Consider the following 57,671-nt stretch of genomic DNA (forward strand, 5'->3'; position numbering starts at 1 on the left):
TAATCAGACCGCTAAATTTGACGCTGGCCAGATAATGGTCGCCGACCGTTTCGATACCCATCAATTCGCCGTCAAGTTGCACGACGTCGGTATTGTTGGCGGACGCGCCACGCTCTTGCAATTGCATTTTTAACTCGCCAAACATCTCGGGTGAAGTGAATTCACGAATATCGTTGGTATCGGCTTTATCCCATGCTGCTTGCAGACGAATGAAATAGGTTTTGGCGCTACGCACAAAGCCTGGAACATCGAAATCTGCAGGAATTCCCCAAGGTACGCTACTCTGTCCGGTAACTGGTCGGTCGGTCTGGAACGCAGAAGGCCGGACCGGCTCAATCCGTGAACCGATCTCAGGGGTAAAACCGGCATTACTGTTCATGATTGGTTCGTTGACGGCACGCTGTGGCTCAGACGCATTATTCGAATAAGCGCTTGGATAAGCTGGCGCCGCATTGCTATTACGCCGCATGACCATGCGCACCACCATGATGACGACAAAAGCTAGCAGAAGGATCATCAGGAGCGATCCGCCCGCCCCCCCAAGACCAAAGTGGGACATCATCGCGCCCAATCCTAATCCCAACAGTGCGCCGCCGACAATACCTCTCCACGGACTGGCTGGTTTAGGTGCTGCGCCCGGGGTTGCAGCAGGCGCGGCAGGACGTGCCAAATTTTGTTGGGAAGGACTATTTGGAACTGAGCGTGAAATTCCCGAGGACTGGCGACCAAATGAACCGCCGCCGCCAAGCCGCCGTGCTTCTGCACTCGAAATCGTCAGTGATAATGCGCTGACAATTAACATTAGTACGACTAGTAATTTTTTCATGCTGCCTCCTGACATAGTGCTTAGAGTTTGATCCCGGTGTGCAACGCGGCCACACCAGCAGTTAAATTAAAATATTGCACGCGAGAAAGTCCCGCATCCTGCATCATCTGTTTCAACGTGTCCTGATCCGGGTGCATGCGAATCGACTCGGCCAGATAACGGTAACTTTCAGCATCGTTGGCAATCTTCTTGCCTAACCATGGTAGTACTGAAAACGAGTACACGTCATAAGGTTTTTTGAGCTGTTCGCAGACTTTGGAAAATTCTAGTACCAACAGTTTGCCGCCTGGCTTCAATACCCGGCGCATCTCAGACAGCGCGACATCTTTATGCGTCATGTTGCGCAAACCGAAAGCGACCGAAACGCGATCAAAATAATTATCGGGGAACGGCAATTTTTCAGCGTCACAAAGCAAAGTGGGGGTTGATATGCCAGTATTCAAGACGCGATCGCGCCCGACACGCAACATGGACTCATTGATGTCGGTCAGCCAGACTTCACCAGTTGGGCCAGCACGCTTGGCAAAAGCCTTCGCTAAATCGCCGGTACCACCAGCAATATCCAGCACTTTGAAGCCAGGCCGTATTGCCGCCTGTCCGATAGTGAAAGCTTTCCATAAACGATGCATGCCAGCCGACATCAGATCGTTCATGACGTCATATTTAGCCGCAACCGAATGAAAAACTTCGGCAACTTTATGAACTTTTTCTTCTTCGGTAACGGTTTTGTAACCGAAATGGGTAGTATTGGTCATATTGGCAACCTTGTTTGAGCAAGCATTATACAAGCCAGCTACTAATGTTGTGGTGTTGAATCCTGTGCATCGCGCCGACCGCGTCTCGCCGACCGCGTCTTCCCGCACCGCTAATGAAAGACAACGTCACGATGCGGCAGTTCATTATAAGAAACACTTCCGCGTAGCGCTAACCAAGAAGCTCAGACAATTTCCTGTGCGCTAATCATTTTTGACTGGTCAGCTATTCAAACCGCTCAAGGCGCATTCTGACATTAAGGCGGCAAAATAGGGCATCGCTGGGGTAACGAAGCCAGCCTCTTTTGCCAGATCATCCCATAGTCGCAGACTTACTGCATCTGCAGCAAACGGTTGTGCGATAAAAGTCGACGCCGCGTCTGCACTGAACACGCCGCCTTGCAACGCGAGACTGCGTTTGGAGTCTTCCGAAAGCTTTTCAAAGTAGCCCATGTCAGTCGCGCACAAGTACCGCTTGGCGTCTACGTGCAGCCGAATCGGCTCGAGCACCGCCGGGCTGAACAAGCCGCGCAAATACGGTATCGCAAAATATTGATGGGTATCATCAATGCCGCGCTCCGATGGCGTCGCGCCTTGCGCATTGAGCAGATGCCCTAAATCATGCAGCAAAGCCGCACAAATCAGTTCTGGCGTTGCGCCTGCTTGATCAGCGAGCGTCGCCGTCTGAAGTGCATGTTCCCGTTGCGAGACTGGTTCGCCGGAATACATCGCATCGCCCTCATCCTCAAACAACTTGCAGATTTCTGGAATTGACAACATCGGATTGCGTCCCGTTATTCCTGAATAAATACCAAAAGGGTCTGATCAATTCCATCTAACATGTTAAACGATGGCGGGACCGCGAAAGGAACAATGGCAAGGAGTAACGGAGAATTGACAATGCCGCGACCAAAGTGACGCAGCACCTTATCCGCAACCGTGTCCGCCCGCTTTCTTGGTCGTCATCGACAAATCGCGCCCAGCCTCGCGGCCATGCCCGGCAGCGTCCAGTCGTTGAAAATAGTCCTCCCGCAGCGCATCCTGTTCGCGGCCGAGTTTGTACAAATAGCTCCACGTGAAAATGCCGCTCTCATGACCGTCAGAAAAGGTTGGCTTAACGCCGTAGTTGCCGACAGGATCAAGCGCAGCCAGGGTAACGTTGCGTTTGCCTGTTTGCAATGTTTGCTGACCTTCGCCGTGGCCTTGTACCTCAGCCGATGGTGAGTAGACCCGCATCAATTCGAATGGCAACGAGAATTCCGCACCATCGTCAAACACGACCTCCAACACACGCGATTTTTGCCGCGCTGTGAACGATACAGGGGTTGGAACTGAAGCAGATTGTTTGGAGCCGAGCATGATTCTATCCGTAAAAAAGTTATAGTTGCGCAAGCGCGGTCTGCAAGGCCGGTACCAATACCGACAACAATGCACGACGCGCAGTAAGTGCTTCTGGCGACGTCGTTTGCTGGACGCTACCCCACACTGGCTGCGGGAAATGTGCATCATCCAGATAGCGGGGGATGACATGCCAATGCAAGTGGGGCGTCATATTGCCAAAACAGGCCAGATTGATTTTTTCCGGTTGCATGACGGTGCGTATTGTAGACTCTACGCTCCACACCGCACACATAAAAATAGCACGTTCATCGACCGATAAGTCCGTCATTTCTTTCACGTGATCGCGCCAGATGACCCTGCAAAAGCCGGGGTACTGGTCGTCATCGACCAGCACCACCCGAAATTTGGCGGTGCTAAATAACACTTCGCCGCCGTCACCCTCGCATAGTTCACAGCGCGCTTGCTCTGCCGTCATGATTACACCAGTACCCGCTCGATACCGCCGTTGTTGGCGCGATTGACATAATCGGGCAACCAGTTTTCGCCGAGCAGATGCTTGGCCATTTCGACCACGATGTAATCCGCAGTGGTGCCGGAATCATCGTTGTAGCGCGTCAGGCCTTGCAAGCAGGACGGACACGACGTGAGGATTTTTACTTCGCCGGTGAAACCGTCAGCGCGCACCTTATCTGCGCCTTTGACCATTTCTTCTTCCTTGCGGAAACGTACCTGCGTCGACACGTCCGGTCGGCTGACGCCAAAGGTTCCAGACTCGCCGCAGCAACGCTCGTTTTTTTCGATCTTCTGGTTATCAACTGTCGAGATCAACGCATTCACCGTTTTTAGCGGGTCCTGCAACTTCATCGGCGAGTGACAAGGATCGTGATACATGTAACGGGTACCGTTGACGCCTTCCAGTTTCAGATTCTTTTCGAGCAGGTATTCATGGATATCAATGATGCGGCAGCCGGGGAAAATCTTCTCGAACTCGTAACCTTGCAGCTGATCGTAACAAGTCCCGCACGACACCACGACAGTCTTGATATCGAGATAATTAAGTGTGTTGGCCATGCGATGGAACAGGACGCGATTGTCGGTGATGATTTTTTCGGCCTTGTCGTAATCCCCCGACCCACGTTGTGGATAACCGCAGCACAGATATCCCGGTGGCAATACCGTTTGAACGCCAACATGCCACAACATTGCCTGCGTCGCCAAACCAACTTGCGAGAACAAGCGCTCCGAACCACAACCCGGGAAGTAGAACACCGCTTCCGTTTCGGCCGTCGTGGTGTGCGGATCACGAATAATCGGGATGACTTTATCGTCTTCAATATCCAGCAACGCGCGCGCGGTCTTCTTGGGCAAATTGCCCGGCATCTTTTTGTTGATAAAGTGAATTATCTGCTCTTTAATCGGTGCCTTACCGATGGTCGACGGCGGTGCTTTGGTCTGCTTTTTGGCAAACTTTTTTAGTACATCGTTACCTAAACGTTGCGCCTTGAAACCCCAATCGGTCATGACTTTGCGGGTCATATTGATGGTTGCCGGATCCTTGGCATTTAGGAAGAACATCGCCGCCGACGTGCCGGGATTAAACGATTTTTTGTTCATCTTGCGCAGCAGATTGCGCATGTTCATCGATACTTCACCGAAGTCGATATCCACCGGGCATGGCGTTAAACACTTGTGGCAGACGGTGCAATGGTCAGCGACGTCTTCAAACTCTTCCCAATGCTTAATCGAAATGCCGCGGCGAGTCTGCTCTTCGTACAAGAAAGCTTCGACCAGCAGCGACGTTGCCAGAATCTTGTTGCGTGGTGAGTACAGCAAGTTGGCGCGCGGCACATGGGTCGCACACACCGGCTTACATTTACCGCAACGCAAACAATCTTTGATACTGGTCGCAATTGCGCCGATATCGCTTTGCTGCATGATTAGGGACTCGTGTCCCATCAACCCGAACGATGGGGTGTAAGCATTACTAAGATCAGCCTCAAGACCCGGCAGATTAAGTAGTTTGCCTTTGTTAAAACGGCCTTCCGGATCGACGCGTAATTTGTAATCGCGGAAATCCTTGATCTCCTCTTCAGTCACAAATTCCAGCTTGGTAATACCAATCCCGTGCTCACCAGAAATGACGCCATCCAGCGAACGCGCCAACTTCATGATGCGTGCGACGGCAGCGTGCGCATCCTGCAGCATTTCATAATGGTCCGAGTTGACCGGCAAGTTGGTGTGGACATTGCCATCACCAGCATGCATATGCAGCGCCACAAATACGCGCCCGCGCAGCACCTTTTTATGAATCGCCGTGCATTCGTCCAAAATCAACTTGAACGCGCCGCCATTGAATATTTGACGCAATTGCGCGCGTACTTCCTGCTTCCAGGAAACACTCACAGTACGATCCTGCACGACGTCAAACAGGCGTGCGTCCGGTTGGGTTATCAGGCGCTGTTCAAACGTTGCGCTTAATTTACCCAATCCCAGCACCGCCAGTTCAGTCTTTACATCTGCCAGAGGGGCATCAAGTTGCTGCAACAAAAAGGTCCAGCGCATTTTTGCTTTCGCGAGCAGATCTTCTGCTTGCGGTATGCGCTGTTCTATCAGTTCGGCGCCAGTAATATCGTCGTCATCAGACTCCTCGCTTTTGCTTATAGGCAGATTGCCCTTGCCGATGAAGGCCTGCAACTCGTCCAGCAACTGCAACTTGTTTTTGATGGATAACTCAATATTGATCCGCTCAATACCGTCGGTGTACTCTCCCATGCGGTTGAGCGGAATGACTACGTCTTCGTTAATTTTGAAAGCGTTGGTGTGCTTGGAGATCGCCGCAGTGCGGGAACGATCGGCCCAGAACTTCTTACGCGCCTCCGGACTTACCGCCACAAATCCTTCGCCAACGCGATTATTGGCCAGTCGGACAACTTCTGAGGCTGCATGAGCGACGGCGTTTTCGTCATCGCCGACGATGTCGCCAAACAACGCCATCTTCGGCAACACGCCGCGTTTGGACTTGGTGGAGTATCCGACAGCGCGCAAATAGCGCTCGTCCAAATGTTCGAGGCCCGCGAGGCGGATGGAAGTGAACCCGCCGCCTTTTGCTGGCAAAGCATCCAGATAGTTTTTGATTTCAACAATCGATGGAATCGCGTCCCGCGCCTGACCAAAAAATTCCAGGCAAACGGTGCGGGTGAATTTTGGCATCTTGTGCAAAATCCACACGCCAGACGTTATAAGACCGTCGCAACCTTCCTTCTGAATGCCCGGCAAACCTGCTAAAAATTTGTCGGTGACATCCTTGCCCAAGCCTTCTTTACGGAAAGTCCCGCCTGGTATTTCAAGAATCTCGCTCTTGAATACCGCTTCTGCAGGATGTCCTTTGGCGGCAGGATGACGCCATTCGAGCTTGAAGCGCGCTAATGGCGTGTCATGAATTTTGCTAAGATTGTGGTCCAGACGCGTGACATCAAGCCAGTCGCCGTTTGGATCAACCATTCTCCAGCTCGCCAGATTATCAATGGCGGTGCCCCACAACAAAGCCTTTTTTCCGCCCGCGTTCATGGCTATATTGCCGCCGATACACGATGCGGAGGCGGATGTCGGGTCTACCGCGAACACGAAGCCGGCTTTTTCAGCTGCATCGGCCACGCGCTTGGTGACCACGCCAGCGCCCGAAAATATCGTCGCATATTCTATTTGCAGACCCGGCAACACGGCCATTTCGACCTCGCCCAACTGCTCAAGCTTTTCGGTGTTGATTACAGCAGAGAATGGCGTCAGCGGAATCGCGCCGCCGGTGTACCCAGTGCCGCCGCCCCGCGGAATAATGGTCAGACCGAGTTCAATACAGCCTTTAACCAGACCGGCCATCTCGTCTTCACTATCGGGTGTCAGCACAACGAACGGATACTCAACACGCCAGTCGGTGGCATCCGTTACGTGCGAGACGCGTGACAGGCCGTCAAATTTAATATTGTCCTTAGCGGTATAGCGCCCCAAAATTTTATTGGTGCGCTTACGCAAGTCATAGGTTTGCCGGAATTCATCCGAAAATTTGGTGATAGCTAACCGTGCGGCCTGAACCAGGGCCTCTACATTGGCGCTGCGCCGGATCGCGTCATCGTCATGGACACCATTATGGGCAACGCCCAGCCGACGCTTGTCGACTTCTGCTAAACGATGGTTAAGCGCGTCAATCAGCGCCTGCCGCCGTTTTGGATTGTCGAGCATATCGTCTTGCAAGTACGGATTGCGGCGTACGACCCAAATATCGCCCAACACCTCGTACAGCATGCGCGCTGAACGGCCGGTCTGACGCTTGGAGCGTAATTCATCTAGCAACGTCCACGAAGCTTCACCGAGGAGACGGATGACAATTTCACGATCTGAAAAAGAGGTGTAATTGTAAGGAATTTCACGCACGCGTGTAGGGGTCGCGCCATGGGGAGCGTCTGTAACTAAGGCTTGGATTTGTACTGGGGCGTTCATGTATATTAATAGAGTAGGCTGCCACTGAGTGTGCATTTTAGCCTATCGCGCGACGTCGCGACGGCAAGGTGATGTTTGTATGACCTTACATTTGCATTTGATTCCCACTTCCGCCAGCGAAGGAAGGTGCGGAAACGCTTCCACAGCGGGAAAAATGAAGAAAGAGTCGCATAACGTGCAGAAAAGACTACAAGAATAAGACTACCACTTATCTGATGGCACGATAGGGACGAGCAATGGCATTGATAAATACAATCAATTTATATTTATTGATAGTATTAACCTATACTAATTACAACCGAAAGCGCTTTAACTGCTTTGTGTAACTATTCAACCCGTTTTTTTGAAAGCATCTATGTGGCATCAAATGTGGCGCATTGTGAATGACGGTGCAGACGACCTGACCGGAACGCTGGCCGCATACGCCGCCGCCAAAGGCTAAAGTGAAATTTGGGGGTAACCGACCACCAGCGCCCCTAACTACGTACCATTTTATTGGAGCATGTCCATGAACACCCGCAATCAAGTCCTTAACAATCGCTATTCCGGGCTGTCTCACCTGCTTAGCACCCTGCCGTGGCAAGTACGTATTGTGCCCCCACTCGTATTGATGCTGGTGGCACCGGCACTGGCAAACATCATCCTGCACGGGTTGACTGCATAAATTAAGTATTGAACAAATAATTAATTTACAAGAAGCTAGAAGGCCCATTGGGCGAGCTTATGCCAAAATCCGTCGGGCACCGACAGTAAAATCCATGTCATGGCGATATAGCGAAGAAATTTGCCGATGGCCATATACATAACGCACGGCCAAAACGGCAGTCGCAACCATCCGCCCAAGGTGCAGATCGGGTCACCGATAATTGGTAGCCAGCCTAAGATCATCGTTTTTGGGCCGTAATACTCTAACCAGTAAAACCAGCGGCTTTTGCGCTCCTGCGGAAAAGCTTGTTTGGCCCGATACCCCATCCAGTAATCCAGTGCGCCGCCGAGCGTATTACCGGCAGTCGCAACGACAATAACCCACCAATACAACGCGCCATTGGCTTTAATGACGGCGAACACCGCCGGTTCTGATCCCAAAGGCAACAAAGTTGCGGACACAAAGCTAATGAAAAAGACCGACCACAATCCAACTGCGGGTACCGCCAGCAAGCTTAACAACCATACAACAGCGGATTCGATCATAATAAATTTTCAATAAGAGTGAAAGGGGTGCATCGGCAGCAAAATCTACCATGCTGCTAGCTGACGCAAGGTTCGGATTGAAAAGCATATACGCCCTGAACCATAAGCCTGGAAGCTGTTTTCAAGCATCTTTCAGGGTATTTAAGCGTATGTAACCGTGCACCAAATAGTTGGCCACTCAACCATTAATTCCCTTGCGCAACGCGGTCCATTATAATGACCGGCTGTCTTCATAACTGGGAGACATGAAAATTTGACCAGGCGCTAGCGACCAGGACCCTCCTGATCTGCCGTAGCGCGCTAATTTGACCCGACCATGCCTACAGATTATTTGCAAAAAATCTTGACTGCCCGCGTCTACGACGTCGCGCAGGAAACACCGCTTGAACTGGCACGGACGCTTTCGCTTAAGACGGACAACCAGATTTATTTCAAGCGCGAAGATATGCACAGCGTATTCAGCTTTAAGCTGCGCGGAGCATATAACAAGATGGCTAGCTTGACGCCACAGCAACTAAAACGTGGGGTCATTTGCGCTTCTGCGGGTAACCACGCACAAGGGTTGGCCCTGTCGGCAGCTAAACTTGGCTGTCGCGCCTTGATCGTGATGCCTACCACCACACCTCTGGTCAAGGTCGAGGCGGTGCGCGCACGTGGTGGTGAGGTGGTGCTGTTCGGCGACTCATATACCGAGGCCTACAACCATGCGGTGACGCTGGAAAAGAAAAACAAGCTGACTTTTGTGCATCCCTTTGACGATCCGCATGTCATCGCGGGTCAAGGCACGATAGGCATGGAAATTTTGCGCCAGCATGCCGGCCCTATTCATGCGATTTTTATTCCCGTCGGCGGCGGCGGTCTGATTGCAGGGATCGCTGCTTACGTGAAAGCGGTCCGCCCGGAAATAAAAATTATCGGCGTTCAGACAGTCGATTCTGATGGCATGGCACGCAGTCTTAAAGCCGGTCGGCGGGTAACGTTGTCCGACGTGGGCCTGTTTGCCGACGGCACTGCGGTTAAATTGGTGGGCGAAGAGACGTTTCGATTGGCCAAACTTTACGTGGATGAAATCATTCTGGTGGATACGGCCGCCGTTTGCACGGCTATCAAAGATGTATTTCAGGACACCCGGAGCATTTTGGAGCCGTCCGGGGCGCTCTCGGTCGCCGGGGCCAAAGCCTATGTCGAGCGCGCCAAAGGCACACGCAAACCGATCAAAAACCAGACGCTGATTACCATCGCCTCCGGTGCCAACATGAATTTCGACCGACTGGGCTTCGTCTCAGAAATGGCCGAGGTGGGACAATCGCGCGAGGCCGTATTTGCGGTCACGATGCCAGAAGAACGCGGTACTTTTGCCCGTTTCTGTAAATTAGTGGGCGACCGCAACGTCACGGAATTTAACTATCGGATCGGCGATGAACGCGCCGCGCATGTTTTCGTCGGCCTGCAAACGTCCAGCCGCGACGAATCCGGACTGATTGCCAAGAATTTCGAAAAGCACGGATACAACACGCTGGACCTGAGCCATGATGAACTGGCCAAGGTACATATACGCCATTTGGTGGGCGGCCGCAGTGCGCTGGCCCAGAACGAGCTGATGTATCGCTTCGAGTTTCCGGAACGTCCGGGCGCATTAATGCGTTTTCTGGATTGCATGGCACCAAACTGGAACATCAGTTTGTTTCATTATCGCAGTCAGGGCGGCGATGTCGGCCGTATTTTGATCGGACTTCAGGTACCGAAAAAAGAAATGAAGGCGTTCCGCTTATTTCTCGGCAATCTCGGCTATCGATACTGGGACGAAAGCGAGAACCCGGTTTATAAATTATTCCTGGGCTAAAGTAGACGTTTAATGTGGTAGTACGGGTAAATCGAGACTATTATTTTCCTGCGATGCGTGACCGTGCGTCTTTAAATCTTGGATTGGACCTGGTTTAGTAGCGGTTTGCCTAAGGGCCCTGTTCGTTCGCCCTTTTGGCATTTATTTTGTTGTGCTAATGTGATACTGCGGAAATCTTTTGTCGTTCCGATCAGAATTCCTTCGGCTTCACGCTACCATTGTTGACTCGAGGTTCGGGCGATCTTACATCCCGACCTCATTTATGCATCACCCAAAACATGACCGCTTCCACTACCCCAGAACTCTCGCCCTTAGGCAAAATCGCGACCTACAAGGCCGAATACGACCCTAGCCTGTTATTTTCCATTGCCCGCTCGGGTAAACGGGAAGAACTGGGAATACGCGGGGCATTGCCGTTTTTTGGCGTCGATATCTGGAATGCTTATGAAGTGTCCTGGCTTAATCTGCGCGGCAAACCGCAAGTCGCCATTGCCACCATTACGGCACCCGCCGATTCCCCCAATATTATTGAGTCAAAATCGTTCAAGTTGTATCTGAACTCTTTTAACCAAACGCGACTGGCCGATACCGACGCTTTGCTGGCACTGTTGCGGGCCGATTTATCGCTCGGCTTTGGTGCTACTGTCCAGGTAAAACTGACTACAGCAGATGCATTCTCGACTCAGGTTATCAAGGAACCACAAGGCATACTTCTTGATCGTCTGGATATTGAAGTCACTGAATATCAACCGAATCCAAGTCTGCTCAAAACCGACCGCAACGCGATCCCTGTTACCGAAACGCTGCTCTCGCACTTACTCAAATCCAACTGTCTGGTGACCGGGCAGCCTGACTGGGGTAGCGTGCAAATCCACTATGTCGGCACGCCTATTGATCAAGCAAGCTTGCTACAGTATTTGATCGGTTTCCGCGACCATAATGAGTTTCATGAACAATGTGTGGAACGCATTTTTATGGACATAATGCGCCATTGCGCACCGCAAAAACTGTCTGTATATGCACGCTATACCCGCCGCGGAGGTCTGGACATTAATCCGTGGCGCTGCAACTTTTCCGGCAATCAACCATCAAACCATCGTCTCGCGCGTCAGTAACCCCACTTTTAGGTGCCACTAATAGGTGACGAGCAGGTGACGTGCAGGTATTTGCCCCGGTTACATCAAAAATACAAACGATCGTCATCGCAGGCCTTCTTGCGCCAGACTTTGACGTTGCGGTATGGAAACCTATGTTTCCATACCTTTCATTACTTACGAGTTATTTATGTGTAGAAAATTTTTATCGTCTTGCATGACGAGTATTATCATTATGTTATGCACATCCACCTCCTACGCCCAAGAAACTACCGATAGCGCGGGCTGGTGGCAACATACTAAGAACCGCCTCGGAAATATCGTCGACAACGGCGCGGAAGAGCTCTATTTGTCTGGCTACTCTTATCATGGTCGCAACACTTATACTGCGGAACGCATTCGTGAGCTAAACGAAAAGGCGTGGGGTATCGGTGGAGGGCGCACATTCCGAAATGCCGCTGGCAACGACGAATCGCTGTTTTTTTTCGGCATCCGCGACTCGCATTCGAAGCCCCAGCTAATGGCAGGGTACGCATACGAGTGGGTCTTCGATATTCCAAAAACGCCGTTGGAATTTAGTGCGGGTTACACAGCGATGCTGGTAAGTCGTCAGGATTATTTCGGTGGTTTTCCCTTTCCGATACCATTACCTATCGCCGGATTCGGGACAAAAAAAGCAAAACTTATGGCATCTTATGTGCCGCGCTTGTCCAGCAATAAAGGTAACGGCGACGTTCTGTTATTATTCGCGCGCTTTGAAATCGATTAACAAAATGATTTTGGCGTAGTAAACCATGGTGATAAAGCAGCTTTATTTCCTGCACCGCACACTCATTAAATGATTTTGGCTGGCGGACAGGGGGCAGGTGCTTTAGGCCGGATTCAGGCCTATAATTCTGCACAACAACCCGACGCGCAAATCACTAATTCGTAAAAATGACTAACCTTGCAAAAATTCTCCCCGCACAAAATGTTGTGGTGGATATGGAAGTTTCCAGCAAAAAGCGCGCTTTTGAGCAAGCTGGACTTCTTTTTGAAAATAACTGTGGCATCGCACGCTCTACCGTATCGGACAACTTGTTTGCCCGCGAAAGATTAGGCTCAACCGGCCTCGGGCACGGCGTCGCGGTCCCCCACGGACGGGTAAAAGGCCTGAAAGCACCACTTGCCGCTTTTGTCCGGTTGTCGGAGCCGATTCCGTTTGAGTCGCCTGACGGTGAACCGGTAAGCCTGCTTATATTTTTATTGGTTCCAGATCATGCAACCCAGCACCATCTTGAAATCCTGTCAGAAGTCGCAGAAATGTTTTCAAGCGATGTCTTTCGGGACATATTAAGCACCGATCCGGATCCTTTATCGATACACGCCCGCTTGATTTCATGGCAACCGGCGGCTAACGAAATGCAGACTGGGAATACGCAAAATAAACCATAATCAAATTGCCCTAAGAAACGAGCAGGCCGTCTGAAGATCGCATAAAATAAACCAATTCGGATCGCCGCTCAGCAACTTAACCGCAATCAAGCACAACGCCCGACGCCCGACTATGCCTTCAAGTACTCCGCTATCCATTCAACAACTTTACGAAGATAATCGGGAATCGCTGCAACTCGGCTGGTTTGCCGGGTTTCCGGGCGGCGAACGACTGATTTCAGGGGATGCGGCGTCCGCAGCCGATCAGGTGGGGCATCTAAACTTGATTCACCCGGGACGTATTCAGGTTTTCGGGCATCAGGAAACCCAGTACTACAAACGCCTGTCCGAGACCTCGCGCGCCTATCAGACGTCCGAGCTGGTTGCCGGTGCCCCGCCCGCTTTTATCATCGCGCAGGGTTTGGCGACACCGCCCAATATTCTCGATGTTTGCGACGAAAAAAATATTCCTTTATTTTCAACGCCGTTGCCTGCAGCACAGGTGATCGATTATCTGCGCGTGTATCTTTCCAAAAAACTGGCACAACGCATCACCATGCATGGCGTTTTTATGGATGTGCTGGGCGTGGGCGTACTGATAACCGGCGAGTCCGGACTGGGTAAAAGCGAATTAGGGCTAGAGCTCATCTCACGCAGTCACGGTTTAGTTGCCGACGACGCGGTTGAGTTTGCCCGGATTGCCCCAAATATGATTGAAGGCCGCTGCCCCTCGTTACTGCAGAATTTGTTAGAGGTACGCGGCTTGGGCTTGCTAGATATTAAAACGATCTTTGGGGAAACTGCGGTTCGTCGCAAAATGCGATTAAAACTCATCGTTCATCTGGTGCGGCGGGCCACGCTGGAAGAAAACTACGAGCGCCTGCCCCTTGATGCGCACTACGATGATGTGTTGGGATTGCCCGTACGCAAAGTAATCATTCCGGTCGCGGCGGGACGCAATATCGCGGTTCTGCTCGAGGCCGCAGTGCGTAACACCATATTGCAACTACGCGGCATCGACACGCTAAAAGACTTCATCGCCCGTCAGCGTGCAGTGATGGATAGCGAAAGCGATCTTTACTAGCTCTTCGCTTGAAGCAGCGCCATCCAGTGCGAGCGCCAATCATCGCAAGTATCTGGCTTATTTATTACGTTAATTTTGTTTAAAAATTGGCGATCATCAGAAAAACTCAGCCCCATCTAACCCGTGCCCGATTTGATACTATCCGGCACGTATGTTATGTTTCCCGTCAACATTAGTTTATTCCTGAATTTGAACAAATCGGCATGACACCGATGTCCCGCAAAAGGCGACGTAGCGCGGCACCAGGTAGCATAACGATGCAAAAAAATTGCGATAACAACCATTATGCGAATAATTCTTATCACCGGCATTTCCGGTTCTGGTAAATCGGTTGCCCTGCGGGTTCTGGAAGACGCCGGTTACTTCTGCGTCGATAACTTACCGCCCACACTATTGCGCGAACTAGTCGCGACCCGTGTCAACGAAGGCATTCAGATGCTGGCGGTCGCCACCGATGCGCGCAGTGCCGATTCGCTAGCCAGGCTACCTTCGGATATCCAGCAACTTAAAACCCAGGGTCACGACGTCAAGGTCATCTTTTTAACGGCGCAAACTGAAGCATTGATCGCGCGTTTTTCTGAAACCCGGCGCAGCCATCCGCTGTCGCATCGTCTGCGTCCCGGACAAAATCCGTCGGACCGCCTGACGCTTACCGAATGCATCATTAACGAACGTGAATTACTGGTCGAGATTGAAGGTCTGGGTCATATTATCGACACCTCCGATTTAAGCACCAACAAACTGCGCAGCTGGATAAAAGGCTTTGTCGATACCGATCATGCGCCGCTGACTTTGCTATTTGAATCGTTCGCCTTCAAACATGGCGTTCCGCTAGATGCCGATCTGGTGTTCGATGTGCGCATGCTGCCTAATCCTCACTACGATCCGCTTTTGCGCCCGTTAAATGGCCGCGATCAACCGGTGATCGATTTTCTGGATGAATTGCCATTAGTGGCCGAGCTACTGCACGACATTGAGGGGTTCATTACCAAATGGCTGCCGTCCTTTAAACAGGACAATCGTAGCTATCTGACGGTCGCGATCGGTTGCACCGGGGGGCAACATCGATCGGTCTATATGGTCGAGCATCTTGCACAACATTTTGAAGCGGCAGAGCATGTCGTGCGGCGCCATCGCCAACTCAGCTAGTCCGGTTAAACCCGACAACGAATTTTGTTTCGCAACATTTCCGGAGCATGCCTTTTCAAAGCGCCTCTCCGACTCCGGCTTCACACGAAAAGATCATCCTGGCGAAACACCGCGAGCAATAATTTTTTAACCGGTGCCGGTAACGGCGCATCGGCCAAATTTTCCGCTGCGTACCAGACGTATGACGACTGCGCTGCCATGTGGAGACGACGTTCAAGCTTGATTTCGTAAGGCGAAATCTGCAGTTTAAAATGCGTGAAAACATGCAGGATGGATTGTAGCGGCGCGCACGAAGCCACGGTCCCAAAGGGCGCCGTCAAGCGCGTCACAGATGCCTCCAGATCAAGCGCCATATCGAACTCCGGCAACGACAACAGGCCACCCCATATCCCGCTGTCCGGTCGTTGTTCCAGCAGCACCTGATTGCGGTCAACAATTACCAGCATTCCCGTTTGTTTTTCTGGGATCGCCTTCTTCGGCTTGCGCACTGGCAACTCTGACACCCGGTCTGTCGCCAGTGCGACGCAACGTTGCGCAAGCGGACATACGCCACAAGTTGGCTTACTGCGCGTGCAAAGAGTGGCACCCAAGTCCATCAATCCTTGCGTATACGACTCAATACCATCCTCTGGTAGTAAAGCCACGGCCCGGCGCCACATAGGTTCTTCGATGAGCCTGGCTCCCGGATATCCGTCGATTCCGAATACCCGGGCGAAAACCCGTTTTACGTTACCATCCAGAATAGCGGCCTTGACGCCGTATGAGAATCCGACTATTGCTGCTGCAGTAGAACGTCCGATACCGGGCAGATCCTCAAGTAAGGTAGGGTTATCGGGAAATATGCCGCCGTATTCCGCCACAACACGCTGGGCGCAACGATGCAAATTACGCGCACGCGTGTAATAACCAAGCCCGGCCCAATGCGCCATGACGTCTTCGCTCGGCGCTTGTGCCAGACTTTGCACGTCTGGAAAACGCACCATAAATTTGTGGTAATAAGGAATAACCGCCGTCACCTGCGTCTGTTGCAGCATAATTTCTGACAGCCAGACACGATAAGCATCCCGCGTATTTTGCCACGGTAAGGCGTGTCGTCCGTATTGCTTTTGCCAGCGGATGACAGCCTCGGAAAAGGCGGGATCGGCAAAATGCGCAGACTGCTCATGCATTATTTGAGCTTGAGACGAGCCATTATTGACATTAGCGGCGTCAAAATTAACGACGCCCTTTGTGGGGGCAAGATTATTTACAACACGCTTCATTTATGCGGCAACTTTCAACAGGTTCAATTAGGAGCGCATGCAACCATTTTCTATGGAATTGTCATTAGCTGCGCGCTTTTAGGTAGGTTCTCAGGATAGGTTTGTGCACCACAAGATTCTGCAACCGATTAATTATTTTTGACAGGATTTACAATAAAATGTTGAACGCTGTCCTTGCTTAATTTGTTCGATTAGCAACCCGCACACCCGACACGGCTCGCCCGCCCGATCATAGACAAAATAACTTTGCTGAAAATAACCGGAGCGCCCATCAGCGCCGACAAAATCGCGCAAGGTACTACCACCCTTTTCGATCGCGCGACCAAGAATATCTCGAATCGCGCCCGCCAACTTGCTGTACCGTACCTTGCCGATGCGGTGGGCCGCAGTTTTGGGATTAATACCCGCCTCGAATAAACTTTCGCAAGCGTAAATGTTGCCGACCCCCACGACGATATCGCCAGCCAGTAAAACCTGTTTAATGGGCGCGCTCCGGTTGCGCGTCTGTTGATAAAGAATCTCCCCAGAAAAAATATCCTCCAGAGGTTCCAGTCCAAGTTTAGCCAGCAATACATGTTCGGCAAGCGGCCCGTCGCCAGTTGGGTGCCATAGAACGGCACCAAAACGACGCGCATCATTCATGCGCATTAACTGCTGGCCGACCACCAAATCGAAATGGTCATGTTTTTTTGGAATCGTCGCCAATGGCAAAATCCGCAAATTTCCGGACATGCCCAAGTGAACGATCAACGTGCCGTGATCAAAATGGATCAGCAAATATTTACCGCGCCGACCGGTACCGCGGATAATCTGACCACTCAGATGAGATGACAACTCCAGCGGAAAAGGCCAGCGCAGACCGCTCCGGCGTAATACCACTTCCGTCACGGTCTGCCCTTCAATATGGGGCGCTACGCCGCGTCTGGTCACTTCAACTTCAGGGAGTTCTGGCATAACTTTAACGGCATTCAAAAAAGTTGGTTCACAAAATGCGTAATTAAACGACCAGTTTACGACCGGGTTACGGCTGATTTCGTTTCCGGAGAATATCTACAATCTTACCGCGCGACGATGATTCGGTGCTAGGTTGGTGTTAAGTTGGTACTAATTTGTGCTCACAATCCGCAAGATAGATACCCCGCCCCACCTTATTCTGAAACTTCGCCAATTCGGCTCAAGCTTTAACGGGGACCGGACATGGCAAAAAGTGTTCCGGATGGTGCGCAAGCAGGAAAAGCGGCAAGCGTAACCGCACATTCCGCCCCGGTTGGGCGTAAAATCAGGATTACCTTTATATTGTAAGCAGGTCCAGACGCAAATTGTCCCCGCGCCATGGGATGGCGATGGAATGAAACGAATAAGACTTCCGCAAAATCGTCCCGGCAACGGGCTTGCCAATCCTGCCGACGCAGATAGTACGCTAGTACGCTAGTGCGGCCAGGAAAGCAAAACGCCGCTGTGGCGGTTTTTGCGGGAGTTCCCCACAACTTAGCTTTACTAGTCAGGATATGCCTTGAAAAAAGCTCTTGCCATTGTTACGCTCTCGACCTTGTTATCTGCTTGTGCAGGCCTGGCGCCAACCAATAGCACTGGTAACCCCAAAGACACGCCCAATGGGCAAAACGCAACAAATGCACAAAAATCGGATGAAGAAAAAGTAGCCGAAGAACAAAAAAAAGCGGATGAACACCTTCCGCTCGTTACCTTAACCAGCGAAATTCTGTTCAAAGAGATCAGTTCCGAGATCGCCTTCCAACGTGGCAATTGGCAGGCGGGCTACGCCACGCTGATGAGCGTCGCGCAACAAACCCGGGACCCGCGTCCGGCACGCCGCGCTGCCGAGATGGCATTGAGCGCCAAGCAGGGCGGCGACGCGCTGGTGGCAATACGCTTATGGCGTGAACTGGCGCCCCAGTCCGAAGAAGCGACGCAGTATTTTCTTGGCTTTATTCTGCTAAGTAATAACCTGGCAGAAGCACAGCCGGTGTTAGAGCAACGGATCGCGAATGCGACCCCACCAACCCGTGGCCTGATTATTTTTCAGACGCAGCGTTTGCTCAGCCGTGCGCAAGACAAAACCGCAGCCATGCGGATGCTGGAAACGCTGGTAGCGCCTTACCAGACCATGCCTGAAGCACATTTAGCCTTGGCGCAGGCTGCATTTTCCAACGGCGATTCTGCCCGCGCCACTGAAGAGGCCCGTCTTGGACTGCAACTTAAGCCGGACTCTGAACTCGCTATCCTGACGGTAGCCCAAGTCGCCCCCGACAAGCTCATTGCGACCAAAGCGCTCACTGATTTTCTTGCGGCCCATCCAAAGGCACGTGAAGTACGCATCGCCTACGCACGCATTCTAGTAGAGCAAAAAGAATACGACCCCGCCCGCAGCCAGTTTGAAATTTTATTGAAAACCGATAAAGACGACCTGACTACACTGCTGGCGCTGGGATTGCTCAATGCGCAAATTGGCGACAAAACAGTCGCCGAAAAATATTTGATGCAATATGTCGAAAAATTGGCCGCCCATCCAGACGAAAACCGCGACAACACGCAAGCCCTCCAAATCCTGGCCCAGCTTTCCGCTGAACGTAACGATATTGACGGCGCGCTAAAATGGCTGGCACAGGTGGGTCCCGGAGAAGGTTACCTCGACACCCAATTTCGGCGTGCATTATTGATAGCCAAGCGCGGCGATGTAGATGGTGCGAGACAGGTATTGGCCCATATTGAAACCAATGGCGAAGGCGAAGAAGTGCAGGTAACCCAGCTTGACGCGCAATTACTGCGCGAAGCGAACCGAAACAGTGAAGCGCTACGGGTCCTTGCCGCGGCGCTCAAACGCTATCCAAAAAATACTGACCTCTTGTATGACTATGCAATGGTGGCGGAAAAGCTGAACAATGTCACCCTGATGGAGACCGCTCTTCGCAAATTAATCGCACTGGCGCCAAATAGTCAGGATGCGTATAACGCGTTGGGCTTCTCATTAGCCGATCGCAACGTCCGGTTACCGGAAGCATTCGAATTAATTAAAAAAGCGCTTTCGCTCGCTCCGCAAAATCCATTTATTCTCGATAGCATGGGCTGGGTCGAATTTAGAATGGGGAATCTGACTGATGCCGAGACGCACCTGCAAGCAGCTTATACCGCGTTGCCTGATGCGGAAATTGGAGTCCATCTGGGCGAGGTTCTGTGGGCAGCCGGGCGAAAAGATGCAGCGCAAAAAGTGTGGCGCGAAGTGCAAACCAAAGATCCTAAAAATACATCATTAACCAGCACGCTGGCACGCCTGCGCGCCCACCTATGATGATATCGCTGTGCCAAATGGATCGTATGCTTGTAAAAAACGCCACCCAAAACAACGCATCTGGATGGCGTGCAGCGATCGCCGAAGCGGGGCAAATCCTGCGTAGCGGACTGGCCCCATTAACAAACCTTCGGTCCATGACAGGGATAAGCCTTATAGCGGTCGCGCTGGCGACTACTGGTTGCGCGACACTGACATCGCCCTCCGCACCTCTGACAACTGCGGCCAATGGCGATCATGGCAGTCAAACCGCGCGGCAATATCACCCGGCAATTGACTTCAACGGACGCTTGTCATTGCGCTATCAACAAGACGGCAAAGAGCAAGCGCTACATGGCAGCTTTACCTGGTCACAAGCCAGCCAGCGTACCCTCGTCACGTTACTGTCGCCATTGGGGCAAACCTTAGCGACCATTGACATCACGCCGCAGCAATCCACTCTTCATCAAGCTGGCCAACCGCCTCGCTCAGCCGCTGACGTTGATTTGCTGACGGCGCAGGCACTGGGGTGGCCGTTACCGATTGCAGGGCTGCGTGACTGGCTACAAGGCTTTGGCTCAGATATCAACGGCAAGCGTTTTAATATCCAGCCGTCGGGCGAAAAAGAGCCGACTAACATCACCACAGCCGATCATTGGGCTATTCAATATACGGGCTGGCAACCGGCTGAGGGGTTAACTGGCGATGCCAACAGCACCCCCAAGCGCATCGATCTGACCCGTAGTACCGAGCAGGCCGGTGAGGTGGCGATTCGCATCGTCGTCGACAGTGCTCAGATTCATTGACAACGCCTAACGACACTAGGCGGTCGAGACGATTAAACCGCGCTCCTTTGCCGGTGTTTTACCGAAGGTTCACTGTGGTTTGTAAAAAAATTCGCTACAAAGTTTGTTATAAAACTTATTATGATTCGCTCTCTTAAACACTGCCTTGCACCAGCCAAATTAAACCTTTTCCTGCACGTCAATGGCCGCCGTGCAGATGGCTATCATTTATTGCAGACCGTATTTCAGTTGCTGGACTATGGGGATTCGCTGGACTTTGATACCCGCGACGATGGCGTTATTCATCGCGTATCGGAGGTATCCGGGGTTCCAGCCGAAAGCGACCTGATTGTGCGCGCGGCAAAATTGCTACAAATCGCTGCCGCCCAAAAGCATGGCAAACACCCCCTCGGTGCCGACATTACCATCAAAAAAAATTTACCAATGGGCGGCGGTCTTGGCGGCGGATCATCCGATGCCGCGACCACATTGATGGCGCTCAATCACCTATGGAAAACTGGCTTTGATCGCGCGGAATTAATGGCGATTGGCTTGCGATTGGGTGCCGATGTACCCTTTTTCATATTTGGTCAAAATGCATTTGCCGAAGGCATTGGCGAGACTTTACAGCCGGTAGAAACCGCCGATCGCTGGTACGTTGTCATTGAACCTGGTGTCCAAATCGCCACTTCGTTAATATTTTCGTCAGAAGAATTGACACGGACGACAAAATTGGTCAAAATGGCGGACTTTTCGGGGCATCAGGATTACTTCGGAAAGAATGATTTACAAATCGTTGCTACCAGACTTTTCCCTGCTGTTGCCGCAGTTATTCATTGGCTGCAACAATACGGAGATGCGAGGATGACCGGTTCAGGCGCATGTGTTTTTTGTGCATTTGAACGGGAAGAGCAAGCCAGCAAAGTACTGCAATTAGTACCGAAGTGTTGGAAAGTGTGGAAAGCTAAAGGAATAAGCTCCCATCCTTTAAAAGATTTGCTATAATCTGGTCCCTAATTCATTGGTCATGAAACGCAAGCACTAAAGTAGTGTTTGACGATTATGACCAACACAAAGTTGCGTAGGGGAGTCGCCAAGTTGGTTAAGGCACTGGATTTTGATTCCAGCATTCGAAGGTTCGAGTCCTTCCTCCCCTGCCATTTAGTTCCTGCGTTAGTGATTAAGTAATAAATTTAGTGCTAACGCAAAATCAGTCACGTCAAGCAATAAAAGAAACCAGCGAAGTTTTATCAGGCAGCAGCATTATGAGCCGATAACAACGCGAAAAATACGATGATACAAAGATAAGCCGCCAACGCAAGACTTCATAGTCGGGCATTGTCGGCTTTTCAACTTGGCCTTTCAACTTTTTAACGACTGTACTCAGGGATCTCCATGGCACTCGAAAACCTTATGGTTTTTACCGGCAACGCAAACCCGGAACTAGCTATTGGAGTTGCCAGACAGCTCGGCATTCCGTTAGGTAAAGCAAACGTTACCAAGTTCTCCGATGGCGAGATTGCCGTTGAAATCAATGAGAATGTGCGCGGCAAGGACGTTTTTGTTTTGCAATCGACCTGTGCGCCAACTAACGACAGCCTGATGGAAATCATGCTGATGGTCGATGCGCTGAAACGTGCGTCCGCTGGTCGCATCACTGCGGCAATCCCCTACTTCGGCTATGCTCGCCAGGATCGCCGTCCGCGCTCAGCACGCGTTGCGATTTCGGCCAAGGTCGTTGCCAACATGCTGCAGGAAGCGGGCGTTGAACGTGTCCTGATCATGGATTTGCATGCAGACCAGATACAAGGTTTCTTTGACATCCCGGTTGACAATATTTATGCATCGCCGATCTTGCTGGGTGATTTGGTTAGCAAAAACTATGATGATCTGCTGGTTGTATCTCCAGACGTCGGTGGCGTAGTACGTGCCCGGGCGCTGGCGAAACGTCTGAATTGTGATCTCGCCATTATCGATAAACGTCGGCCAAAAGCCAACGTATCCGAGGTCATGAACATCATCGGTGAAGTCGAAGGCCGTAACTGCGTGATTATGGATGACATGGTGGATACCGCCGGCACCCTGACCAAAGCAGCGGAAGTATTAAAAGAGCGTGGCGCGAAAAAGGTTGTTGCTTATTGTACGCACCCGGTGTTATCCGGTCCTGCCCTTGAGCGCATTGTCAATTCGCCGCTGGATGAGCTGGTTGTCGTTGACACGATTCCGCTCTCCGCCGAAGCAAAGGCCTGCGGCAAAATCCGTCAGTTGTCCTGCGCGGAACTGCTGGCGGAGACATTCAAGCGTATCAGCAAAGGCGATTCAGTAATGTCGCTGTTCGCCGACTCGTAAAATTATTCAGAATTTATAACCTCTGAGCGGGATTGTCCTGTTTAGAGGTGTACTTAAATCCCCTGGTCGCGGGTGATTTTTACCGCAAGGCGCGAGTCTTGCAAACATTGGAGTTTCAAAATGAAAGTTATCGCATTTGTACGCAAAGAGCTGGGGACCGGAGCGAGCCGCCGCCTGCGCATTGCTGGCCAAACACCTGGTATCGTTTACGGTGGTGCTGACGCGCCGGTTAATCTGTCGCTGGATCATAACGCGCTTTACCACGCGTTGAAAAAAGAAGCTTTTCACTCGTCGATTCTGGATCTGGAAATTGACGGTGCAGTGCAAAAAGTGTTGTTGCGTGACTTCCAGGTCCACGCATACAAGCAATTGGTATTGCACGCTGACTTCCAGCGCGTAGACGCTTCACAAGCAATTCACGTAAAAGTGCCGCTGCACTTTGTTAATGCAGAACTATCCCCAGCAGTGAAATTGTCGGCCGGTATCATCAGCCACGTTATCACTGATTTGGATATTTCATGCTTGCCAAAAGACTTGCCTGAGTTCGTTGAAGTTGATTTGGCCGCTCTGGAAGTCGGTCACTCGATTCACCTGATTGACCTGAAACTACCTAACGGCGTCACAGTTGTCAGCCAGGAAAACCTGACGATCGCAACTGCTGCGATCCCTGCAGGTAAAGTTGAGCCAGAAGCGCCTGCTGCAGACGCTCCTGCTCCAGAAAAGAAGTAAAGTAATCAGTCAGCTAATTTGGTGACTAGAAAGACCCGCCCTCTGTGGCGGGTTTTTTTATGCTCGACGCACATGCACATAAATGAACGCATAAATAAGTGCGTTAACAGTGCATCAATCAGCCGACCAACCAGCCGATCAATCAGCGCATTGTTATACATGTATTTACAGGAATATATAGTTCGCCCATGCATAGAGACCGGCTTTCTATACCGATGTTGCGGTTCGTCTTGCCTTCCGTGATAATCTAAAAAATTAAAACTGTTCTGCAGATTCCCTAAACCCTGTTTCAGCAGAAGATTAAACAGTTGCACTGCCATCGCATGCAGTTGGCGGACTTTTTTTACCGCCTCTGTTTCACCGTACGCTTTACTCGGAATCTCATGTCAATTCGCCTTATCGTCGGCCTCGGCAATCCCGGCCCGGAATATGAACAAACCCGCCATAATGCTGGCTTTTGGCTGGTCGATAATCTGGCGCAAGATGTCGGCTGTAGCCTGCAACGCAAGGCCGATTTCAAAGCACTGATGGGCAAGACTAAAATTAACGCGCAAGAGGTCTGGTTGCTCGAACCGCAGACCTTTATGAACCGGTCGGGCCAGTCGGTAGGCGCTCTGGCGCGTTTTTACAAAATTGCTGCAGAAGAAATACTGATCGTACATGATGAGTTGGATTTATCTCCCGGCGTTGCCAAACTTAAAAAAGGCGGCTCATCTGGTGGGCATAACGGCTTGAAAGACATCACTGCGGCACTCGGCACTCAGGATTACTGGCGCTTGCGCATCGGCATTGGTCATCCCCGCACCCTGAATTTACAACAAGCGGTGGCAGATTTTGTACTGCACCGCCCGCGCAAGGAAGAGCAGCCGTTACTGGATGAGGCAATTGCCGACAGTCTGAAGATCCTGCCACTTTTATGCGAAGGCAAATTTTCAGAAGCCACCATGCAATTGCATACGGCAAAATAAGTCAAAATCCCACCAGAGCGCACAACGTGAGCGGCCTGAGTACCGCAGCCTGCGCGCTAAAAACGGTCAGGAATAATCAATAGATTTTGTTCAGGTGGGTAATTGAAGAATGGCGTGATTCGGGGTCCGTTAAGACCATGACAGGCTGATCGCCTGGTAAACTTTGTGCCGTTTGGAGTCAAATTGGGTGGGCATGATGTCGGCCTCATCGACGGCAAAGCGTTCATCCACATTCAAAGCCACTCCTCTGGTCCAAAAAATCTCTGACTTAAGTATTCTCCCTGTCTTTCGTCCTCGGCCTTCTAAAGACGGTGCGATTGTCCTAGAATAAAACTCCTGACTTAAAAAAACTGCTGGCTCGTCACCGATAACCATCATGTTTCAACTGCTTCTGCAGACGCTGCCGTCCATGGCTAACGTCTCTATGAATCACGGCCGCTTACTGTCAATCATGGTTGTTCGCTGTCGCTCATTATCGAAATAAGCCCGCTCATCACTTGAGGAGAATTGCTGTGGTTTCGCTACCATTTGCCCTTTCACGTCGTTCGCGCCTTTTTTCTGATCTTTTTGTCCCGCGCTTTAAAACCCGCGCTCGCCAGGCGATCTGGACACTCTCTACCGTAAGTGCAAGTATTGGCATAGGCCTTTGTCCCGCACCGAATGTCTTCGCCTCCAATTTTTCACAAATAATTTTTTTTGGGGACTCATTGACAGACAGCGGGTATTTTTCGGGCGTTGGCCAACAACCATCATTTACAACCAACCCCGATTTACCCTGGTCTCAAGTACTGGCAAGGCAAAATGGCTTGAAAGCCGACCCTGCGTTTGTCCTGACAAACAAGGGGGTCACAACGCGCGGTGGAACCAATTATGCTATTGGCGGGGCGCGCGTCAGTCGACCTGGATTCCATGAACTATTCCCATTAATTCCTTCCGCAACCGACCAAATTAATACCTATCTGGCCAGCCATCCGCAACCGGACAAAAAAGCGTTATTCAGTATATGGGCGGGGGCCAACGATGTTTTCGTTTACACGGAACAGAACGCCGCCGGATTGCTTCCTTTCCAGTCGCCCGCAACGCAAGCGGCCACCGCACGGCTAATTATTGGGGATGTGGCAGGTGAAGCAGTTAACGTCGCAGGTTTAATTGGCAGATTGCAACACGCTGGCGTTAGTAAAGTAATGGTGCTGAACTTACCGGATATTGGCAGCACACCGCTCGCGGCCCACCTCGGATTACAACGTCTCTGGACTGCCGCGTCCTATACATTTAATCAAACCTTAAATCAAAGTATCGACAAGTTGGGCGGCGATATCATTGCATTGGATACGTTTAGTTTGCTAAATGAGGTCAAACGGACGCCGGGGTTATATGGCTTTAAAAACGTCACTTCTGAAGCCTGCACTTCGGTAGGAGCGTTAGGTACGATCGCTGCTGGCCTTTGCACCAGAGACACTTTGGTAGAGCCTGATGCTAATCGCACTTACCTGTTTGCCGATGGCGTCCATCCTACCGGCGCGGCGCATGCCATTCTCGCGCAGTACGTGCAGTCCGTATTAGTGGCGCCATCGCAAATCAGTATGCTGGCAGCCGCACCATTCGTCGGTGCCCAGGCCCAGACCACAGCGATTGATAATCGGTTCAGATTATTTGCAGACAGCCCAACTATCGTGGGCAAGCCGCAAGCCTATGCGGTAGTCAACAACCTCCGGCAAAATTACCAAAAAACAGACAATATGCAAGGCTTGGAAGGCTCTGTTAACAGCGCAACTGTCGGTATCGATTACGCGTTGGATCCCCATTGGATGATCGGCGCTGCATTTGGTTACGGACAGAATAAAGCCGGTTTTGGCAGCAATACCGGGCACTTCAAACTGGACCAAAATATGCTTGCGGCTTATACCCAGTATCGTACTGGCGCTTGGGCAATCAATGCCACGGGTCTGGCAGGTTTGCTCCAGTACAACAACGTAACCCGCAGCATCGCGCTAGGCCCAGCAATACGGAGTGAAACCGGAAAAACGGCGGGCAATCAATTACTTATGCGCCTAGGCACGCAATATGACGTTGACATCGGTCTCGCAACCCTCAGCCCTGTTGTGAACTTAACCTGGCAGCAGGTAAAAGTCGACGGCTACGATGAAATGGGCAACGACAGTACGGCGATGCACTTTGATCAGCAAACCCGTACATCGTTGAGGTCTGGCTTAGGTCTGCAATTTACCTCAAGTCGGGCGATGGGCTCTTATTTCATCCAGCCGTTCGCCAAAGTAACGTGGGAAAAAGAGTATAAAAACACGCCGAATGATGTCCGCGCGCACATAGTCGGCATGGGCGGCAGTTTCGGCATGCCCGCATATCGGGGTCCTGTGAATACCGCGCGTCTGGAATTGGGCGCCAACATCAAATTGCCAGCAAGCACCACAGCGTTCGTCGCCTACAGCGGGGAGTTTGCGGGTGGCAGTAAAAACAACGCCTTTCAACTGGGCGTAAATAAGCTGTTTTAATAGTTAAACCGACATGTGATGTCGACGCGGGTCCGGTACACTTAAAAGCGGACCCACGCTGATTTTGTTAAAAAATTTACAAAGCGCGTTTGACAACACGCAGGCCCGGCCCTCCGAAAATTACGGTGGCCGGTCAACGTACGGTCAATAAATACTGCATCAGGGTTGCGCCAATGCAGCGCGTACCGCACACAAGCGTACCACTTAACAAAATCTCACAGATATAGCGGGCTTTTGACGCTCCCCTTTAGGAAAACACCTTCCGACAGAGTTACAATAGGCATCCTTTTGAACAAATTCCTGCAAAGCTGGTGAAGACTGCCCGGTTGCGTTGATATTGTTGCAAGCCAGTCGTGCGCACTGTAGAACATCTGTGTGGTGCGTCCTGGTTCCGCATTTAACTTATTACAGGTTCCGACTAGCAGACAAGTTTGTGTCAGTCTATATACGGCGTCGGGCCTGTCTGTATCTGTACCTATTGATCTAGAAAGATTTTCATGAGTCTCAAGTGCGGTATCGTCGGCCTACCTAACGTTGGCAAATCCACCCTATTCAATGCACTGACCAAAGCAGGCATTCCGGCAGAAAACTACCCATTCTGCACCATCGAACCCAACGTCGGCATGGTCGAAGTTCCGGACCCACGGTTGGCGGCGCTGGCGCTGATTGTCAAGCCCGAGCGGATTTTGCCAGCCACGGTCGAGTTTGTGGATATTGCAGGTCTGGTCGCTGGCGCATCCAAAGGCGAAGGCCTGGGTAACCAGTTTCTCGCCCACATCCGTGAAACAGACGCCATCGTTAACGTCGTGCGCTGCTTTGAAGACGACAATGTGATTCACGTCGCTGGCAAAGTAAGTCCATTAGACGACATTGAAGTCATCCAGACCGAACTGGCGCTGGCCGACATGGGAACGGTCGAAAAAGCGATTCATCGCGAGAACAAAAAAGCCCGCTCTGGCGACAAAGACGCCGCCAAACTGGTCGCGATTCTGGAGCGTCTGATGCCAGAACTGAATCAAGCCAAGCCAGTGCGTGCCTGCGGTCTGGATGAGGAAGAAATGGCCCTGATCAAGCCGCTGTGCCTGATCACTGCAAAACCGGCGATGTATGTCGCCAACGTGTCGGATACCGGTTTCACCAATAATCCTTTGCTGGATCAATTGACCGCCTACGCGGCATCGCAAAATGCGCCGATGGTGCCCATCTGCGCGTCAATTGAATCAGAAATATCGGATCTGGACGAAGCGGATAAACATGAATTTCTGGCCGACATGGGAATGGAAGAGCCCGGTCTGGATCGCTTGATCCGTGCTGCATTCAAGCTACTCGGTCTGCAAACCTATTTCACTGCCGGCGTCAAAGAAGTTCGCGCGTGGACCATCCATGTGGGCGACACCGGTCCGCAGGCTGCTGGCGTTATTCACACTGACTTCGAACGCGGCTTTATTCGCGCTCAAACGATTGCGTACGACGATTTCATCACCTTCAAGGGCGAATCCGGCGCGAAAGACGCAGGCAAGATGCGCGCTGAAGGTAAGGAATACGTAGTGAAAGATGGGGACGTTTTGAACTTCCTGTTTAACGTTTAATTTGACACTGGGGCGCTTGCGCTGATTTGCATTCTTGCGGTCAGCGTAAGCTTTGAAAGGGCTTGGAAGTGCCTTCAGCGCCAGGGGTTAGAAGCCTTTAGACGCCTTTGAATGCCGTTACCTTAGCCTGACACTTCAAGCGCCTATCTTCGAGCTGCAGGAAAATTTCATTGTCGATCCGGCGATGCCAATAACATCCCCGTCTTTTAACGGACGTGCACCGATATCCAGTGGCGTGTCGTTGATGCAGGTGAAGGGTGTTCCTTCGACATGTGTCAGCTCAAAACTCTCTGCTCTTCTGGTGACAATGGCGACCTGCATTCCCGGTCGGCCTATCGTCGTAAGCACCTTGGTCAACGCTATTATTTTGCCTGTACTGGGTCCGTCCAGAACGGTAATGGTGGCGTCGCGCTGCGTTATCGGCAACTCTTCGTGGCGATTATCAAGACCACGTTTACCATCGAGGACGTCATCCACGATGTAAAGCAGTTTATAACCAGCCATCTGGATAACATCGTTGTGCTGCAATGCATGCCTGGTGACCGCCCGACCATTGACCTGCGTACCATTGGTGCTATTGCGGTCCTCCAGCAAGGCCTCGTTAATACCAGCAATAATGACCGCATGGTCGCCACTAATGGTAGGACTGTCGATTACCAGATCGTTGTACGACTTGCGACCAATGGTGGTACGTTCCTTGTGCAGCGCCATCTCTCGCACTACATTGCCGGCTTGGGTCAAGATGATCTTCGCCATGCCTCTCTCTCCTGTACACGGGAACAACGGGATACAAAGTTGTTCTGAATATTTTAAATTTTATGGCGTTACAAACGTCTTGCTCTGCCACTTGGTCAAGAGGACATAAACTATGTAAAAAGTTACAGCTTTATAAGGTCATGAACCAGACTATTAACGACTTTAGTGCATGACATTTATCAATATTACGGAAATGTTATCCTGGCCGCCGTTATCATTGGCTGCTTCAACCAGTCGGTCTGAGGCCGTTGCGATATCTCTGTCGGCAAAGTTAATGATGACTAATATCTGCGCTGAAGAAAGTCGATCGGTTAAACCGTCGGAGCACAATATAAAAAGGTCGCCTGCTTGTATTGCATGCTCATCGATATCTACTTTAAGCTGCTGGGCGACGCCCACCGCACGCGTAATGATATTGCGATTTGTCGCGATCGCTGCTTGCTCGGGCTTCAGCAACCCTGCCGTAATTTGCTCTTGCACCACTGAGTGATCACGCGTCAATTGCCGCATCTCCCCATTCCGTATCAAGTACGCACGCGAATCGCCCACGTGGGCGATGCTAACGCAGTCCTCCTGGAACCAGGCGAGCACCACAGTCGTGCCCATGCCGCGGTATTCCGGCTGCTGTCGAGCTGATTCAATAATTGCGGTGTTCGCTTTTCTGACGGCCTGCATTAAACATAGCCGGCGCACGGCGGGTTGGTCGTCGGGATGACTGTATTCGTTCTCCAGCAAAAGCTGCTGCACCGCATCCATGATCGTGGTGACAGCGATATTACTGGCAACCTCGCCAGCATTATATCCGCCCATACCATCGGCCAAAATAGCTAGCTGCAAGCTCTCACTTATCGCAACGGCATCTTCATTCTCCGGCCGCACTCTACCCACATCAGTCTTGGCATAAAATTCAAATCGTAAGGTACTGGACATGTTAAGTAATGATCAAGGATAATTTTTGAGTGGACATTCAGATTGGAGCAACTCTGAAATCAGATTAAAGGGTTGGTACAGCCAATAAAGAATAAAGAAAGCCAGAATAAGGCAAACATAAATCTTAACAAGCTCGGATCGTCTCTCATCCGATTTTACCCCCATAACAAGATAAAACGGCTCCAACTTTCTGAAGGTAATCGGAAGTCGCCAATGGAGAATGTTTAGCGTATATGGGCGACGCTATAGTATAAACTCGCGCCCTGACGACCACGCGTAAAATCAATACTTCTTTTGGAACGTGCGGGACCTTTCAAATGCTACAAACTACCTTATGCGCTATTGCAATGGGGACATGCTTAAGATCCTGCCGGCTGCTGCGGTTTGAGCGCGCTGACTTGATGACACGCAATACGTCCCCTAGGGTGGTATCGTATACCTAAGATAAATTTTGGTGGATCGCAGGAAGGTCTGGCAATTTCCTGAAGTATCAAAAACTAAAGGAGCCGAAGCTCCTTTAGTTTTATATTGCCTTACGAAAAATATCGCAAATACCGCAAATATAAATTTACAGCATTGCCATCAACAAGCGTGCCATTTCCGATGGATTCTTGGTGGTTTTGATACCGCAAGCTTCCATGATGTCGAGTTTGGCTTGCGCTGTATCGGCACCGCCAGAAATTAACGCACCAGCGTGACCCATACGTTTGCCAGCGGGGGCAGTGACGCCAGCGATAAAGTTGACGACTGGCTTTTTCATATTGTCTTTGATCCAGTAAGCCGCGTTGGCTTCATCCGGGCCGCCGATTTCACCAATCATGATGACCGCGTCGGTGTCAGGATCGTCATTGAACATCTTCATGATGTCGATGTGCTTCAGGCCGTTGATTGGATCGCCACCGATACCAACCGCGGATGATTGACCCAGACCCAGCGCGGTCAATTGACCAACTGCTTCATACGTCAATGTGCCCGAACGCGAGACCACCCCGATACGGCCTTTTTTGTGAATATGGCCTGGCATGATGCCGATTTTGATTTCGTCAGGAGTGATCAGACCTGGACAATTTGGTCCAAGCAGCAAAGTCTTGCTACCGGATTTGGCCATACGGTTTTTTAATGCCAGCATATCGCGCACGGGAATACCTTCCGTAATACAGATTGCTAGATCCAGTTCCGCTTCTACGGCTTCCCAAATCGCTGCTGCCGCGCCTGCTGGCGGAACATAAATCACCGAAACGTTGGCACCGGTGGCGGCCTTGGCTTCTGCGACGTTAGCAAAAATAGGAATGCCGTCGAAATCTTCGCCAGCGCGTTTAGGGTTCACGCCCGCGACAAAAGCTTCTTTGCCATTTGCATAATCACGGCAACCGCGTGTGTGATATTGACCGGTTTTGCCAGTGATACCTTGGGTGACGACTTTTGTATCTTTGTTAATCAGGATCGACATGTTTGTTCCTTGCCTTATTTTTGAACGTGAATCAATTTGTCAGTTGATTGCCAAATTAATCATCGCTAAATTCTCAGATCGCTAAATGCAATGCGCTTATTTATTGATTACTGACCGTTAGCTGCAGCAACAACTTTCTGCGCCGCTTCTTCCATGCTGTCAGCGGCAATGATAGGCAAGCCCGATTCTGCCAGCAATTTTTTGCCGATTTCTTCGTTCGTACCCTTCATGCGCACAACCAGTGGCACGCTCAAAGAAACCGCCTTCGATGCCGCAATCACGCCTTCAGCGATCACGTCACAGCGCATGATGCCGCCGAAAATATTTACCAGAATGGCTTTCAAATCAGGATTTTTCAGCATGATCTTGAACGCTTCGGTCACTTTTTCTGCTGTTGCACCACCGCCGACGTCGAGGAAGTTGGCCGGCTCGCCGCCGAACAACTTGATCGTGTCCATGGTCGCCATCGCCAGGCCAGCGCCGTTGACCAGGCAACCGATATTACCGTCCAGCGAGATATAGGCCAGATCGAATTTCGATGCTTCTACTTCTGCTGGGTCTTCTTCATCCAGATCGCGATACGCGACGATTTCCGGCTGACGATACAGAGCATTAGGATCAAAGTTGAATTTTGCATCCAGAGCGATGATTTTGCCTGAACCGGTAACGATCAACGGATTGATTTCGGCAAGTGAGCAATCGGTATCCCAATACGCTTTGTAAAGACCTTGCAGCTGCACCCGAGCGTCAGCGATAGAGCCCGCTGGCACGCCGATTCTGGCAGAAATACTATCCGCGTCAGCGTCGGTCAATCCTGTCGATGGATCAATCACCACCTGATGGATTTTTTCAGGATGGCTTGCTGCGACTTCTTCAATATCCATGCCGCCTTCGCTCGATGCCATTAGCACCACACGCTGGCTTACACGGTCAGTGACCATACTGACGTATAGCTCTTGCTTGATATCCGCGCCTTCTTCGATCAACAGACGACGGACCTTTTGACCTTCTGGGCCAGTTTGGTGCGTGATCAGTTGCATGCCTAGGATTTCATTGGCAAATTCGCGCACTTGCTCGAGCGATTTAGCTACTTTTACGCCGCCGCCTTTACCGCGTCCTCCTGCGTGGATTTGCGCCTTCACGACCCATACCGAGCCACCGAGAGTTTCAGCAGCTTTAACGGCCTCATCGACGCTTAAGCACGGAATACCGCGTGGTGTTGTTACCCCAAATTTACGAAGAATTTCTTTGCCCTGATACTCATGGATTTTCATGCGAGCTTCCCTTCTGACGCTGATTTAAATTAACCTGCTGGTTGGACTGACAAATGCAATGACAAATAATGACGAAAAAAATCATTTACTGCGCTTACTGGACTCGATATCTGGGACTGCGTTTGATGCCTGGCTTAGTGCTTGATTTCGTGATTGGCTCATTACTTTATTTTGTACCGGACTCGACGCGGGATGGGACGACAGGCCTGATATTAAATTTGATGCAGTGTCTTGTTCTGAAACCGATGCTATAGCTGGTACCAGCTCCATGGTCGGGTGGATTGCCCACCTTGGATAATACTTTGCAACGATTGCGCCGTCTCTGCGGAGCGCATGACAACTGCCTACCTGAAACGGCTTTTTTTGACCTGCATCCGAGGTAGATTGATCGCCACTTTCAGGCGATTCACCAGAGAAAGCCTGGAGTGCTGCCGTCGGTAAGATTTGTGCCAATTCAGTTAAATGGGTGCAACCCATTGCGCCGCCAATCCGCTCTCTCAAGGCATACCGAAAGCCTTTTAGCAAACACAAGCCAACCAGTTGATTGTAGGCGGGAGCGATCGTATTGCAATGCCCGGGATAAGGCACAGCCTCAGAATCTGCGGCGACTTCGACAATGTTGTATTCATGGTCCAACGTTAACCGCAACCATAAGTTGTGCAGAGGTTCACCGGCAGGCAAGACGCCACGGATCAACTTAAGTTCGCTGGATTTTATATCGGTAATGTGCGCGTCCAACTCCCATAAGCCATCTTCACGTATGAACGCGTCGATTTGTATGGTGCGCGTGTGCTGTAGCGCCCGGCGGGAATTAGAAGGTAATAGAGACATTTTGATGGTCTGATTTGCTTATCGCTACTACAGTTTCTATAGTAGCTGCCGCTCCTGCGGTTTGCAAAAAACCTCAAAATTGTAGCACAGCTGGAGGGAATTGGTGAGGTAGTGTGCGTTGCAGCAAATTGCATCGGATTGAATCACTTTCTATCGTCGCCTTTCTAACTGAACGACATAACACATAAATTATTTAATTAACATTTTTTCAATTTGGAAGGACACGGTTGCTGTGAGCGACGTAAAGCAAAGCCATAAGGTAATGGAGTGGATTAAGGAGGGGATTAAATGGGGCAAAGTAACCGCACGAGGTAAGAATAATTAGCCGTAGCAGTAAACCAAGCCCTAAACATAATCAGCTAATCTACTTTAAAAACAACGGACAAATGGACTCACCAATGAAAAAGACGGTGTATGTAAGAACGCTATATTTTCAGCTTTAAATTAATGCAGTTTTAATGCAGATCCATTCTGAAGCGACGTTCATATCATAAGTACCGTCACGGGTCTCCCTATTCAATGCGACCCAATACACCGTTCGATCCAGTCTGCGCTACTGCCTTTACCGACACTCACCCAGTCTCGTCTTCATCGAAATCGATATCATCGCCGCCGCTCTTTATCGCAGCCTGTATCGCGCGATGAGAAAAGCCACGCTGCAATAAAAAACGCATTTGCTTCATGCGCTCGTTAGCGTCAACTGGCTGATGCCCGAATTTTCTTTGCCATACTTCGCGGGCACGGGCGACCTCTCCGTCCGCAAGTTGTGTCTTAAGCGAATTAATCGCCTCGGCGTTAATACCGTGGCTTTTTAATTCCATAACGATGCGGCTATTTCCGTATCGTGCTGCCCGACGGTGGACGAGCGATTCTGAAAATCGCTCTTGGGATAGAAATTTCGACGCCTCCAACCAGTCCAGCAACACCTCAACATTATCGCCCTCCTGTATATACCGCGATAGCTTGCGCGATAACTCCATGCGACTATGCTCACGCATCGATAAATATCGAAGCGCACGAGATTTAAGGCTGATTGTCGGTTTTGCCATTACTGAATGCGGTTCCCACAAATTAAAAATCGAACCGAAAACATGGCGCTTTCAGTTCGATTTTGCACAACTACGCTTATTCTGGTTTTGCTGCCGCTGCGGCTTCTTTGGCGGCTGCTTTTTCCGCTGCTTTGGCGGCTTTCTCTGCCGATTTGTCTGTTTCGGCTGAAATTGCCCCTTCTAGCAACGGTACGCCTAACGAGGCACGTACTTTATTTTCGATCTCACGCGCCAGTTCTGGGCGTTCTTTAAGGTAGTTACGTGCATTGTCCTTACCTTGCCCAATGCGTTCACCGTTGTAGCTATACCAGGCGCCCGATTTTTCAACGATTTTTGCGTCTGAACCGAGATCCAGAATTTCGCCTTCACGTGAAGTACCTGTGCCGTACAAAATGTCAAAATGCGCTTCCTTGAACGGCGGTGCAATTTTGTTTTTGACGACTTTGACGCGTGTTTCGTTACCAATCACTTCGTCGCCAGATTTAATTGAGCCGGTACGGCGAATATCCAGACGGACCGAGGCGTAGAACTTCAATGCATTACCACCAGTGGTGGTTTCTGGGTTGCCGAACATGACGCCAATTTTCATACGAATCTGGTTAATGAAAATAACCAAAGTGTTGGTACGATTAATACTACCGGTCAATTTGCGCAACGCTTGCGACATCAGACGTGCTTGCAGACCTGGTAATGAATCACCCATGTCGCCTTCAATCTCGGCGCGCGGGGTCAATGCCGCAACGGAGTCAATAACGATCAGGTCAACGCCACCCGAGCGCACCAGCGCATCGGTGATTTCAAGCGCCTGCTCGCCCGTGTCTGGCTGCGAAATCAGCAAATCTGCCAGATTGATACCTAATTTTTGCGCATAACCGACGTCAAGCGCGTGTTCTGCATCAATAAATGCACAGGTACCGCCAAGCTTTTGCATCTCGGCAATTGTTTGCAGTGTCAGCGTCGTTTTACCCGATGACTCAGGCCCGTAAATTTCGACTACCCGGCCACGCGGCAAACCGCCGACGCCCAGCGCGATGTCGAGACCGAGCGATCCGGTAGAGACAACCTGTACTTCTTCAACCACAGCGCCATCTTCCATGCGCATGATTGAGCCCTTGCCGAATTGCTTTTCGATTTGCGCCAATGCTGCGGCAAGAGCCTTACTTTTATCGGGATTTGCTGCGGATTTTTTATCGTCCATAGGGTTTCTTTCGGCAAAAAAAGGTGTAAGACTGTATCAATAAACAGTACTGTATAAAAAAACAGTGAACTATGCAAGCGTTTTAACTTTAAATCGGAAAGTGTTGCAAATGGGCGGCAACCCACTCCTCATCCATATTGTAAACCTGTGAGCGAATTTGGTCTCAAATTGCAGCGACTTTATCACCTCATACTGTTTGTTTTATGGGGAGGGGTTGCTGCGTTGCATCGCGCTTTATTTTCCGCTCCCCTTTTTTTAGGTTAGCGATGAATTACAACCAGTAACGCCCTGGCATCTGTCTTTCCCGTATTGCGTATTGCGTGATTTTTATCGGCTTGATAACGGGCAGTGCCGCCTACTTTCAATTTTTTCTTCACGCCATCGACTACTACCTCTACCCCGCCATTCAACAAAGTCAAATGCTCCATGGTGCCCGGATCATGCGGTGTGGAAATCAGCGCGCCTTCCGAGGCCAATGTCAGTTCATACCACTCATACTTTCCCGCCAGGTCCATCGGCCCCAAAATTCGCAGTACATAACCGGCATGCAGGCCGGGTAATGTCGGCGTCTCATGCGGCTCCATGATATGGATGACCTCCCGTTCCGAGGTGTCCGTGGCAAGTAGTTCCTCGATGCCAATTCCGAGAGCGTTAGCCAGCCGCCACGTGACAGCAATCGTCGGGTTAGCTTTTTCGCGCTCAATCTGAGACAGCATTGATTTGGAAACACCTGCCGCGCGCGATAAATCGTCTAGTGTCAGCCCGCGCTTCAGGCGCAGTCTTTGCAGCGTAGCCCCGACTTCTGGAGGTGGATTGCTGGAAATAAGAGGATGCATAAATGTGCTTGCTATGTTGAATGGCAGTGGTTAATATCCACTATATTGAATCTTTGTTCGATATAGTGGATATTTTCTTTATATCGAACTATATCCTACCAGACGGAATGCATTAAACCGTATTAAGTTGGATTAAAGTAGTCGTAGGTACCGACCAGGTCATGTTAAGGCGATATATATTCCCCCGTTAAATGATTTTCCAGGACAGTAACCGGCCTCAGAGGTTGCCGCCTATACATGAACGGCGATAGCCTATAGCGGCCACTTGGCAGCCCTGAATAAACCCGAGCATTCGTACCCGCACGTGCCCCGAGCCGCGGCTGCGCACAAAGCAAGCGCGCAAGTCTTAAGATACGTTGCGTGCATCGAAATTGATAAGGAGTTGTAATGACATTGCCATCCCCCAAAGCAAACTTTTACGCTGATTTAGACGCCAACCTGAACGGCCTTCGCACTCAGGGCCTATATAAGCAAGAACGCGTGATCAGTTCTCGACAAGGTGCAGAAGTGCTATGCGACGATGGCCGCACCCTTCTCAACCTCTGCGCGAATAATTATCTGGGCTTGTCCGGGGATGAAAAATTAGTCCAGGCATCCATTGATGCCACCCGGCAATATGGATACGGCCTATCTTCAGTGCGCTTTATTTGCGGCACGCAAACCGTTCACAAGCAACTGGAACAGGCGTTGTCGGCATTTCTCGGGATGGAAGACACGGTTCTGTACGCCGCAGCGTTTGATGCCAATGGCGGATTGTTTGAGCCGCTGTTTGATGAGCAAGACGCGATCATCTCCGACACGTTAAATCACGCATCCATCATTGACGGTATCCGTCTGTGTAAAGCCAACCGTTTCCGTTATGCGCACAACGACATGGGCGATCTGGAACTCCAGCTGCAGGCAGCAGCCGACAAGCGCCACAAAGTGATTGTGACGGATGGCGTATTTTCGATGGATGGCACGATTGCCCAACTCGACAAGATCTGCGATCTGGCGGACAAATACGGCGCATTGGTCATGATCGATGAATGCCATGCCTCCGGCTTCATGGGCCAGACCGGACGCGGTACCCACGAGCATCATCATGTCATGGGCCGCATCGACATCATCACGGGCACACTCGGCAAAGCACTTGGTGGCGCAATGGGCGGCTTCACCGCGGCACGACGCGAAGTGATTGAGACGTTGCGCCAGAAATCACGGCCCTATTTGTTTTCCAATACGTTGGCACCATCGATCGCCGGTGCATCGCTGTCGGTACTGAACATGCTCTTATCCTCCACCGAACTGCGTGATCGCTTGCACGCCAATACTGCGCATTTCCGCCACCACATCACGCAATTGGGATTCACTATCAAACCCGGTACGCATCCGATTGTGCCCGTGATGCTGTTCGATGCGCCGGTTGCACAGCAATTTGCGCAACGGCTATATGCGCTGGGCGTCCTGGTGACCGGCTTCTTCTATCCTGTCGTACCAATGGGACAAGCGCGCGTGCGCGTGCAACTGTCTGCGGCGCACACCACTGCGCAACTCGATCAGGCTTTGGCGGCTTTTGCGCAAGTCGGACGTGAGCTCGGCTTACTGAAAAATCAGGAATAGAAATAATGGAAAAGATTCTGGTCATCGGCGCTAACGGTCAAATCGGTAGCGAACTGGTGGACGCGCTGATCGTGCAACATGGCGCTGACAACGTCATAGCCGCCGATATCAGCCCGTCCAGTCTGTATGGCGCTCCGCGTTATGAGCGCGTGGACGTACTGGATAGCAACCGGCTTGCGGAAGTTGTCGCACGCCACGCAATCACGCAGGTCTATCAACTGGCAGCGATGTTGTCCGTGACTGGCGAACAGGCCCCGTTGAGGGCATGGACGTTGAATATAAACGGCTTGCTGAATATTTTGGAACTGGCGCGTGAACGTGGTCTGGCCGGGAAACCTTTGCGATTATTCTGGCCATCATCGGTCGCCGCATTTGGACCCCATACGCCAGCGATTGATACGCCCCAGTTGACGATTATGGATCCGACTACCATTTATGGAATCAGTAAACAGGCGGGTGAACGACTCTGCGAATATTATTTTACCAAGTATGGCATTGATGTCCGCAGCATTCGCTACCCTGGCGTCATCAGCTATAAATCGCCACCCGGCGGCGGCACCACCGACTATGCGATTGCGATTTTTCATGCAGCCAAACGAGGTGAAGTCTATACATGTTTTCTTGGCCCCGAAACGACGTTGCCGATGATCTATATGCCTGACGCTATACGCGCCACCATGGGTATTATGGCGGCTCCGGCAACGCAAATCCGCGTGCGCTCATCTTACAATGTCGCAGGAGTCAGCTTTAATCCGGCCCAGTTAGCCAGTCTCATCAAGGACGCGTTACCGGAATTTGAAGTGCGATATCACCCGGACGAGCGGCAGGAAATCGCCGATAGCTGGCCGCAGAGTCTTGACGATACGCAGGCCCAAACTGATTGGGGTTGGCATGCCGAGATCGGTATGGAAGCGTTAGTCGCAGACATGCTGGCAAATATCCCTGTCAGAAAGCTGGATGCTTGATGATCGGCGTAATCTCTCCAGCTGCGCATCCACGCCACACAGTTATACCGCACCCTCTATACAATTTGTCTGCGTACCGTATCGCAAAATATGCGGCATACTCAAGTTATACCTATAAGATTTACCAGGTAGTGTCGATATCCAGCGGATAAATTGGCCGACGTACATTTTTGATCGGAAACAAATCAAAATTGGAACTGGTCGGTCCGCCGGTATCGGAATCGCATTCTTCCAAACCTCTGCTGATAGGGCCGAATACCGGGCGGCAATACATGCGTGATTTCAACAGCAGGAAGGTTTTGGCAGTAGGATCAAGCCCCAGGCTGGTGAATACGCCCAGGTCGTACGGCTCCACCCGCTCTTCGGTAACCACGATTTGAGCGACGCCGATATCGAACAATACGCTTCTTCCCATCGCTATCGTCGACCCGGTATAGATCGGTCCGGTTACGTGAACCTGGCCGTCCGTAATCGCCAATACTTTACCAGTCAATGTGAGCGGTGTTTTGGTGATGCCTTGCTTGGTCAGCGCTACGTTATTACCGAGCGGCACGGTGACGATCGCACCGACTCCCGCCGCAATCAATTCGGCAACCGCTTGCGGATCGCTGATTGGTCCGACGCCGATATCCTCCAGACCTTCCGCGATGGCACCCTGCAACACATCCATGGTGTTACACGTGCCGCCGGACATGACGTTATCGCTGTGATCGAGCAACAGCACTGGACCAACACCAGGGCCTGCCGCCAGTCCTTTTGCGCGCGCGAGCGAAAGGCGCAATGGCTTGCTGTCGTAGACAAAGCCGTCGCGTTCCTTCCAGATTGAGCGTGCGATTTTTTCGGCCACCAGATCGGCGAGTACAGGATCGTTGTCTGCGACCACTACTACCGACATCCCGGCGTCCTTAAAATCGGATAAAGGAAAACCAGCAAAGATTGACACCGCTAACACCCCCGGTTCCGCTTCTGCCGCGATAGCGGCCTGCACTCCTCGTTGCATTGCGCTGGCGGACGTATTGCTGGTCAGCGAGGCGGATAGCAGCGGCAATTGACGCCAGCCGATTACGGGTCGGCTTTTTTGTCGCAGCAGATCGACTAGCAAGCGCCCCGCATGCTCGCCTGCCTCATACATATCGACGTGCGGATAGGTCTTGAAACTAACAATGATATCGGCATTATCGATGATCTTCTGCGTCACGTTACCGTGCAAATCGAGCGCGACACACAAAGGTGTATCCGGTGCGATGGCGCGTATTTTTTGTAATAGCGAGCCCTCCCCATCTTCCGCATTTTCGGCCACCATCGCGCCGTGCAAATCTAGCATAATGGCGTCGCAACCGGCCGCGATAGCCCGCAGAATGGCGTCATTCATGAGCGTATAAGCGTCGGCTGCGACCGCGGCACTGGGATTAGCCATGGCCGCGATCGGTGTAACGATCGTGGCACCGAGACCATCTGCGATATCCAGAAAGGCGCCCATCGCCGTACGCGCTCCTTTTTGATCCTGATAGGCTGCCTCATCCCATTGCGGTACAAATGCATCGAGCGGTGTGGCGATCGGCGAAAAAGTATTCGTCTCGTGATTCAGGCGTGCAATAACAATTTTTAATGGCATGGCTTATTCCTCAGATTTAATCACGCTTCGTAGATTATTTTTAGACGGGACCACTACCGCGCTGGCCAATATGGCATGCAGCAAGACGTTGGCACCAGCTTCCAGATGTTCCGGTTTGGCGTCTTCGATTTCGTTATGGCTGACGCCATCTTTGCACGGCACAAAAATCATGCCTGACGGAGCGACACGGGCCGTATAAATTGCATCATGCCCAGCGCCTGAGACCACGTCCATGGTCGCATAGCCCAGCATGCTGGCGGCATTGCGCACCTGGCCGACGCAGTCCGGATGGAAGTTGCAGGGCGGAAAATAGGAGACGCGTTCCAATGCTATTCCTAGTCCGCTCTGTGTGCGAATCTTATCGATGTAGGCATATAAGTCTGCGTTCATGCTATCCAGCGCTTCATCACTGACATTACGTAAATCGATCGAAAATTTCACCATCCCGGGAATCACGTTGCGACTATTCGGCATGACTTGCACCGCGCCGACCGTGCCGCGGCCATACGGGGCATAACGTAGCGCGATTGCCACCACCTCCTGCATAATGTAGGTCGAGACTTGCAACGCATCCTTGCGGATTGCCATCGGCGTCGGTCCCGCATGCGATTCAAAACCCGTCACCGTGCAATCGTACCAAGACAGGCCGAGTACTGCCGGCACCACGCCGATCACGGTATCGGCGTTCTCCAGCACTGGCCCCTGTTCAATATGCGCCTCGTAGTACGCGCCGATAGGATGGTCGCCACATAGTTGATCGCCGATATAACCGATCCGGGTCAATTCGTCCTTCACCGTTATTCCGCCAGTGTCGGCCGCGGCATAGGCATGCTCCAGCGTGAACGCACCGCAAAAGACGCCGGAGCCCATCATTACCGGCACAAAGCGTGACCCTTCTTCATTGGTCCAGACTGCCACCTCAATCGGTGCTTCGGTCTGAATATTGTAATGATTTAGCGTGCGGATAATTTCGATGCCCGCCAGCACGCCGTAATTGCCGTCAAATTTGCCGCCGGTCGGTTGCGTGTCTATATGCGAACCGGTGACAACCGGAGGCAGATCGTTGTTGCGTCCAGCACGGCGCATGAAGATATTACCGATCTGGTCGACCGTTACGCTCATACCTTCTGCGATTGCCCAGCCCGAGACCAGATCGCGGCCTTGTTTATCCAGGTCGGTAAGCGCCAGACGACAGACGCCGCCTTTTGGCGTCGCGCCGATCGCGCCCAGATCCATCAGCGAGCGCCACAAGCGGGTGCCGTCTATGCGTAAAGCATCAGTTGGTGAAATAGCCTTCATAGTCGAAATAACTCCGTAAATTATTGCACTGTCTAAAAAGCTCGGACTAGAAGCTTGGTCTGCAATTGTGCTGCGGTGAGTAATTGTGCTGCGGTACGTGCTGAATTTAAGCGACCAGATTCACGCCCAGATAGCGATCCTTCGCATTATCATCCGCCAGAAAATCGGCATTGCTAGCCGCATACACCACGCGACCTTGCTCAATAATGTAATGACGGTCTGCGAGCTGGGTGCACACTTCCAGATTCTGCTCAACCAGAATGATTGACATTCCGGTGGCTTTAATCAGCTTTAGTTGGGCAACGATTTCGTCAACAATGACGGGTGCCAATCCTTCGACCGGCTCATCGAGCATCATCACTTTAGGGTGCGTCATCAGCGCACGACCGATCGCCAACATCTGTTGCTCGCCGCCGGACAATTGGCCGCCGCCATTTTTGCGCCGTTCCTTCAGGCGCGGAAATATCCTGTAAATGTCCGCTAGTCCCCACGCAGATTCGCGCCGCGCCGCCATCGTCAGATTCTCTTCAACAGTCAATAATTTGAAGATACCGCGATTCTCTGGGACCAGACAAATACCACGCGAGGCGATTTTATAAGCAGGTAAACCGGCCACGTTATCACCCTGAAAAATAACCGTGCCTTGCTGTGGTCGGACCACGCCAACGATACTTTTAAGCGTGGTACTTTTACCGGCGCCGTTACGACCCAGCAGCGTTACTACCTCCCCGGCCGCAATGTTGATCGATAACCCTTGCAGGATATGGCTTTTGCCGTAAAAGCTGTGTATGTTCTCAACTTTTAGTATGAAGTCGGTGTTCATGCTCGCCCTCCGGTGATCATGCTGCCTAAATAAGCGCGGCGAACGCGTTCATCGTTGCGGATCTCATCCGGCTTGCCTTGCGCCAGAATCTGACCTTGCTGCATCACGGTTATTTGATCGGAGATATCCATCACGATATCCATATTGTGTTCAATCAACAGCACCGTATAGTTATCGCGCAAGCCGTGGATCAGGCGCTTCATTTCACCGATGTCGTCAATGCCCATGCCGGATGTTGGCTCGTCAAGAAAAATGACTTTGGGCTGCCCCGCCATCGCCATGCCAACCTCCAGACGACGTTGTTGCCCGTGTGATAATTCCGCTGATAAACGTTGCGCCACACCATGCAAATTTAATTTACCCAGCAGGTCATCGGCAATATCACAAGCCATCGTCAGCGACTCTACGCGCCTCCATGGATTAAAAGCCTGGGTCGGTCGCGTCCCTTGTGCGGCCAGTCGCAAATTCTCGCGTACGGTCAGATTCGGAAACAAACTAGTTACCTGAAACGAGCGCGCCAAGCCTTTACGCACGCGCTTAAAGCCCGGCAAGTGAGCGATTTCTTCGCCTTCGATGAGAATGCTGCCGGAAGTGATCGGCGTGGAACCGGTCAACGCATGAAACAACGTCGTCTTGCCAGCACCGTTCGGCCCGATGACCGAATGAACGGTACCCGGCAGGATATCCAACGTAATATTGTTGACGGCAGTAAAAGTGCCATAGCGCTTGGTGACATTTACCGCTTTCAGGATCGGGGCGGTCATGAATGGGTCTCCTTGGGCGTTTCTTTGCGTATTTCTTTAATATCGATGTGATGCGCGACGTCTAACTTGTTAGCGCGGCGGAATAATTTCACCCGCGTGATCAGCGACTGTGCAACGCCGTACAAGCCCTTATGCATGTAAAGACTGACAGCGATTAGCAGCAAGCCCAGCAACATCAGCCAGCGCGGCCAAAGACTCGACAACCAATTTCCAATCAGTACGTAAAATGCGGCACCCAATACCGATGCGTACAGACTACCGGTGCCGCCAATGACGGTCATGATTAAAATCGATTCGCTGGTGTGGTATTCAATATTGGAAAGCGGCGCAAGTCCGGTCATCATTGCATGCAGACCGCCCGCCAGTCCGGTCACGGCACCGGACAGCACAAACGCGGCCAATTTAAACAATGTGATGTTGTAGCCCACTGCCGCTGCGCGGGTTTCATTGTCGCTGATCGCCAGTAAAGTCCGCCCCAATACCGAATCGACGATGCGCTGTAACACCCAGAACATCAACACAAACACTACCGCTACGAAGCTGTAGTACTGCCAGGACGTGGTCGTCGGCAACAGGACTATGCCAAAGAGTGATAAATCAGGCCGCGGGATATTTAGCAAGCCATTGTCGCCACCGGTAACATCTTTTAAGGTGTACGCAAGAAAGTAAAACATCTGCGCAAAAGCCAGCGTCAACATGACAAAGTAAGTACCGCGCTGCCGGATCGAAAACCAGCCGACCACCAATGCCGCCAACCCACCGATCAGCATCGCGATCAGTAGTGAGGGCAATAAAGACACGTGGAGATGCAACAACGATAGTCCCGTGGCGTAGCTGCCAACACCAAGAAAAATACCCTGGCCGAATGACATCAGACCGGTGTAGCCTAACAAAAGATTACAGCCCAAAGCTGCCAGCGCAAAGATCAGTACTTCGGTCGCCAGCGTACCCGAACTCACCAGCAAGGGCAGGACTAATACAGTCGCAATAACCAGCAGCGTGAAGCGATAATGCAGAATAATTTTCATTGCGCGTTCCTCAGCTTGAGCGGCCAAACAGGCCGTTAGGTCGTAACAGCATGACTGCTGCCATGGCGACATAAATCATCAGATGTGCCCCTTCTGACCAGATTGTGCTCATTAAGCTTTGGACGATGCCGACCAGCAAACCACCGGCAAGGGCACCGAAAAAACTCCCCAATCCGCCGATCACCACGACGACAAACGCGATGCCTAATGCCTCGACGCCCATAAAAGGATCTACGCCGCGGATCGGTCCCGCCAGCGCGCCCGCCAGTCCCGCTGTTATCGCGCCTAAAGCAAAAACCAGGCTGAAAATGCGGTCAATATTAAGGCCAAGCAGCGACACCATTTCGGTCGACTCGCTACCTGCACGGACGATCGCGCCAAGCCGGGTGCCCTCAAGCACCCACCATAGCAACAGCGCCATCACTGCGGTCACCGCAATGACGAACAGACGGTATTTAGGGAAGATGAAACTGCCAAACATCACGACGCCTTGCAAAATATCGGGAGGTGAAATATTGGCACCTAACGGTCCCCAATAAGAGATCACCGCCTCTTGCAAAACCAACGCCAATCCTACCGTAAACAAGATATGAAAATGATGCGGCAAAGCATAGATATGGCGTAAAACGAATCTTTCTATTACCCACGCAAATACACCAACGATCACCGGCGCCACCAGCAACGACCACCAAAATCCCAGCCCCATTACGCCGAGCTGATAGCTAAAATAGGCGCCGATAAGATAAAACGCACCATGCGAAAAATTAACGAACCGCAATAGGCCGAACACGATGCTCAAGCCGACCGCGAGCAAAAAATACAGCATGCCGATACCGATACCGTTAGCGATTTGCAACAGATATATATTCATGACACCTCAAGACTTTATGAATTGACGCGATGCGGCGATGGCCCTTTTCATCGTCGCATCGCGCTTTAGTAGTCACCTGATACCTCAAAACCTAGCCCTGCTTTCAGGCTATTTTGCACATGGTTTTATCTAGCGGCAGAAACGATTTACCAAACGATACGATATCAGCGTAGTCGTTCTTGTTGCGCATTTTTGATTTCGATTTTCCTTTTAGCAGGTAATAATTTTTTATCACCTGATGGTCGCCCTTGCGGATTTCTTCGGTGCCGGTCAGCCCCTCGTATTTCACGCCTTCCATCGCAGCGATCACGGCTTTTGGATCGATACTGTTCGCCTTTACAATCGCATCCAATACGATTTTGGTGCAGATGTAAGAACCGGCAAGACTATAATTGGGGTCGATTTTTAGACTTGAATTGACAAAGCTGACGAACTCTTTATTGAAGGGAGAATCAATCGCGTGCCAATATTGCGCGCCAAAATAAACGTTGTCACAGATATCCGCGCCCAGTGCCTCAAATTGCTCCAGTCCCGAGGCCCAGGCCATCAATATCGTCATGTTATTTTTCATGCCGAAACTGACCGCTTGACGCAACGTATCGGATGCCTGCGATCCAAAATTTAGCAACAGCAAAACATCTGGTTTGGCAGCCATCGCATTAGTCAGGTAACCGCTGAACTCTTTCTCGGCGAGAGAGTGATAACTGTTGCCGACATGCTCGATGCCTTTTTCTTTGAAGACGTCTTTGGCCGCGCTAAGCAAGCCCTCGCCAAATACATATTGGGGCGTAATGGTATACCAGCGTTTTGCCTTAGGCAGTTTTTCGATCAGCGGCCGCACGGTCTGTGCGATCGCACCAAACGTCGGGACGGACCAGCGGAACGTTGCAGCGTTGCATTCGCTACCGGTGATCTCGTCAGCACCTGCTGTAGTAATAAAAACGCTTTTAGTTTTCTCAGCTTCCTTGCCCATTGCAAGGGATTCCGAAGATAAAATACCACCGGCAAAAAAGTGCGTTCCTTTTTCTACCGCTTCTTGCATTTTGCGCACAGCCGTGGCGGGCTTTCCCTCCGTATCTATCGTGGTATAGGTGAGATTTTTACCCAGCACTTTGCCATATTTTTGGAGCACCAGCTTCATACCAATATCAGCATATTTTCCGTTCGCGGCAAATGCGCCGGACATCGGAACCGGACAACCGAACTGGATCGCATCGGCTTGCGCAAACACATTCCCGAAAGCCAGAGTGCCAGGTGCAGCCAGGGCCGAAAGCTTAAGAAAATCACGGCGATTAACCATCATTAAATCTCCAAAAATGACCAACATTAAAAGTTACCTACCAAGCGAATTAAAGCAAAAACGTTACAGTCAACAACAGCAATTTCTGTGCCTGATAAAAAATATTTTGACACTGGATTTTTGAAATACCTACATGACAGATACACCGGCTAACCGGAGACAGATACGTGTCGCATTATTACCGCACGTTCTCATGCGGTGAGAAAAAGGGGATTTTTAAACTGCGCGCTAACAGATAGGTTGCATAAAATATGCTTCGGTGAGGACATATTTTCTTCCTGTACGAGGTCTCGATATCGTTATAATTTTTTATGATTTATTTCGGGGCTTTGCGATGAAAACCACCTTACGAAGTGTATAACGCGATTCGCATTTTTATGCGTCTTCAGTTTATTTATTTTTTATTTACACAAAATAAATAGTCCGCAAAAAGGTGCAAATTTTATGTTGTTCCGCACCATTCCAATACTTAAGCTCACCAATATAGTCACAAACTATTCTCATACATAAACTGTGCCCACATATAAAAAAAGATGACATGAACCTGGCGCATGTCATCTTAATTTTTAACGGAACTTCATCAGATCATTACCTGATCGTTTCATTTTTAAGAATGCGAACTCCGCACTCGCGCTAGCGGTGTCCATGGTGGAAATGCTGCGCTGTTAAAATCAAAAACGACAGGAAGAGTGGACATGTGATTCTGTTAAACAGTTCTGTTGGCGGGGTGTTTTCTGCGGAGCGTCGCAATTGGTGCGACCGGCTCCGGTTCCTGATGTTCAGTCGAGTGTTTGCAGAATGCCCGAAAGCTTTCCAATTAGCTCGTCGATATGTGATTTTTCAAATACCAAAGGCGGCGATAACGCGATAATGTCGCCAGTGGTACGAATCAGAATGCCATCATTAAATGCCTGCTTAAACGCATCGAATGCACGCGCACCAGGCTTACCCGCAATCGAAGCTAGCTCAATGCCTGCAATTAAACCGATGGTACGAATATCCACTACATGCGGTAATCCTTTGAGCGAATGCACCGCATCCTCCCAATAGCCGGCGATGCCTTTGGCATGTTCCAGAATGCCGTCATTCTCAAAAATATCTAACGATGCCAGACCGGCAGCGCAAGCCAGCGGATGGCCGGAATATGTGTAGCCATGGAATAGCTCAATCCCGGTTGGCCAATCCATGAACGCATCGTAAATATGCTGCTTAACAAACACAGCGCCCATCGGTACCACACCATTAGTCAGACCTTTCGCGGTAGTAACCATGTCCGGTTCGACGTCAAAATAGTCAAAAGCAAAAGGTGTCGTCAGGCGTCCAAAACCGGTAATCACTTCATCAAAAATTAACAGAATACCGTGTTTGGTACATAACTCCCGCAAGCGCTTAAGATAACCTTTTGGTGGCACTAAAATGCCAGTTGATCCCGCGACCGGCTCCACTATAACGGCGGCGATATTGGACGCGTCATGCAAAGCCACGATGCGCTCTAATTCATCAGCCAGGTGTCCGCCCCATTCCGGCTGGCCTTTGGTGTAGGCATTTTTTTCCAGGTTATGGGTGTGCGGCATATGGTCAACGCCGGTCAGCAGCGACCCAAAAGTTTTACGATTGCCGGAAATCCCCCCGACCGAAATACCGCCGAATCCGACGCCGTGGTAGCCGCGCTCACGACCGATCAATCGGGTCCGGGTGCCGTCGCCGCGCGCGCGATGGTAGGCCAGCGCCATTTTCAGCGCGGTATCGACCGATTCGGAGCCGGAATTGGTATAAAACACTTTACTGAAACGGTTATTAGTGTATTGCTTGAGACGCTCTGCCAGCTCAAAAGCCGCCGGATGGCCCATCTGAAATGTCGGTGCAAAATCCAGTTTGGCGACCATATCCTGCACCGCCTTAACGATTTTTGGCTGCGCGTGGCCGAGCGGGACGCACCACAAACCCGCCGTACCATCCAGAATCTGACGACCATTTACATCCTTGTAATAGACCCCAGACGCCGAGGCTAGCAGGCGCGGAGCCTCTTTAAAGTCCCGATTTGCAGTGAATGGCATCCAGAAAGCGGATAAATCAGCGGGGCTGGAGTTGGGGGTCATGGCGCGCACCTAAAGTAGATTGTTGATCATTTATTTCAATTGAATTTATTATTACGGGACAGCGTCAATATTGTTAGATACACTTTTGTTTTATATGAAAAACTGTATTGCTACGTTTAGACTTTCCCTACAGATATCTTTGTAATTATTATTTTATATTTGGAATCACCATGAAGCGCGCGCAGGCCAAACCTATTTTGTTATCGCTGGAACGGGCATCCGCTACCGGCCTTGTCGAGCAAATTGTGGCGGGTCTGGCGCATTTGATTGCGCAAGGTACATTACGCTCGGGCGAGCAATTACCGTCGGTACGCCGGTTTGGTACTGATCAAGGCGTCGGTACCTCGACTGTGGTAGAGGCTTACGAACGATTGGTGGCACGTGGCCTGGTGGCAGCGCGACGCGGTGCTGGCTTCTTTATCGCCTATCAATCTCCGCAATCTCCGCCGACACCGGTTTTTAATCCACCCGCTCCGGTCATCGATTCAGCCTGGTTACTTTCCGAGATGTTTGCTGACGAGCGCGTACCGATTAAAGCTGGCTGCGGCTGGCTCCCCGGTAAATGGCTGGATGATGACGGTTTGCATCAAGCCGAGCGGCGTATTATTCGGGCACCCGGCGCGCAACAGGTCGGTTACGGTCATCCGTACGGTTACGCGCCACTCCGACTGACAATCAGTCAATTTCTGGCGCAATGGTCACTTGAGGTACCGATCGATCAAATCCTGACGACGCATGGGGCCACGCAAGCGCTTGATCTGATTATCAGAACCATGGTCAAGCGCGGGGATACAGTGTTGATCGATGACCCTAGTTATTGCAATTTGATCGCGATGCTCAGATTGGCGGATGTCAACGTTATCGGCATTCCGCGCACACCCACTGGCATCGACACCAACGCGCTGGAAAATCTGGCTAGGCTACATAAACCGGTGCTGTACTTCACTACCAGTGTGCTGCACAATCCGACCGGAACTTCTTATACGCCAGCCTGCGCCATGCGGGTTTTACAGGCAGCGGAGCGCCACGGATTCTGGGTAGTTGAGGATGATATTTTTCGCGAACTCGGCCAGCCTAACGATCCGATGCTGGCGGCGTTGGACGGTTTGCAACGCGTCATCTACGTCGGTAGTTTTTCCAAAACGGTCGCGCCATCGCTCCGCCTAGGGTTTATCGCCTGCCAGCGTGAACTGGCGCGGCAACTGGTGCATACCAAAATGGTCCTGACACTTACCAATTCCGAAATTACAGAACGACTGGTACATAGTGCGCTCACCGAAGGTCATCATCGACGCCATGTTGAGAACTTGGCAGCGGCGTTGTTGCATGCACAGGCACGGGTTAATGCCCGACTGCTTGAGGCCGGACTGACACCGTTTGCGACCCCGCGTGGCGGCATGTTTTCCTGGGCAAAATTTGACCGCACTGAGTTATCGGCGCGGGATATCGCCGATCTTGCGCGGCGCGACGGTATCTGGCTGGCACCCGGAGATTTTTTTCACCTGACGCCACCGGATCAGCCATGGTTCCGCTTTAATGTAGCCTACTCGGATGTGCCGGAATTAGTCGCATTCTTTCGCGGGCTTTGAGTCTGGCTGACGCTAGATCCTCACTTTGGCTCCCTTCTGGAGCCTGCATTTGGCCGAAAATCGTGAGCATCAACGATTATATGAGCGCAGCGCCACGGACACGACGGCCATAGACCAGGATGAAAAAAAACGAAAACCATCTGCGGTCTCCCGCAGATGGTTTTTTTAACGCAGATATTACTGAAGGCCATCTAAAACCTGTTGACGACCTGCAACGGGCGGGCGTCATCAAATCATGGCCGCGCAGTCAGATCGTGAACAGGTTTAGGCAACTTGCTCAATACCTGCCAGGGTCCAACCGCCGTTGCCGTTAATAGGCTTGGTCAGATTCCAGATTTCATTGAAAGGTTCGGCTAGCTTGGTTGGATCTTCCTTGATCATCCCGGAGAACTTCACACCGGCCATATAATCCGTGCCCACAGTTTCCAGACCAAGGAATTCGGCCTCAATTGTGACTACATCGGTTTTATTAACGGACGTTCCTCGCTCCTGCAGTTGCATTTTCAATTCAGCAAACATTTCTGGTGTCGTGAAATCACGAATATCGTCGATATCTGCCTTATCCCAAGCGGCTTGCAAGCGGAGGAAATTGATTTTTGCATGACGGACAAAGCCTGCAATATCAAAATCAGCCGGCACTTCGATAGCATTATTGCCCGGCGCATCTGGTAGCTTAGCGCCACCGAACGCAATACCCGTTGTTGCGCCAGCGGCTGGAGCGCTATCAAATGACGAGCCACCAAATGCTGTCTTTTGCGAAGGCTCTACACGCGACGCGATTTCTGGCGTGAAATTAGCATTATGGACATTGTTTGACTGCTCTGCCCCAGAAAATGCTGGTTTCATACTATTGTTGCTGTCCATTTTTTTACGAAACATGCGGTAAATAAACATCCCGGCTATGCCCAGTAAAGCCACCATCAAAATAGTGCTGATCATGCTGGCCATTGCGCCACCCAAACCCATGCTAGACAACAACGCACCCAAACCCAAGCCTAACAACGCGCCACCCAACATGCCTTTCCAGGCACTGGACTTCGCCGCGCCACCTGCCGCCGCCGCTGCAGCGGCAGGTGGAGCAGCCTTGGCGGCGGCCTGATTTTGCGCCGGGGTGGCCTGCTGACGACTCATACTCTGCGATTTTTTACCGAACGAACCGCCCCCGCCCATACGTTTTGCTTCTACTGATGAAAGACCTGCTGATAGCGTCATCGCAACGACGATCAGCGCCACAAATAATTTTTTCATACTAACTCCTAAAATATTAATTGGTGTAATGTAAAGCGGTGAAATGCTATTTAACGGTGTAGTTAGGTAGCCTCTCGATTAATAAATTCATACCATTTGAATTGCCATACCGCCCTATACCACTCCTGCTTGCCGTCCCTGAAAGTATCCATACGCGCACTCGCAAATTTAGAAAAATCTTGCAAGATAGCCATCAATACCAACGCTGCATACGTTAATGACCTTATAGCCACTTTAAAGGCGTATAACTCGAAAGCACAATGACAACGCTAAATGCCGATTTTTCGAGACGCACAACCAGCTTAAATGCACAAAAAAAATTAAAACTGAAATAAATTTGGGGGTAACGCGCCGCCAAAAAGTCGCCGTGTAAGACGACTCAATGACAGGGGCGCAGCTAGCCAGAGCTGGCTAGTAAAGTCAGGCGCGAGGGGGTGGGGGAACTAGCGGTAAGTAAGGCGGTTCGCGCTTCTTATCGTCGCTATGCGCGAGGGCTAGGGACGACTGTTTAGGCGGAAAAGTAAAACCATGTGCTGGCACCGGTTCGTCGCTCAGATCGGCATGCAAGCTGGAATCCGCCGGATCGTCACCGAAGGCGCAACAATCATCAAATCCGCTTTGATCTGTGATCATATCGGCAATATCCGCAATATCAAATAAGTGTGCTTGTTGCGCGACTTGATGAGCGGATTCTAAGATCTGATGCGCCTGCGAAAATGCCACGTTATTTTGTGCCTGATGTGCAATCTTGATATGCGCGTCTATACCGCCTGCAAATACTTGCAAAGGCAATAAAAACGTCAAGAAGAGAATCAACATTCGGTACATGTAGCTATTCGGTAAGCGATCAATAAAAACACTAATAACAGATATCAATAACAAGTGTACGGATACCAACACGTGGATTATACCAAAAGTGGTGCTGAGCATCACGAATACGCCGCTTTTTCGGCGGTTTTACGCCGCGAAATCGGATGGGCCTGCAATAACGGCTTATGCGTCGTACGCTGTACGCCGTTATTCCATTAGCGAAAGTAACAAATCTCACGCTCAACAGGGCGCAACGCTTGCCGCTACCTCAGAAACGCCATAGACTACGGTCGAGACCAAAGTAACAAGTCAGAAAAAAAAGCCGACAAATGTCCACCCCTGAGTATGACCTCCAACATGGCCACTGAAGTGACTGTATGTAGACATATTCAGATCGATTCAGACCATAGAACGTCTTAAAGGCAACCTAAGCCATGCGCATTTTACTTGCTGAAGATGATAGTGTTTTAGCTGACGGATTAACCCGATCCTTGCGCCAGTCAGGTTATGCGACCGACTGCGTTTTAAACGGCGTAGAAGCGGATTCTGCATTATCGACGCAGGATTTCGATCTGTTGATTCTGGATTTGGGCCTGCCCAAAATGGCGGGCCTAGAGGTATTGCGTCGTTTGCGCGCGCGCAATTCAAGGTTGCCGGTCCTGATCCTGACCGCAGCCGACTCTATTGAACAGCGCGTCAAAGGGCTGGATTTAGGGGCCGATGATTATATGGCGAAACCATTTGCGCTGTCTGAGCTGGAGGCCCGCGTACGAGCACTGACGCGCCGGGGCGCGGGCGGCGGCCCGACCGTGATCAAACATGGCCCTTTATCCTACGATCAGGTCGGCCGCATCGCCTATATAAGCGACCAGATGCTGGACTTGTCAGCGCGCGAAATCGGTTTGCTGGAAGTATTGCTGCAGCGCACCGGACGGTTGGTTTCCAAAGAACAACTGGTTGATCATCTATGCGAATGGGGCGAAGAAGTCAGCAATAATGCGATTGAGGTGTACGTTCATCGATTACGCAAGAAAATCGAAATAGGCGGGGTACGAATTGCGACGGTGCGCGGACTTGGATATTGCCTCGAAAAAATTCCTGAGACGCCTCCGCCTCAACCTGCACCTGCGCCGACCTCTGGCGCTGTCTAGCTTCTTAATGCGATTCTCAGATCATGCTCACACTGTACTCAAAGCGTGATGCGCAACCCTCAACACGCTCATACGTGATGAGGGGTTAACGAACTGACTTAACCTATGACAGATCAGATTGTGGATCGGGCCGCGCAATATCCTGACGAAGCTTCGGAAACCGCACCCCTACAACCGCATGCGCTTGATTTCGGCAGCAGCCTCCTGCCGGAGACAGAATCTAAAGAACGGATTCAGCGCTCGTTATTCGGCGAAATCCTGGATTGGATGCTAGTGCCTTTGCTGTTACTGTGGCCGATGAGTATCGCCATCACTTATCTGGTAGCAAAATCCATCGCCAATCAACCATTTGATCGCGCACTGGACGATAGCGTAACCGTGCTCTCCCAGCAGGTCACTCAGGCCAATGGCAAAGTGGTGACGCGATTATCAGGCGCGGCGCGTGATTTTTTGCGCGCCGACGACATTGACAACATCTACTTTTTGATTACCGGTCCAAAAGGGGAATATGTAGACGGCGATCGTGAAATGCCCGCCATTGCGCCCGATGAAGATCCTCCGCATGCCGGCACTGTACAATTTCGCAATGGTTCGATGCATGGCACGGACGTGCGCGTCGCTTATACCTATATTGATTTGCGCAACGACGTGGCCAGCACTAACGTCAATGACCCGGCACCGCCGATGGCGCTAATTCAGGTAGGTGAGACGCTGGAGAAACGCGCGCAACTGGCCAACGAGATCATTAAGGGCGTGATCCTGCCACAATTTTTGATATTGCCGATCGCATTGGCTTTAGTCTGGTTTGCGTTGTCGCGCGGTTTATCACCACTGTCCGAATTGCAGCAACGCATACGCGCGCGCAGACCCGACGATTTAAGTCCGATCGACTCGGGACAAGTACCGGAAGAGATATCGCCACTGGTGCGCTCGCTCAACGATATGCTGGCCCGACTCTCGCAGACGATACAGACGCAAAAGCGCTTTATTGCTGATGCCGCACATCAAATGAAAACGCCGCTGGCTGGCATGCGGATGCAATCGGAACTAGCGCTGCGTCAAACCGATGGCAACGATATTCGACGCTCGCTTGAACAATTAGCCAAAAGTTCCGATTCTGCAACGCGCCTTGTAAATCAGCTACTGTCGCTGGCGCGCGCAGAAAATCAAACACAGGAAAGCACCGCACTGGTCCCGATAGAGTTATCCGAACTGGCGCGCAATGTGATTGGCGATTGGGTGCAGGCATCATTTACGCAGCGAATAGATCTCGGATTTGAGGAAGGACCGTATCCACTGACGGTGATCGGCAACCCGATCATGCTGCGCGAGTTAATGAGCAATCTCATCGATAACGCCTTGCATTACACACCCGCCGGTGGCCACGTTACGTTGCGCATCCGGCCCGGCGAAAGCTGGCAGGAAGGGATCCTTGAAGTAGAGGATACCGGTCCCGGCATTCCACCGGCCGAGCGCGAGCGGGTTTTTGAGCGCTTCTATCGCATTCTCGATAGCAATCTTTCTGGCAGCGGACTCGGGCTCGCAATCGTGCGTGAAATTGCACAGCAACATAATGCGGAAGTCGCCATTTTTTACAATCCGCGCTGTCCTGATCCGAAGCAGCCGGGGTGTTTGTTTCGTGTCACTTTCAGATTGCGTTCGGGGGTGATCCTGCAGGATGAATATCGCTAAAAATATGGCTAAATACGTCGCTAGAACCTAATAACTAAAAATGTATTTTGGTGCCATCAACAATACTCCGCAATACGCCTGACGGCAGCGGGTTTAAAGCTTCCTGAATTTTTGTATTCTTATAATGACCATGGTCCAATCCAGCCTACACCACGCCGTTACATCCAGTGCCCGACATTGGCGCAGGACCAAAACGCTGACTTTTTGCCTGTTGCTCGTGTGGGGGCTGGTGACGTTTTTGGTAGTATTTTTTGCGCGCGAGCTGTCGAGTCTAACCTTGTTCGGATGGCCGCTTTCGTTTTATATGGCCGCGCAGGGCCTGGTCGTCGTTTATCTCTTCATCGTAGTCATCTATACCTGGCAAATGCAGCGCTTCGACCGCGATGCGGCATTAGAAGGAGCATTAGAAGCAGCATTAAAGGCAGCGCTAGAGGCGCGCGACCTTACTTCTCAGTCGATCCAGCCGTCCCAACCAACACAAGTCAATCGGGTCGACTATGAAAAATAAGTCCTTTCTGGCGCGTCTGACACGCTATTACGCTTGGTATACGGCTGGCTTTATCGGCTTTCTGATTATTCTGGCGATCCTCGAAAAAGAGGGCTTCCCGCGTTCGTGGATCGGCTATCTGTTTATGTTCGCGACCATCGCGCTGTATGCCGGCATCGGCGTAGTCAGCCGGACTTCCGACGTGTCGGAGTATTACGTTGCAGGACGTCGCGTGCCAGGCATATTTAATGGCATGGCGACCGCAGCAGACTGGATCTCCGCGGCTACATTTATCAGTCTGGCCGGGGGGCTATATTTGCAGGGATTCGATGGACTGGCCTATATTATCGGCTGGACCGGTGGCTATTGTCTGGTGGCTTTGCTGATCGCTCCTTATTTGCGCAAGTTTGGCCAATACACCATTCCCGACTTTTTGGCAGCGCGCTATAACGGCAATGCTGGCGCGCGATTTGGCGGCAATCCGGTACGACTTTTAGCGGTCATTGCTACCGTCCTGATCTCGTTTACTTACGTCGTTGCGCAGATTTACGGTGTCGGCCTCATCACATCCCGATTCACGGGTGTTGATTTTTCGGTCGGCATCTTTCTGGGCCTTGCGAGTATTCTGGTCTGTTCATTTTTAGGCGGGATGCGGGCGATCACATGGACGCAAGTGGCGCAATACGTGATTATTCTTTTTGCGTATCTGATTCCTGTTATTTGGCTGTCGGCCAAACACACCCACAATCCGATACCGCAACTGGCGTATGGCTCAGTCATGACGCAGCTTAGCGATATCGAACAAACGTTGAGCGACGATCCCAAGGAACTGGAAGTACGCAATATCTATCGCGCGCGCGCCGACTTGCTTGGTAAACGCCTCAACAATTTGCCGCAATCCTGGACGCAAGGCAGAATTGAAGCCCAGCGCCAGCTTAAAGTCTTGAAACATAATAGCGAGACCTCGCTCATTGAGATTCGGGCCGCCAATCGCAAGTTAAGCGATTATCCCAAATCGCCGGAAGAGGCCAGACTGGTCTGGATGGATGCCAGGGCCATGAATCTGGCCCATGCCGAACCGCCGACGCCACAAGCGACGCCGTTCCCTGGGAAGGATAAGGAAGCCTCAGATATCAAGCGGAATAACTTTTTAGCGGTAGTTTTTTGTCTGATGCTGGGCACCGCAGCGTTGCCGCATGTTCTGATGCGTTATTACACGACACCGTCTGTGCAAGAAACCCGTAAGTCGGTGTTCTGGACATTATTTTTTATCTTGTTGATCTACCTGACAGTTCCCGCCCTGGCGGTGCTGGTCAAGTACGATATCTATACTTCGCTG

General features: G+C 51.2%; 50 protein-coding genes and 1 tRNA gene (2 of these 51 cut by a window edge). 23 read left to right on the forward strand and 28 right to left on the reverse strand.

Annotated elements, in window-relative coordinates:
* From HAV38_RS06695 to HAV38_RS06720, 6 genes are all read right to left on the reverse strand, one after another.
* Positions 1–826, reverse strand: partial view of a Tim44 domain-containing protein gene (locus HAV38_RS06695; RefSeq protein WP_168053727.1) — the 5' portion only. Its footprint begins 110 nt before the window's first position; only the first 826 of its 936 coding nucleotides appear in the window; its start codon is at positions 824–826; its stop codon lies beyond the left edge, outside the window.
* A 20-nt stretch (positions 827–846) separates the two neighbouring features.
* Positions 847–1,581 carry a bifunctional demethylmenaquinone methyltransferase/2-methoxy-6-polyprenyl-1,4-benzoquinol methylase UbiE gene (gene ubiE, locus HAV38_RS06700; protein WP_168053729.1) on the reverse strand — a complete coding sequence of 245 codons (735 nt, stop codon included), beginning with the start codon at positions 1,579–1,581 and terminating at the stop codon, positions 847–849.
* Between the two features lie 219 nt (positions 1,582–1,800).
* On the reverse strand, positions 1,801–2,358 hold the full coding sequence (locus tag HAV38_RS06705) for a phosphonate degradation HD-domain oxygenase (protein WP_168053731.1): 558 nt from the start codon (positions 2,356–2,358) through the stop codon (positions 1,801–1,803).
* 147 nt (positions 2,359–2,505) lie between these two features.
* Positions 2,506–2,937 (reverse strand): gamma-butyrobetaine hydroxylase family protein, encoded by a 432-nt coding sequence (locus HAV38_RS06710; protein ID WP_168053733.1) that lies wholly within the window; start codon positions 2,935–2,937, stop codon positions 2,506–2,508.
* Positions 2,938–2,956: 19 nt separating this feature from the next.
* Positions 2,957–3,394, reverse strand: coding sequence for an HIT family protein (locus HAV38_RS06715; protein ID WP_168053735.1), 438 nt, complete (start codon positions 3,392–3,394; stop codon positions 2,957–2,959).
* 2 nt (positions 3,395–3,396) lie between these two features.
* Positions 3,397–7,413 carry a DUF3683 domain-containing protein gene (locus HAV38_RS06720; RefSeq protein ID WP_168053737.1) on the reverse strand — a complete coding sequence of 1,339 codons (4,017 nt, stop codon included), beginning with the start codon at positions 7,411–7,413 and terminating at the stop codon, positions 3,397–3,399.
* Positions 7,414–7,921: 508 nt separating this feature from the next.
* On the opposite strand from HAV38_RS06720, the gene HAV38_RS06725 reads away from it, so the two are divergent.
* Positions 7,922–8,077 carry a hypothetical protein gene (locus tag HAV38_RS06725; protein WP_168053739.1) on the forward strand — a complete coding sequence of 52 codons (156 nt, stop codon included), beginning with the start codon at positions 7,922–7,924 and terminating at the stop codon, positions 8,075–8,077.
* Positions 8,078–8,112: 35 nt separating this feature from the next.
* On the opposite strand, the gene HAV38_RS06730 is transcribed toward HAV38_RS06725, so the two are convergent.
* Positions 8,113–8,604 (reverse strand): YqaA family protein, encoded by a 492-nt coding sequence (locus HAV38_RS06730; RefSeq protein ID WP_168053740.1) that lies wholly within the window; start codon positions 8,602–8,604, stop codon positions 8,113–8,115.
* Between the two features lie 316 nt (positions 8,605–8,920).
* On the opposite strand from HAV38_RS06730, the gene ilvA reads away from it, so the two are divergent.
* The 6 genes from ilvA (at position 8,921) to rapZ (ending at position 15,187) form a co-directional block, all read left to right on the forward strand.
* Positions 8,921–10,447 carry a threonine ammonia-lyase, biosynthetic gene (gene ilvA / locus HAV38_RS06735; RefSeq protein WP_168053742.1) on the forward strand — a complete coding sequence of 509 codons (1,527 nt, stop codon included), beginning with the start codon at positions 8,921–8,923 and terminating at the stop codon, positions 10,445–10,447.
* Positions 10,448–10,725: 278 nt separating this feature from the next.
* Positions 10,726–11,562, forward strand: coding sequence for an NADPH-dependent 7-cyano-7-deazaguanine reductase QueF (gene queF / locus HAV38_RS06740; RefSeq protein WP_168053744.1), 837 nt, complete (start codon positions 10,726–10,728; stop codon positions 11,560–11,562).
* A 214-nt stretch (positions 11,563–11,776) separates the two neighbouring features.
* Positions 11,777–12,310, forward strand: coding sequence for a hypothetical protein (locus HAV38_RS06745; protein WP_245182245.1), 534 nt, complete (start codon positions 11,777–11,779; stop codon positions 12,308–12,310).
* Between the two features lie 167 nt (positions 12,311–12,477).
* A complete protein-coding gene (locus HAV38_RS06750; protein WP_168053748.1) occupies positions 12,478–12,975 on the forward strand; it encodes a PTS sugar transporter subunit IIA in 498 nt (165 codons plus the stop codon).
* Between the two features lie 112 nt (positions 12,976–13,087).
* Positions 13,088–14,038, forward strand: coding sequence for an HPr(Ser) kinase/phosphatase (gene hprK / locus HAV38_RS06755; RefSeq protein ID WP_168053750.1), 951 nt, complete (start codon positions 13,088–13,090; stop codon positions 14,036–14,038).
* A 285-nt stretch (positions 14,039–14,323) separates the two neighbouring features.
* Positions 14,324–15,187: an RNase adapter RapZ gene (gene rapZ, locus HAV38_RS06760; protein WP_168053752.1), complete on the forward strand. Its 864-nt coding sequence runs from the start codon at positions 14,324–14,326 to the stop codon at positions 15,185–15,187.
* An 80-nt stretch (positions 15,188–15,267) separates the two neighbouring features.
* On the opposite strand, the gene mutY is transcribed toward rapZ, so the two are convergent.
* Together mutY and mutM are read right to left on the reverse strand one after the other, a co-directional pair.
* Positions 15,268–16,356 carry an A/G-specific adenine glycosylase gene (gene mutY, locus HAV38_RS06765; RefSeq protein ID WP_245182262.1) on the reverse strand — a complete coding sequence of 363 codons (1,089 nt, stop codon included), beginning with the start codon at positions 16,354–16,356 and terminating at the stop codon, positions 15,268–15,270.
* Positions 16,357–16,581: 225 nt separating this feature from the next.
* Positions 16,582–17,403 carry a bifunctional DNA-formamidopyrimidine glycosylase/DNA-(apurinic or apyrimidinic site) lyase gene (mutM, locus tag HAV38_RS06770; protein WP_168053756.1) on the reverse strand — a complete coding sequence of 274 codons (822 nt, stop codon included), beginning with the start codon at positions 17,401–17,403 and terminating at the stop codon, positions 16,582–16,584.
* A gap of 559 nt (positions 17,404–17,962) precedes the next feature.
* Here mutM and HAV38_RS06775 point away from each other — a divergent pair.
* The 7 genes from HAV38_RS06775 (at position 17,963) to pth (ending at position 24,566) form a co-directional block, all read left to right on the forward strand.
* Positions 17,963–19,756: a tetratricopeptide repeat protein gene (locus tag HAV38_RS06775; protein WP_168053758.1), complete on the forward strand. Its 1,794-nt coding sequence runs from the start codon at positions 17,963–17,965 to the stop codon at positions 19,754–19,756.
* Positions 19,757–19,782: 26 nt separating this feature from the next.
* Positions 19,783–20,541 (forward strand): outer membrane lipoprotein LolB, encoded by a 759-nt coding sequence (locus tag HAV38_RS06780; protein WP_245182246.1) that lies wholly within the window; start codon positions 19,783–19,785, stop codon positions 20,539–20,541.
* Between the two features lie 120 nt (positions 20,542–20,661).
* A complete protein-coding gene (gene ispE / locus HAV38_RS06785) occupies positions 20,662–21,525 on the forward strand; it encodes a 4-(cytidine 5'-diphospho)-2-C-methyl-D-erythritol kinase (protein WP_168053760.1) in 864 nt (287 codons plus the stop codon).
* 78 nt (positions 21,526–21,603) lie between these two features.
* Positions 21,604–21,680 (forward strand) — tRNA-Gln (locus HAV38_RS06790).
* A 235-nt stretch (positions 21,681–21,915) separates the two neighbouring features.
* Positions 21,916–22,869 carry a ribose-phosphate pyrophosphokinase gene (locus tag HAV38_RS06795; protein ID WP_168053762.1) on the forward strand — a complete coding sequence of 318 codons (954 nt, stop codon included), beginning with the start codon at positions 21,916–21,918 and terminating at the stop codon, positions 22,867–22,869.
* Between the two features lie 120 nt (positions 22,870–22,989).
* Complete coding sequence (locus HAV38_RS06800; protein WP_168053764.1) at positions 22,990–23,598, forward strand: 50S ribosomal protein L25/general stress protein Ctc; 609 nt, start codon at positions 22,990–22,992, stop codon at positions 23,596–23,598.
* 383 nt (positions 23,599–23,981) lie between these two features.
* Complete coding sequence (gene pth, locus HAV38_RS06805) at positions 23,982–24,566, forward strand: aminoacyl-tRNA hydrolase (protein WP_168053766.1); 585 nt, start codon at positions 23,982–23,984, stop codon at positions 24,564–24,566.
* A 129-nt stretch (positions 24,567–24,695) separates the two neighbouring features.
* Here pth and HAV38_RS06810 read toward each other — a convergent pair whose 3' ends face one another.
* Entirely contained in the window at positions 24,696–24,944 is a 249-nt protein-coding gene (locus HAV38_RS06810; protein ID WP_168053768.1) for a hypothetical protein, read from the reverse strand.
* 134 nt (positions 24,945–25,078) lie between these two features.
* Here HAV38_RS06810 and HAV38_RS06815 point away from each other — a divergent pair, with 134 nt between their 5' ends.
* Together HAV38_RS06815 and ychF are read left to right on the forward strand one after the other, a co-directional pair.
* Complete coding sequence (locus HAV38_RS06815; RefSeq protein ID WP_168053770.1) at positions 25,079–27,076, forward strand: autotransporter domain-containing protein; 1,998 nt, start codon at positions 25,079–25,081, stop codon at positions 27,074–27,076.
* A gap of 497 nt (positions 27,077–27,573) precedes the next feature.
* On the forward strand, positions 27,574–28,665 hold the full coding sequence (gene ychF, locus HAV38_RS06820; RefSeq protein WP_168053772.1) for a redox-regulated ATPase YchF: 1,092 nt from the start codon (positions 27,574–27,576) through the stop codon (positions 28,663–28,665).
* 135 nt (positions 28,666–28,800) lie between these two features.
* On the opposite strand, the gene HAV38_RS06825 is transcribed toward ychF, so the two are convergent.
* The 8 genes from HAV38_RS06825 to HAV38_RS06860 form a co-directional block, all read right to left on the reverse strand.
* Positions 28,801–29,421, reverse strand: coding sequence for an FHA domain-containing protein (locus tag HAV38_RS06825; RefSeq protein ID WP_168053774.1), 621 nt, complete (start codon positions 29,419–29,421; stop codon positions 28,801–28,803).
* Positions 29,422–29,583: 162 nt separating this feature from the next.
* On the reverse strand, positions 29,584–30,351 hold the full coding sequence (locus tag HAV38_RS06830) for a Stp1/IreP family PP2C-type Ser/Thr phosphatase (RefSeq protein ID WP_168053776.1): 768 nt from the start codon (positions 30,349–30,351) through the stop codon (positions 29,584–29,586).
* A 568-nt stretch (positions 30,352–30,919) separates the two neighbouring features.
* The gene (gene sucD, locus HAV38_RS06835) at positions 30,920–31,801 is read right to left on the reverse strand and encodes a succinate--CoA ligase subunit alpha (RefSeq protein WP_168053778.1); all 882 of its coding nucleotides are present in this window, start codon (positions 31,799–31,801) and stop codon (positions 30,920–30,922) included.
* 107 nt (positions 31,802–31,908) lie between these two features.
* Positions 31,909–33,099, reverse strand: a complete 1,191-nt coding sequence (sucC, locus tag HAV38_RS06840; protein ID WP_280730145.1) for an ADP-forming succinate--CoA ligase subunit beta — start codon at positions 33,097–33,099, stop codon at positions 31,909–31,911.
* 57 nt (positions 33,100–33,156) lie between these two features.
* Entirely contained in the window at positions 33,157–33,906 is a 750-nt protein-coding gene (locus HAV38_RS06845; protein ID WP_168053782.1) for a DUF2889 domain-containing protein, read from the reverse strand.
* 572 nt (positions 33,907–34,478) lie between these two features.
* Positions 34,479–34,955 carry a recombination regulator RecX gene (gene recX, locus HAV38_RS06850; RefSeq protein WP_168053784.1) on the reverse strand — a complete coding sequence of 159 codons (477 nt, stop codon included), beginning with the start codon at positions 34,953–34,955 and terminating at the stop codon, positions 34,479–34,481.
* A 76-nt stretch (positions 34,956–35,031) separates the two neighbouring features.
* The gene (recA, locus tag HAV38_RS06855) at positions 35,032–36,153 is read right to left on the reverse strand and encodes a recombinase RecA (RefSeq protein ID WP_168053786.1); all 1,122 of its coding nucleotides are present in this window, start codon (positions 36,151–36,153) and stop codon (positions 35,032–35,034) included.
* A 260-nt stretch (positions 36,154–36,413) separates the two neighbouring features.
* The gene (locus tag HAV38_RS06860; protein WP_168053788.1) at positions 36,414–36,989 is read right to left on the reverse strand and encodes a helix-turn-helix domain-containing protein; all 576 of its coding nucleotides are present in this window, start codon (positions 36,987–36,989) and stop codon (positions 36,414–36,416) included.
* A gap of 387 nt (positions 36,990–37,376) precedes the next feature.
* On the opposite strand from HAV38_RS06860, the gene kbl reads away from it, so the two are divergent.
* Together kbl and HAV38_RS06870 are read left to right on the forward strand one after the other, a co-directional pair.
* Complete coding sequence (gene kbl / locus HAV38_RS06865; protein WP_168053790.1) at positions 37,377–38,591, forward strand: glycine C-acetyltransferase; 1,215 nt, start codon at positions 37,377–37,379, stop codon at positions 38,589–38,591.
* A 5-nt stretch (positions 38,592–38,596) separates the two neighbouring features.
* Complete coding sequence (locus HAV38_RS06870) at positions 38,597–39,556, forward strand: NAD-dependent epimerase/dehydratase family protein (RefSeq protein ID WP_184013439.1); 960 nt, start codon at positions 38,597–38,599, stop codon at positions 39,554–39,556.
* A gap of 121 nt (positions 39,557–39,677) precedes the next feature.
* Here the strand turns inward: HAV38_RS06870 and HAV38_RS06875 are convergent, their stop codons facing one another.
* The 8 genes from HAV38_RS06875 to aptA form a co-directional block, all read right to left on the reverse strand.
* Positions 39,678–41,171, reverse strand: coding sequence for a M81 family metallopeptidase (locus HAV38_RS06875; protein ID WP_168053792.1), 1,494 nt, complete (start codon positions 41,169–41,171; stop codon positions 39,678–39,680).
* Positions 41,172–41,174: 3 nt separating this feature from the next.
* Complete coding sequence (locus HAV38_RS06880) at positions 41,175–42,470, reverse strand: Zn-dependent hydrolase (protein WP_168053794.1); 1,296 nt, start codon at positions 42,468–42,470, stop codon at positions 41,175–41,177.
* A 106-nt stretch (positions 42,471–42,576) separates the two neighbouring features.
* On the reverse strand, positions 42,577–43,293 hold the full coding sequence (locus HAV38_RS06885; protein ID WP_168053796.1) for an ABC transporter ATP-binding protein: 717 nt from the start codon (positions 43,291–43,293) through the stop codon (positions 42,577–42,579).
* Positions 43,290–44,057: an ABC transporter ATP-binding protein gene (locus tag HAV38_RS06890; RefSeq protein WP_168053798.1), complete on the reverse strand. Its 768-nt coding sequence runs from the start codon at positions 44,055–44,057 to the stop codon at positions 43,290–43,292. Before HAV38_RS06890 ends, HAV38_RS06885 begins: the two co-directional genes overlap by 4 nt.
* Positions 44,054–45,085 carry a branched-chain amino acid ABC transporter permease gene (locus HAV38_RS06895; RefSeq protein WP_168053800.1) on the reverse strand — a complete coding sequence of 344 codons (1,032 nt, stop codon included), beginning with the start codon at positions 45,083–45,085 and terminating at the stop codon, positions 44,054–44,056. The genes HAV38_RS06890 and HAV38_RS06895 overlap by 4 nt, the downstream gene beginning before the upstream one ends.
* Before the next feature lie 10 nt (positions 45,086–45,095).
* Positions 45,096–45,956 carry a branched-chain amino acid ABC transporter permease gene (locus HAV38_RS06900; RefSeq protein ID WP_168053802.1) on the reverse strand — a complete coding sequence of 287 codons (861 nt, stop codon included), beginning with the start codon at positions 45,954–45,956 and terminating at the stop codon, positions 45,096–45,098.
* A 103-nt stretch (positions 45,957–46,059) separates the two neighbouring features.
* On the reverse strand, positions 46,060–47,256 hold the full coding sequence (locus tag HAV38_RS06905; protein WP_168054192.1) for an ABC transporter substrate-binding protein: 1,197 nt from the start codon (positions 47,254–47,256) through the stop codon (positions 46,060–46,062).
* 779 nt (positions 47,257–48,035) lie between these two features.
* Complete coding sequence (gene aptA / locus HAV38_RS06910; RefSeq protein ID WP_168053804.1) at positions 48,036–49,355, reverse strand: omega-aminotransferase AptA; 1,320 nt, start codon at positions 49,353–49,355, stop codon at positions 48,036–48,038.
* Between the two features lie 170 nt (positions 49,356–49,525).
* Here aptA and HAV38_RS06915 point away from each other — a divergent pair, with 170 nt between their 5' ends.
* Entirely contained in the window at positions 49,526–50,944 is a 1,419-nt protein-coding gene (locus HAV38_RS06915; RefSeq protein ID WP_168053806.1) for an aminotransferase-like domain-containing protein, read from the forward strand.
* Positions 50,945–51,208: 264 nt separating this feature from the next.
* On the opposite strand, the gene HAV38_RS06920 is transcribed toward HAV38_RS06915, so the two are convergent.
* Positions 51,209–52,192, reverse strand: coding sequence for a Tim44 domain-containing protein (locus HAV38_RS06920; RefSeq protein WP_168053808.1), 984 nt, complete (start codon positions 52,190–52,192; stop codon positions 51,209–51,211).
* 420 nt (positions 52,193–52,612) lie between these two features.
* Entirely contained in the window at positions 52,613–53,011 is a 399-nt protein-coding gene (locus tag HAV38_RS06925; RefSeq protein WP_168053810.1) for a hypothetical protein, read from the reverse strand.
* Between the two features lie 425 nt (positions 53,012–53,436).
* Between HAV38_RS06925 and HAV38_RS06930 the strand changes: the two genes are divergently transcribed.
* The 4 genes from HAV38_RS06930 to HAV38_RS06945 all read left to right on the forward strand — a co-directional run.
* On the forward strand, positions 53,437–54,153 hold the full coding sequence (locus HAV38_RS06930) for a response regulator (RefSeq protein WP_168053812.1): 717 nt from the start codon (positions 53,437–53,439) through the stop codon (positions 54,151–54,153).
* A gap of 105 nt (positions 54,154–54,258) precedes the next feature.
* Positions 54,259–55,845 (forward strand): sensor histidine kinase, encoded by a 1,587-nt coding sequence (locus HAV38_RS06935; RefSeq protein ID WP_168053814.1) that lies wholly within the window; start codon positions 54,259–54,261, stop codon positions 55,843–55,845.
* Between the two features lie 124 nt (positions 55,846–55,969).
* Positions 55,970–56,353, forward strand: a complete 384-nt coding sequence (locus tag HAV38_RS06940; RefSeq protein ID WP_168053816.1) for a DUF4212 domain-containing protein — start codon at positions 55,970–55,972, stop codon at positions 56,351–56,353.
* Positions 56,343–57,671 carry the 5' portion of a sodium:solute symporter family protein gene (locus tag HAV38_RS06945; protein ID WP_168053818.1) on the forward strand. Its footprint extends 723 nt past the window's final position, so only the first 1,329 of its 2,052 coding nucleotides appear in the window; it begins with the start codon at positions 56,343–56,345; the stop codon falls past the right edge of the window. The genes HAV38_RS06940 and HAV38_RS06945 overlap by 11 nt, the downstream gene beginning before the upstream one ends.

Origin of the sequence: Glaciimonas immobilis (assembly GCF_011947285.1) — a bacterium.
Lineage (GTDB): Bacteria > Pseudomonadota > Gammaproteobacteria > Burkholderiales > Burkholderiaceae_D > Glaciimonas > Glaciimonas immobilis.

Excerpts from the sequence above, each read along its gene's own strand:
- ubiE (WP_168053729.1), bottom strand. The coding sequence starts at position 1,581 with ATGACCAATACTACCCATTTCGGTTACAAAACCGTTACCGAAGAAGAA.
- HAV38_RS06705 (WP_168053731.1), bottom strand. The coding sequence starts at position 2,358 with ATGTTGTCAATTCCAGAAATCTGCAAGTTGTTTGAGGATGAGGGCGAT.
- HAV38_RS06710 (WP_168053733.1), bottom strand. The coding sequence starts at position 2,937 with ATGCTCGGCTCCAAACAATCTGCTTCAGTTCCAACCCCTGTATCGTTC.
- HAV38_RS06715 (WP_168053735.1), bottom strand. The coding sequence starts at position 3,394 with ATGACGGCAGAGCAAGCGCGCTGTGAACTATGCGAGGGTGACGGCGGC.
- HAV38_RS06720 (WP_168053737.1), bottom strand. The coding sequence starts at position 7,413 with ATGAACGCCCCAGTACAAATCCAAGCCTTAGTTACAGACGCTCCCCAT.
- HAV38_RS06725 (WP_168053739.1), top strand. The coding sequence starts at position 7,922 with ATGAACACCCGCAATCAAGTCCTTAACAATCGCTATTCCGGGCTGTCT.
- HAV38_RS06730 (WP_168053740.1), bottom strand. The coding sequence starts at position 8,604 with ATGATCGAATCCGCTGTTGTATGGTTGTTAAGCTTGCTGGCGGTACCC.
- ilvA (WP_168053742.1), top strand. The coding sequence starts at position 8,921 with ATGCCTACAGATTATTTGCAAAAAATCTTGACTGCCCGCGTCTACGAC.
- queF (WP_168053744.1), top strand. The coding sequence starts at position 10,726 with ATGACCGCTTCCACTACCCCAGAACTCTCGCCCTTAGGCAAAATCGCG.
- HAV38_RS06745 (WP_245182245.1), top strand. The coding sequence starts at position 11,777 with ATGTTATGCACATCCACCTCCTACGCCCAAGAAACTACCGATAGCGCG.
- HAV38_RS06750 (WP_168053748.1), top strand. The coding sequence starts at position 12,478 with ATGACTAACCTTGCAAAAATTCTCCCCGCACAAAATGTTGTGGTGGAT.
- hprK (WP_168053750.1), top strand. The coding sequence starts at position 13,088 with ATGCCTTCAAGTACTCCGCTATCCATTCAACAACTTTACGAAGATAAT.
- rapZ (WP_168053752.1), top strand. The coding sequence starts at position 14,324 with ATGCGAATAATTCTTATCACCGGCATTTCCGGTTCTGGTAAATCGGTT.
- mutY (WP_245182262.1), bottom strand. The coding sequence starts at position 16,356 with ATGCATGAGCAGTCTGCGCATTTTGCCGATCCCGCCTTTTCCGAGGCT.
- mutM (WP_168053756.1), bottom strand. The coding sequence starts at position 17,403 with ATGCCAGAACTCCCTGAAGTTGAAGTGACCAGACGCGGCGTAGCGCCC.
- HAV38_RS06780 (WP_245182246.1), top strand. The coding sequence starts at position 19,783 with ATGCTTGTAAAAAACGCCACCCAAAACAACGCATCTGGATGGCGTGCA.
- ispE (WP_168053760.1), top strand. The coding sequence starts at position 20,662 with ATGATTCGCTCTCTTAAACACTGCCTTGCACCAGCCAAATTAAACCTT.
- HAV38_RS06795 (WP_168053762.1), top strand. The coding sequence starts at position 21,916 with ATGGCACTCGAAAACCTTATGGTTTTTACCGGCAACGCAAACCCGGAA.
- HAV38_RS06800 (WP_168053764.1), top strand. The coding sequence starts at position 22,990 with ATGAAAGTTATCGCATTTGTACGCAAAGAGCTGGGGACCGGAGCGAGC.
- pth (WP_168053766.1), top strand. The coding sequence starts at position 23,982 with ATGTCAATTCGCCTTATCGTCGGCCTCGGCAATCCCGGCCCGGAATAT.
- HAV38_RS06810 (WP_168053768.1), bottom strand. The coding sequence starts at position 24,944 with ATGATGGTTATCGGTGACGAGCCAGCAGTTTTTTTAAGTCAGGAGTTT.
- ychF (WP_168053772.1), top strand. The coding sequence starts at position 27,574 with ATGAGTCTCAAGTGCGGTATCGTCGGCCTACCTAACGTTGGCAAATCC.
- HAV38_RS06825 (WP_168053774.1), bottom strand. The coding sequence starts at position 29,421 with ATGGCGAAGATCATCTTGACCCAAGCCGGCAATGTAGTGCGAGAGATG.
- HAV38_RS06830 (WP_168053776.1), bottom strand. The coding sequence starts at position 30,351 with ATGTCCAGTACCTTACGATTTGAATTTTATGCCAAGACTGATGTGGGT.
- sucD (WP_168053778.1), bottom strand. The coding sequence starts at position 31,801 with ATGTCGATCCTGATTAACAAAGATACAAAAGTCGTCACCCAAGGTATC.
- HAV38_RS06845 (WP_168053782.1), bottom strand. The coding sequence starts at position 33,906 with ATGTCTCTATTACCTTCTAATTCCCGCCGGGCGCTACAGCACACGCGC.
- recX (WP_168053784.1), bottom strand. The coding sequence starts at position 34,955 with ATGGCAAAACCGACAATCAGCCTTAAATCTCGTGCGCTTCGATATTTA.
- recA (WP_168053786.1), bottom strand. The coding sequence starts at position 36,153 with ATGGACGATAAAAAATCCGCAGCAAATCCCGATAAAAGTAAGGCTCTT.
- HAV38_RS06860 (WP_168053788.1), bottom strand. The coding sequence starts at position 36,989 with ATGCATCCTCTTATTTCCAGCAATCCACCTCCAGAAGTCGGGGCTACG.
- kbl (WP_168053790.1), top strand. The coding sequence starts at position 37,377 with ATGACATTGCCATCCCCCAAAGCAAACTTTTACGCTGATTTAGACGCC.
- HAV38_RS06870 (WP_184013439.1), top strand. The coding sequence starts at position 38,597 with ATGGAAAAGATTCTGGTCATCGGCGCTAACGGTCAAATCGGTAGCGAA.
- HAV38_RS06875 (WP_168053792.1), bottom strand. The coding sequence starts at position 41,171 with ATGCCATTAAAAATTGTTATTGCACGCCTGAATCACGAGACGAATACT.
- HAV38_RS06880 (WP_168053794.1), bottom strand. The coding sequence starts at position 42,470 with ATGAAGGCTATTTCACCAACTGATGCTTTACGCATAGACGGCACCCGC.
- HAV38_RS06885 (WP_168053796.1), bottom strand. The coding sequence starts at position 43,293 with ATGAACACCGACTTCATACTAAAAGTTGAGAACATACACAGCTTTTAC.
- HAV38_RS06890 (WP_168053798.1), bottom strand. The coding sequence starts at position 44,057 with ATGACCGCCCCGATCCTGAAAGCGGTAAATGTCACCAAGCGCTATGGC.
- HAV38_RS06895 (WP_168053800.1), bottom strand. The coding sequence starts at position 45,085 with ATGAAAATTATTCTGCATTATCGCTTCACGCTGCTGGTTATTGCGACT.
- HAV38_RS06900 (WP_168053802.1), bottom strand. The coding sequence starts at position 45,956 with ATGAATATATATCTGTTGCAAATCGCTAACGGTATCGGTATCGGCATG.
- HAV38_RS06905 (WP_168054192.1), bottom strand. The coding sequence starts at position 47,256 with ATGGTTAATCGCCGTGATTTTCTTAAGCTTTCGGCCCTGGCTGCACCT.
- aptA (WP_168053804.1), bottom strand. The coding sequence starts at position 49,355 with ATGACCCCCAACTCCAGCCCCGCTGATTTATCCGCTTTCTGGATGCCA.
- HAV38_RS06915 (WP_168053806.1), top strand. The coding sequence starts at position 49,526 with ATGAAGCGCGCGCAGGCCAAACCTATTTTGTTATCGCTGGAACGGGCA.
- HAV38_RS06920 (WP_168053808.1), bottom strand. The coding sequence starts at position 52,192 with ATGAAAAAATTATTTGTGGCGCTGATCGTCGTTGCGATGACGCTATCA.
- HAV38_RS06925 (WP_168053810.1), bottom strand. The coding sequence starts at position 53,011 with ATGTTGATTCTCTTCTTGACGTTTTTATTGCCTTTGCAAGTATTTGCA.
- HAV38_RS06930 (WP_168053812.1), top strand. The coding sequence starts at position 53,437 with ATGCGCATTTTACTTGCTGAAGATGATAGTGTTTTAGCTGACGGATTA.
- HAV38_RS06935 (WP_168053814.1), top strand. The coding sequence starts at position 54,259 with ATGACAGATCAGATTGTGGATCGGGCCGCGCAATATCCTGACGAAGCT.
- HAV38_RS06940 (WP_168053816.1), top strand. The coding sequence starts at position 55,970 with ATGACCATGGTCCAATCCAGCCTACACCACGCCGTTACATCCAGTGCC.